The organism is Ochrobactrum soli (assembly GCF_003664555.1).
Lineage (GTDB): Bacteria > Pseudomonadota > Alphaproteobacteria > Rhizobiales > Rhizobiaceae > Brucella > Brucella teleogrylli.
Genome location: NZ_RCHH01000007.1, coordinates 1 through 56,037, shown reverse-complemented (window position 1 = coordinate 56,037; position 56,037 = coordinate 1). Strand labels below are relative to the sequence as shown.

Genomic DNA, 56,037 nt, shown 5'->3' with positions numbered 1-56,037 from the left:
TGCCGGTGGCCGCAAAAGCGACCAGCGCAAACAGCGCCACCACCGGCGCGGTCATGGCGCCCAGCGGGCGCTTGTCCTTCGATTGCGGCTTGCCACCCGTGGTCACATAGGAGCGGCGGGTCAAAATCCAGCGCTGGATGAGGAAAGCCGCTAGTGACAGGCAGACCAGCGTGAGCGAAAAGACCGAGGCCCCGGCCAGATCAATCGGCCAGTCGGAAATGCGCAGGTCGATCTCCGTCACCAGCACTTCAAAGCCCGAGCGGCGTCCAAGCGCTGCTGGCGTGCCATATTCCTCGATGGCTGCCGCGAAGACGAGCAGCAGGCTTGCCGCCAGTCCCGGTGTGGCGAGCGGCAGGGTGATGCGGAAGAAGGACCGCCATGGCGAAGCGCCGAAGACACGCCCCACATCGGAGTATCGCGCACCAACCGCTTCGATGGTGCGCGATACCGCGAAATAGACCAGCGGAAAAGTGTTGAGCGCCATAACGAAACTCATGCCCGCGAGCGAAAATAGGAACGGTGCCAGATGGAATCCGGCAAGCTGTTCGAGATAGCCGCGCGGCTGCAAGGTCATGATCCAGCCAAGCGTCGCAATATAAGGCGGGATCATGAAGGGAACGAGCATAAGCACGTCCCAGACAACAGCAAAGGGCACTTTGTAAAGCGCGCGAAACACCGCGAGCGGCAACGCGATCAGCGCTGACAGCACGACCACGCAAAGGCCAAGCAGCACCGTATTGGCGCTCATGCGTAGAAGCTTCGGATCACCGAACAAGGCCGGAAGATGCAGGAAGGGCTCGGCCAGCGAGCCCTGTCCCAGTTTTGGAAAGACAGCCTGAAGCACGATGAAGACAAAAGGCACGGCCACAACCAGCGCCAGTCCGGCGGTGGCGACAAGTCCGAGCGGGTTGGCGCCAGCGCTGCTATTTGTCTTCATGACGATGCTTCTTAATTGCTGGCTGCGAAGATCGCGCCGAATTCCTTCAGCGTTTCATTGCGCTTGCCATAGACTTCCTTGGCGTCGATGGTCAGGATTTTCAGGTCGTTGATCAGCGGACGATTGGCCGGAATATCGGTGCGCGATGGCATCAGATAGGTTGCGGCAACCAGTTTCTGGCCTTCGTCGGACAGCATGTAATCAATGAACTGCTTGGCCTCGTCCTGGTTCTTCGACCATTTCAGGATCATGGCCGGACGCGGCGCGACAACCGTGCCGGAAGTCGGGAAGATCACGTCGATGGATTCGCCCTTGGCCTTGCCTGCAAGCGAGATGTAATCGACCGCGCCGAAAACGGCGGCCTTAGCACCCTGAAGCACCGGGTTCAACGCTTCGGCATTGGCACCGGCGACGGTCGCGCCATTGGCGCGCAGGTTCTTGAACAAATCCCAGCCCTGCTGCGACTGAAGGGCGGCGACCAGTTCGAAGCTTGCGCCCGACTGGGCCGGATCGGGCAGGTTCACCAGATCCTTGTATTCAGGCTTGGCGAGATCGGCCCATTCGGTTGGCTTCGGCGTTTTGCTGGCCGGGTTCCACGCGATGCCAAGCGCCGAAACGCCCTGTGCGACGGCGGTTTCGGTTTTCAGGAACGCTGGCACTTTTTCGGCATTGGGGCTGGTATAGGCAACCAGCCAGTCACGCTTGGTGAAATCGGTTGCCGTGTCCCAGGATGCCGAGATCAGCACGTCCACCACCGGATTGGCGGCCTCGGCTTCGATGCGGGCCATAACCTTGCCGGTCGTGGCCTGAAACACATTGACCTTGGCGCCGGTCTTGGCGGTAAAGCCGGTGGCAAGCTTTTCGATGAGGCTGCCCGGGCCTGCCGAATAGACGGTGATGTCGGCATAAGCCGCCGTGCTGGCGAGCAATGCGGTCATAAGCGCAACGCCTGCGCCGAGAATGGATTTCGTCATGTGTGCCTCCTGAGATATTGCCTGTGATGGTCTTATTTTGAGAACCAGCGCAGCTGGCCCGGATCGATGGCGATGCCGACAGGAACACCCGGCGACAGGCGGACGGCATCGAGATAGGTCAGGTCATGCCCGGCATTCTGGTCGCCGATACGAACCGTCGTCAGATGGCCGTCACCGCGAAACTGGCTGCGCAAAACCGTGGCCGGGATCGCCGTGTCATTGAGTGGTACGCTGCGCACGGAACGCGACGGCAAAAGCACATGCGTTACCCCATCCGGGGTTTCAGTATGGGCGATGCGGATATCGGTTTGGGTGATGCGATAGGCATCGTTATACCGTTCGACCGGCACGACGCAGCCCAGACGCAGAAAATCGGCGACTTCCGGCGATTTCGGCTGGGCCACCAGCAGTTCGGGTGCGGCAAGCTGCTCGATCACGCCGCCTCGCATCACGGCAACCTGATCGGCCAGCGAGAAAGCCTCGCTCTGGTCGTGGGTAACATAGATGGCGGTCAGGCCGAGATTGGAAACGAGCTGGCCGATTTCCGTGACCATGTTTTCGCGCAGTTCACGGTCGAGATTGGAAAGCGGTTCGTCGAACAGCACCAGTCCCGGTTCGGCGACGATGGCGCGGGCAATCGCCACGCGCTGCTGTTGCCCGCCGGACATGTCGCTGATGGAGCGATTGCCGAAGCCAGTCAGCCCGACGCGATCCAGCGCGGCGGTGACGCGCTTTTCACGGTCGGCGCGGTTGATTCCGCGCATTTCGAGTGGAAAAGACACATTGCCGAAAACCGTCATATGCGGCCAGAGCGCATAATCCTGAAACACCATGCCGAGATGGCGCTTTTCCGGGGGCACGAAACTGCGGCTGGCCGCATCTGCAACCGTGACGCCATTGATCGTGACGGAACCTTTGGTCGGTGCGAGCAGGCCCGCGAAAAGGCGCAGGAGTGTCGTCTTTCCGCAACCCGATGGCCCGAGCAGGGCAAGGGTCTTTCCCTTGGGAAGCGTCAGGCTGATGTGGTTCAGAATGGTCGCCGGGCCATAGGCAAGGCTGAGACCTGCCGTCTCAACGGCAATATCTGCGGAAACTGGACGGCTATGTAACATTTGCCTGCAATCAAAACGGTTTCGCCGCTTCTATTCGGATTGCATGACGCGTGTATGACAGGCTGTGATTGCACCGTCAGAATGCAAAAACCCCGCTTGCGCGGGGTTTTGTGGTTCAGTCCGCCAGGACCAGAAGATCGTGCGAGGCGAAATGCACCGTCACCTTATCCCCGCGCTGCGGCGGTGGTTGTGTCGGGTCGTTGAACGTATCGAAGGACAGGCGGTTCTTGCCGAGCGCCACGCGTGTGCGGATGACGGAACCGAGGAAATGCACATCCTCGATGGTCGCATCCAGCGACGTGTCGTGGCTCTTGCGCGCTTCGAGGCTGACAGCTTCCGGGCGCAGCGCCAGCGTGACCGGCTTGCCCTTCGGATGATGGCCGAGCGTGTCGCGCACGGTGATCATGCGCCCGTCAAGGTCGATGCCGTTCTTGTCCGGTTCGCTGACCGAAGCTTCCAGCATGTTGAGCGTGCCCACGAAGGAGGCGACGAAGCGCGAGGCCGGGCGGTTGTAAATGTCGAAAGGCGATCCGATCTGGTCGGCGCGGCCTTCATGCATGACCACGATGCGGTCGGAAATCGACAGCGCTTCTTCCTGATCATGCGTCACGAAAACCGTGGTGATGCCGAGCTTTTGCTGGATGGTGCGGATTTCCTCGCGCAGACTGATGCGGATCTTGGCATCAAGCGCCGAGAGCGGTTCATCAAGCAGCAGCACCTGCGGCTTGGTGGCGAGCGCGCGGGCCAATGCAACACGCTGCTGCTGGCCGCCGGACATCTGGTAGGGATAGCGGTCCGCCAGATGGTCGAGGCGGATGAGGCCGAGCATTTCCTTCACCGTGGCATCGATTTCCGCCTTCGGCTTGCCCGCAACGCGCAGGCCGAACGAGACATTCTGCGCAACCGTCATGTTGGGAAACAGCGCATAGGCCTGAAACACCATGCCGATATTGCGCTGGTTGGGCTTAAGGTCCACCACGTCGGTGCCGTTGATCTCGATGGAGCCGCTATCCGGGTCTTCGAAACCGGCGATCATGCGCAGAACGGTGGTCTTGCCGCAGCCCGACGGTCCGAGGAAGGAGACGAATTCGCCCTTTTCCACGGCGAGGTTGAAATCGTGGACGACGGTATTGGCGCCGAAGCTCTTTTTCAGGTTCTTGATATTGAGAAAAGCCATGAACGTTACCCGGCGGTTGTCTTGAATTTATTGAGGCGCGAAACGAGCTGCAACATGATGATAGCGAGCCACGTAATGCCAAACGAGATGATCGCCAGCGCGGACGGTTCGTAAGCGCGGTTGGCGCCGACCAGCTGGAGATAAGGCCCGAAAGCCGGACGGTTCAAAAGCGAAGCCAGCGTGAATTCGCCGATGACGATGGCAAAGGTGATGAAAGCGCCGCTCATCACACCCGAAATCACATTCGGGAAGATGACCTTGAACATGATGGTGGGCCAGCTTGCGCCAAGGCTCTGGGCGGCTTCGGTCAGCGTGTTGACGTCGATGGTGCGCATCGCCGTATCGACGGCGCGATACATGTAAGGCAGCGACAAGGTCATATAGCCGAACATCAAAAGCAGGTCGGTCGCGCGGGTGGACGCCGTAAATGGCAGCCATGACGACGAATTATAGATGCGCAGATAGCCGAACACGATGACGATGGCCGGGATGACCAGCGGCATCAGCGTGATGAATTCCATCACCGGGCGCAACTGCGGCAGGCGCAGACGCACCCAATAGGCGGTCGGCACCACCAGCAGCACACCGAAGATGATGGTCAGGATGCCGAGCAGGATCGAATAGCCGAAGGTTGCCTGGAAATTCGGATCGGTGAACACGACACGATAGGCGTCGAAGGAATATTCGCCGCGCCGCATGCGCAGCGAGAATTCGAACGTGCCAATGAGCGGGACGAGGAAGTAGACCGCGCCAATGAAAAAGGCGATCCACGCTCCAATTTTCTGGGCTGTCGAGCCTTTCATCGCTGCCACCTTTCGGCACGCATACGCAGCCAGATATAGATCAGATTGGAAATGCCGGTGATGACGATCATGCCGAGCGCCAGTGCATAACCAAGGTTTTGGTTATGCAGAACGTCGCCGCGGATCTGCGCATAAAGCAGGATCGGCACGATGTTGAGCGACGAGCCGGTCAGCGCATAGGCGGTTGCAATAGCGCCAAACGCATTGGCGAAAAGCAGCAGTGTGGTGCCGAGCAGGCTTGGCCACAGGATCGGAAAGGCCACCATGCGCCAATATTGCGCATTGGTTGCACCGAGGATCGAGGAGGCCTCGCGCCATTCCTTCTTCAGACCGTCCAGCGCCGGCGTGAGGATCAATACCATCAGCGGAATCTGGAAGAAGAGATAGGTCAGCGTCAGGCCAAAGAAGCTCAAAAGGTTGAAGCCGGTCGCGTAGAGATTGAAGCCGAACCATTCGCGCAGCAGGATCGTCACGAAGCCGGTGCGCCCCAGCGTCGCCAGAAAGGCGAAGGCGAGCGGCACGCCGGCAAAATTGGACGCGACGCCGGAGAAGGTCAGCACGGTCGGGCGCAGCCAGGACGGCAGATTGCCTAGAACCACCGCCCAGGCCAGAAAGAAACCGATGATCGCGCCGCCAATGGCCGATGCAAGGCTGACCTTGATCGAAATCCAGTAGGCGCTCATGATCTGCGGCTGGAACAGATCATTGATGTTCTGGAGCGTGAGATTGCCCGCCGGGTCCTGAAACGCGCCGATGATGAGATACATCGTCGGCCAGATCAGGAAGAGAATGGCGAAGAGGAAAAACGGCGCCACGCCAAGCCATGTCAGCGGTAGTCGGCGTTTGCGCACGCTACCGACCGGACTGGCTGGGGCTGCTGTATCGGCTACTGAACTCATGCGCTCTTTCTTCGGCTGTTCGTTTCGCACTGCATTTCGGCTTGTGGCGCGAAGCGTGCGGAAACAGGCAAGATACACGACAGATCGGTCGAGTAGAGGCCACAAAAAGGGAAAATCGGCGTTGGACCGATTGGGGAAATCCCCGTTCAGCCCAACGCCCTTTTCATAGAACCATCGTCAGAAACGAACGAAGTCGCTTACTTGACGTTGGCGCCGACGACGCTATCCCATTCCTTGGTGATCGTTGCCTGCGCGGCGTCGATCTGTTCCAGGGTCGGGAAGATTGCCTTTTCATAGGCGGCTGCGTCCGGCAGCTTGTCCAGCAGATCCTGCGGGATCTTGCCAGCCTTGCTCATCGCGTTGAAGCGAATCGGGTGGCAATAGCCCTTCAGATAGCCAATCTGGCCTTCATCCGAATAGATGTGCTCCATCCACAGCTTCGCAGCGTTCGGATGCGGTGCGTAGGCGCTGATGGCCTGCACATAGACGCCAGCAATCACGCCCGTCTTCGGGATGATGGTTTCAACTTCCGGGTTGCCCTTCAGCGTGTCGCGGTCCGCGAGCGCGTTGTAGTCCCAGCGGATGATGATCGGGGTCGAGCCCTGCGCCAGCGACGCGGCCTTGCCGATGACCGGCACGAAGTTGCCCTTCGCGTTCAGGTCCTTGAAGAATTCCAGACCCTTCTTGCCCGCGGCTTCGCCTGGCTCTGCACCGGCTGCGATACCGGCAGCATGAACGCCGAGAATAGCCTGTGCCGAAACGCGCGGATCGCCAGCGAGCGAAACGGAGTTGGCATAGTCGCTCTTCAGGAGGTCAGCCCAGTCCTGCGGCACATCCTTGATGATGTCCTTGTTCACCTCGAAGGCCAGAACGCCGTAATAGTCGCCGTACCAGTATCCTTCAGGGTCCTTGGCGCTATCCGGAATTTCGTCCCAGGTCGAAACCTTGTATGGCTGGATCAGGCCGTCTTTCTTGGCCGAGGTGCCGAAAGCAAAGCCGACGTCGATGACGTCCGGAGCCTGCGGGCCCTTATTGTCCTTGTTGGCCTTAATGGCTTCAATTTCATCGCCCGAACCGGCATCCGGGTTCAGTTCGTTGACCTTGATTCCGTACTTGTCCTTGAAGCTCTGGATGACTTCGCCATAGCCGCACCAGTCATGCGGGAGGGCGATGGTGGTCAGTTCGCCTTCTGCCTTGGCTGCAGCGATCAGTTCGGCTGACGGCTCGGCAGCGGCGATGGAAACTCCGGCAACGGCGATAGCGGTCGAAAGCGACAGCAGACGCGCTGTATAGCTAAGCATTGTTTGACTCCCCTAATATTAGGTCGGCGAAAGCCCCCGGCCAATTCCGGAGCCCGCGCCTACCCGTTACCCGCCCGACATGACGGTTGGATGACAGTTTGCTGCTTGTCACAAATTGCCAACAACAGAAAGTGAAACACGTTTTCAGTGACTTAGCAATTCATCCCTGTGGGGGAGGAACATTTTTATGACAAGAAATGTGACAGAGCTTTCGCGGTTGTCACATTTTAAACGGAAGCTGTTCCCGCTACGACAAGGATTTGCCTGCTCGCGGCGCGGTTGTATTTTTCTCCGCGAAAAACGAAAAAACCCGAAAGGTGTTTGAACCTTTCGGGTTTCGTATGAAAGCCTGGGAGGATGCTTTCGAGGGTTAATGCCCGCCGCCACCACCGGCGACCTGCTTTGGCTTGCGCAACAGGATGGCGCAGACGGCCAGCGTGCAGAACATCATCGTCAGAATGAAAAACACGTCGATGAAGGACAGGAGCGTTGCCTGCTGCCGGACCATGCCGGAAAGTTTGGAAAGGGCGATGGTCGGGCCGTCGAGACCGGCGGCGTTGTACTTCGCCGTCAGATTGGCCACCATCTGCTCGGCTTCCGCATTGCCCCAGCGCACATGTTCGGCAAGCCGGTCGTAATGCATATCGCCGCGGCGCGTCAGGATGGTGTTGATGACCGCAAGGCCGACAGCACCGCCGAGGTTACGCGTCAGGTTGAAAAGGCCCGAGGCGTTTTTCAACAAGGCAGGCGGCAGCGTGCCCAGCGCCAGATTGTTGATCGGCACCATGCAGAGCATCAGCGAACAGCCGCGCAGGATCTGCGGGAGCAGCAACTCGTGGAAATCCCAGTCGGCGGTCAGGCCGGTGACCATCCACGTTCCGGCAGCAAAGCCGAGGAAGCCGATCATCATCATCAAACGCGGGTCCATGCGATTGGACAGGAAACCCGCAACCGGCGCCGTCATGAACATGGCCAGACCGCTGACGAACAGCGCTTCGCCGATCTGCAACGCATCATAGCCGCGCACGCTGGCGAGATAGAGCGGATAGAGATAGGTGAGGCCGTAAAGCCCGACGCCCATCACGAAGGAAAACAGCGATCCAAACGCGAAATTGACATTCTTGAAGGCGCGCAAATCCACGATTGGTTCTTCGGATGTGAAGGCGCGATAGAAGAAGAGAATGCCGCCGACGGTCATGACGATGGACAGGATGAAGATGGCTTCATCCTGCAGCCAGTCGTTGCGCGGGCCTTCTTCCAGCACATATTCCATCGAGCCGAGGAAGGCTGCCATGCCTACAAGACCCCACCAGTCGAACTTGCTCAAAAGCGAGCTGTCGCCTTCATCGAAGTCGATCAGGTTCCAGGCGGCGATGGTGACGAGAATGCCGGGTCCGACATTGACCAGAAACAGCCAGTGCCAGGAAAAAGCGTGGCTGAGATAACCGCCGACTGTCGGGCCGATGGTGGGCGCAAGCGTCGCCACAAGACCGATCATCGGCGAGACGATGGAGCGCTTGGACGGCGGGAAGATGGTGAAGGCTGCCGCGAACACGCTGGGGATCATGCCGCCGCCGATGAAGCCCTGGATGGCACGATAGACGATCATCTGATCGATATTCGTCGCGGTGGCGCAGAGCATGCTGGCCAGCGTGAAACCCGCTGCCGACAGCGTAAACAGCACGCGCGTCGACAAAAGCCGCCCGAGGAAACCGGACAGCGGGATCATGATGACTTCCGCGATCAGGTAGGATGTCTGCACCCACGAGATTTCGTCGGAACTGGCGCTCAGGCCTGCCTGAATTTCGGAAAGCGATGCCGAGACGATCTGGATGTCGAGGATCGCCATGAACATGCCGAAGACCATGGCCAGAAAGGCGACGGCCTTTTTGGGGTCGATACGGTCGTCTGCCGGGGTCATAGGCCCCATCGTGGTGTCTGCGGCCATAACGGCGCACTCCGGAATGAAAGAGAAGACGGCGCAGAGTTAAAAGCCGCGCCGCTGCTTATTCTTGCGACAGTCGTATAGCCGAACGGTTAGTTCGCCTTGTCTTCAGGGGCGGTGCGCGTATCGATGTCCACGATGACGCTCAGGCCGGCGCGAATCTTGCCGGAGTCCAGCGCATCCTGCGGGATGGCGATACGAACAGGCACGCGCTGCACCACCTTGGTAAAGTTGCCTGTGGCGTTTTCCGGCGGCAGAAGCGAGAACACCGCGCCCGAGGCCGGGGCCACCGAAACGACCTTGCCGTCGAACTTGGTGCCATCAATGGCATCGACATAGATGTGCGCCGTCTCGCCGGTCTTGATCTCGGCGAGCTGCGTTTCCTTGTAGTTGGCATCGATATAAAGCTCACCAACCGGGACCAGCGCCGCGATCTTCTGGCCGGGAGACACGAGGTCGCCTTTCTTGCCGGACAGATTGCCAACCACGCCATCGAACGGCGCGCGTAATGTAGTGAAAGCCAAATCACGGGCAGCTTTATCACGAGCAAGTTCTAGCGATTTCGTGCCGCTGTCCGTTTCTTTATATTGGGCTTTGAGAACGTCGATATTCGCCTTGGCGGAAGCGATCTGCGCATCGGCATTGGCGACATTGGCGCGTGCCTGGTCGAGCGACGACTGCGCCGTGTCGAGATCGGCCTGGGCGACAAAACGCGTTTCGTGCAGTTTCTGCACGCGCGTCAGGGTGGACTGCGCATTGGTCAGAACGGCGCTTGCCGCCTGCTTCTGGGCTTCCGCCTGCTGTTGGGTTGCCTGGGCTGCCGTCGTCTGCGCGACGATGCGGGCCAGCGTTTCCTTTTGCGTGGAAAGCTTGGCTTCTGCTTCATCAAGCGCGATCTGGTAATCGCCAGGATCAAGCTGGAAGATCACATCGCCAGCCTTGACGCGCTGGTTTGCGGCAACCGGAATATTGTCGATATAGCCCGTCACCTTCGGTGCGATGGACGCAATGTCGCCCTGCACATAGGCGTCGTCGGTCGAAACCATGAAGCGGCCAACGGTCCAATAATCATAGCCATACCAGAGGCCTGCGGCCACAGCCACGATCAAAACGCCCGGCAGCACCACGCGCTTGCCGAAACTCTTTTTCCCGCCACCTTTTGCGGTATCCTTATGCGGCGCTTCCTGCGGGTGCGCATTGGGAACAGCATGAGGCTGCGTTCTCTCATTCTGTGGCGCCTCGTTGGTCTCGGGTGCATCACCCGGCGCAAAGGTCTTGGCCGTGGGAAGTTGGGCCGTGGGAAACTGGCGAATATCGGCCTGATCTACAGACTTCTTGGCAGTCATAGGTGAAACTTTCTGCACATCCAGTGGATTGAACCGCTCGGTTCGATGTTGACATAATCCAATAAGATGCGCATATCAAGCGATATCGAACCGCTCGGTTCGAAAAATATGTAAGAGTTTTGTGATATGAAGCCCGAACGGCATACCAAAGAAAGCCCCGACACGCTTACCACGCCTGATCTTGATCGGCATGATGCGGGCGGAGCTGCGGCCAATTTCGCCGGAACGGGCAAAAAGTCGGAAAAGCTGCCAAAATCGGAAAAGTTGAAAGCCGGTTCATTTGCATGCGCGCCTGAAACCGAATGCGGACGCACGAGGCTTGGCGCTGGCCAAGATCCGGCAAAGCGCAGCCAGATACTGGAAGGCGCGCAAAGCGTGTTCCTGCGCATGGGTTTCGACGCCGCCAGCATGAACGACATCACCCGTGAGGCGGGCGTGTCGAAGGGCACGATCTACGTCTATTTCAACAGCAAAGAAGACCTGTTCGTCGCCTTGTGCGAGCATTACCGCCATACCATGTTCAGCGCCCTGATCGGCAAGCTGGACAATGGTTTCTCCAATCGTGAGGAACTGACGGAGTTCGGTATTGCGCTGGTGACGTTAATAACCTCATCGACCGCCATTCGCGCCCAGCGCATCGTTTTAGGCGTGAGCGAGCGCAAGCCGGAACTGTCGGCGCGGTTTTATGATCGGGGTCCGAAGCGCAGTCTGGTCGCCATGGCCGAATATCTGGAAAAGATGATCGAGAACGGCGTTTTGGAGCCGTTCGAGGTTGACCGGGTTGCCTATCAGCTCTCCGATCTTTTCCTTGCCGGGCTTTATCGTCCGCGTCTGTTCGGCGTGATTGCTGACGAGCCAACAGAAGAAGCTATCCGCAAGAATGTCGAAACAGCGGTCGATTTCTTCTTCAGAGCATACGGCAAGAGAAGCTGACATCACGTATTTGTACCAATAGGGAACATGCTTTTCGAAACTGTGCCTTATTTTCACTCTGTTCTTGTGTGTAACAACTTGCGGCACAATAATTGCGAGTTGCCATGAGGCGTATTTTTTTTGTCACTTATAAACAATTAAGCAGTTTGTCGGGCGCGATTCGAAACATAGTCGCCAGCAGGACATAAGGCGACAGAACGAAAGCTTAAGCGGCTTGATTCTTAAGGATATTTCGCATGACACTTGACCTGATTCATTTTCCTAATTTCAAGAAAACGTTTTTTGGAGCGGCATTTCAGAGCGACACGCTCACACTTCTGACCCGCATCCGCGATGAAGTCGGCTGCCGGCACATCATGCACGCCTATCGTGGCCGCATGAACGAGTGTGCCAAGCTGAATTCCTCCGATCTGACGTTGGTGATGACCGTTCCGACCGCCTGGTCGGCGCGCTATTCGACGAAGAACTACTTCGCCATCGACCCGATCTTCCAGGAGGATGCGCCCTATTTCTCAAACGATGGCAGCGGCATCGTGCGCGATTTGCAGGAAGATGCCGCCATCTGCCCGGCGGTTGCGGAACTGTTGCAGGACGCTGAAAAGCACGGGCTCGGCAATATTTTCATTGCCGTTTCCGCGCGCAATCCGAAAGGCGCGTCCGGCTGCACGCTGTTCTCGTTCGAGATCGACAAGGACGAGGATCGCGAACAGTTCGTGGCGAAGATGCGTCCGCGTCTGTTGAGCGTCTCGGGCGTCATTCACAACGCGCTGTGCGGCCATAAGGACGCCAGCTCAGTGGCAAGCCTGCTCACTCCGCGCGAGGTGGATTGCCTGCGTTGGGCGGCCAATGGCAAGACCGATGGCGAGATTGCCGATATTCTCAGCATCGCCCGCTGGACAGTGGTGACCTATCTGCAGAACGCCAAAATCAAGCTGAATTGCTCCAACCGCACTTCGGCGGTGGCGACGGCTCTGTCGCTCGGCATCATCGAAATGCCGGGCACCGAGCATCTCATGTAATTCAGGCAAACGCGGCTCGTTGGCGAGCCAGACATGGCGCTTCCGGGTAAAAAGGAAGCGCAGGCTACTTTATTTATTGTGTTTATTGATTGCATTTTAGAACGCAGGGCGTTCCAGCCCTGCTGGAAAATACACTAGCCGCTTGAACTGCTTGCATGACACCGGATGCGTTCGCTCGCGTCCGGTGTTTTGTATTCAGGCTCTTTTTTTCAATGGCATTCTCGCGGCGCTGAAAGCGGCTCGCAAACGCGCCGTGTTCTTCGCCGGGTCCTGATCGGCGTCTTCGAAGGTGATGTGGTTCAACTCCACACCCGCCGTCTTGTCGCTGAGGATCAAGCGGAAATAGGCGTAAACACCCTGATTGCGGAATTCCATATCCAGCACGACCGATGGAGGCGATTGCCAGTCGCAGCGATAGTCGCCGCCATGGCCCAACTCCAGTGTGCCGGGGAAGAAATAAAGCTCGGTCGCGGAGCTCACGACATCGGCAATATTGGCAAACAGCTCGCAGCGGATGAAGGCGATATAGTCAGCCGGATCGACGAGACGCAGCTCCGCCACCACTTCATGCAGGTTCTCGGCGATGATCGCTTCGCGTTCGTTCGAAAATTGCAGGCTCTTCATCGTGTCACCATCGATCCATAAGAACGGGCCAATAATATTTGGGAATAGGGCAAAGTCATAGTTGTACCATTAGTGTACCGCATGCCGCGTATTGATGATGCGGATGAGTTCGGCAACGGCTTTATAGAATTCCGGTGCGATCATCTGGTCGACATTCACCTGCTTATAAAGTGCACGTGCCAGGGGCACGTCCTCGAAGACTGGTATCGAGTGCTGGGCGGCGACTTCTCTTATCTTGAGCGCGATCAGATCCTGTCCCTTCGCAACGACGACCGGAGCGGCGTCTTCATTCGGCTTGTAACGCAGTGCTACGGAGAAATGAGTCGGATTTGCGACAATCAGGGTGGCGGTCGGCACGGCGCTGATCATGCGGCGGCGCGCGCGGTCACGTCCGAGCGAGCGCAGGCGCGATTTGACCAGCGGATCGCCTTCCGATTGCTTCAGCTCGTCTTTGACTTCCTGCCGCGTCATGCGCAGTTCCTGACGCCAGTGGATGCGCGACCAGGCAAGGTCGAAAGCCGCGATGGCGGTGATCGCCAGCACATTGGCGACCAGAAGGCGCACCATGTTCTCGCGCAGAAATTCCGGCAGCGCGCTCGGCTCGGTCGCAATTGCATCCGTGAACAGGCTGTTGCCCTGAAAGAACACGATGAAGACGATGAGGCTGGCGGCGAGAAACTTCGCCACCGATTTCAGGAATTCCACCTGACCTGAGCGCCCGAAAATGCGCTGCCACCCCTTGAGCGGCGAAATGCGCGAAGCCTGTGGACGAATGCGCTCGCCCACAATGCGCGGCGCGTTCTGGAAGGCGGACGAGGCTATGCCTGCCAGCGGAATGATGATGAAGACCGGCACAAGGGCTGCGCCAACCGCCAGCGCCAGCACGCTGAACAGGCGGCTAGCATCCTCGGCGCTGTTGAGAACCCAGTCCTCGGGACGGTCGATCAGTTCGCGCAGGAAGACTGCGAGCTTTGTCGTGGCGGGTGCGGCGACAAACACGGCGATGACCAGAAACGAGGCGACGCCAGCGAGTATCGGCGTTTCGCGGGAGAAAGGCATATTGCCCTTTTCCAAGGCGTCGCGGATCTTCTGCTCGGTCGCTTCTTCTGTTTTGCTTTCCTTATCGGTATCGTCCGCCATGCGTCACACGCGCACTCACGCAGAGGCTTCGTTGGCGTCGAGGGTGATGATGCCCCGCTCGGAAAGGTCGATGGCGATGCGCGAAATCGTGCGGCGTGCGTCTGCGATATTCTGGGCGGTGATATTGCCCTGCTCGGCGCCAAGCTCCGTTTCCACCATGCGGCGGCCACGGGTGGAGAGCGAGGACAAAACGAGTTCCTGAAGCCTGGCGTCTGCACCACGCAGCGCGGTTGCGATCTGTTCGGTCTGCACTTCATCGAAGAGCAGCAGACGCGCGCGCTGCGACAGGCGCTCGATATCTTCGAAGGTGAAGAGCTTGGCCTTGATGCGGTTGAGGTCGTCGCGATTGAGATCTTCAAGGCTCGCCATCAGTTCTTCCATCTCGTTCTTGTCGAGCTGGTTGAAGATATTGGCAATCTGGCCGTGATGGGCTTTGACCGGGCCGGAATCGCTGCGGCCAAGCAGATCGCGGCGCAGCACATCTTCCAGCAGTTCGGCTGCGGCGGGCGCGACATTGCCGATATGCAGCGAGCGCTGCACGACGGCATTGCGCAGCTGCGGCGGCAGGGCGACGAACAGGCGCGCGGCAAGGTCCGACGGCAGTTTGGAGACGATATAGGCGATGATCTGCGGATGCTGGTCGGCCAGATAGGCTTGCAGGCTGTCAACCGGCAGGCGACCGAGCTGCACCCAGACCGATTCCTGCACCAGCTGCGGCTGCACGCGTTCTTCGAACACGGCATCCACTTCTTCCTGCGGCAGCGTATCGCGCAGCAGACCTTCGAAGCGCTGGGCGGCTTCCGAAACGGGCGCGCCCTCGGCAAATGAATCCTCGAATTCCTTCACCAGCTGTTCGAAATCGAGCGGCGAGATCGGGTCCAGCGTGCGGGAATGACCGGCAAGCTTGCGCAGGTCCTCGGCGCTGAAATGCTTGAGAAGGCGTGACGCAGCCGGACGGCCAATAGCCACGAGAATGGCTGCCGCCTTTTGTGCGCCGCTCAGCGTATCGATGATGCCGCTCGCGCTTTCTTCAGTGATGGCCTGCTGCTCTTTTTCGGTCATGGAGATATCCGGGCCGATCCGTTATTTGCCGATGATTTCGGTGAGGCTGACGCCGAAACGCGAAGAATCATCTTCGAGTACGATGACTTCGCCGCGAGCGATCACGCGACCGTTGACGACGATATCGACCGGATCGCCGATCTGCTTGTCGAGGGTGATAACCGCGCCGCGACCGAGCTTCATCAGATTGGCCACCGGCATAGTCGTGCCGCCGAGAACCACCTGCACATCGACGGGAATGCCCATGATGAGTTCGAGATTAGGCTTGGAAGCGCCTTTCTGCGCGCTGCGCGGCTTTTCCTCGCGCAGTTCCTCGATGGCTTCGTCCAGTTCCTGCTGCATGTTCTTGTCCTTGTTGTCAGCGCTCATGCCTGCCCCGCAATATCAACGGTTGCCTTGCGGACCGCGCGATGCACGAACACCGGCAGCGCATTCTTTTCTTTCTGCTCGACAATCGGTTCGCGGGTGCGAACGGCACTGTCGGCAACGGTGCGCGCTTCGCGCATGTCGCGGGTCAGCGCCTTGCGCAAGCGGTTCAGTTCCTCGATGGCTTCTTCCATCTCGCGGCGCACGCGCTGGGTTTCGCCAAGGCGGGCTTCGAGTTTTACATTTTCATCGACAAGATCGGTGCGCTCGCTCTGGATCGCCTTCACGGCGCGTTCCAGACCGTTGGAGGCAGCCGCGACGCGCAGCGCAAGCACCTTGCCAAGCTTGATCGTTTCGTTGGCCTTGCGCCCGACCACGATCAGCGCGCCCAGCGAAACAAGGGCCATCAGCGTGGAAAGAATATTAGCCAGCAACAAGCTCATCGATAAAATCCTCTTCCTGATTGACCGGGTCGCCGACCTTGACGGTGAAATGAATGCCCGACTTGCCGAGCGAGCATTTGAAAAGCTGCTGGTTGCCCGAGCGCAGACGCACCTGCTCCATGGCGTCGGCAGGCAGCTTCAACACCTGTCCGATCTCGAGTTTCGACAGCGCATCCAGCGTCATCGAACCTTGCTGGATGAAGCCTTCAAGCTCGATACGGGCGCGGCTGACTTCCTGACGCAGCTTCTTGGCCCAGCTCGGATCGGCCTGGTTCATGGGGCGGCGCAGAAAAGCGGCGACGGCATCCTGCATTGGCTTATGGGTGCTGCGGGGCAGCAGAAGGTGGACTTGTCCGGTCTTGCCCGCCGCCGTCACATCGATCCGGCAAGCGAAAAGCCGCGACCGTTCGAAATCGGTGCGGTCGAATTCGGCGATATCGATGCATTCACCGGCAACGAACATCGACTGCGCATTTGCCACCCAGCCCGATAGGGAACCGGCGTTGAAAACCTGATCCAGCGCACCGGCGAGATGGCCGGAAAGAAGGGCGGAAATCTTGTGTTCGACCATGCCGAACGGGCGCTCGACATCGACTTGGCCCAGATTACCCTGCGCGCCATACATGGCCTCGATGATCAAGAAGACCAGCGGCGCATCGACGGTCAGATAAAGCGTCGAGCCCCAGCGTTCGACTTTAAGCGGCGCGATGATGGCGGCGCTGTCGAGAATGGCGGCGAAACCCGCGTCATCGGTGCTTTCCACCGCACCGGCTTCCACTTCGAAAGCCGCCGCGCAACCATGTTTCAGCCGCTCGCAGAAATGCGTGGAGGCATCCTTGAACACATGGGCAAGCGACTTCAGATCGTCGCCGGACAATCCGGCTGCGCGCAGCAGATTGTCGGCCAGCACGTTATTCTTGCGGTGTTGTTCCGCCATGGTCGTTTCAACCGACGTTTCAGGGGTGGTTTCGGGCGTCGTCATCTTATGCGGCCTGCTGCGTGGGCGCGCTGGCCATGGTTTCCTGCTCCACCACATCGATGGTCGGGCGGTCATAAGCGGAGATGGTCTTGCGCCCATATTCCACGGCGATCTGCGGCAGCGAGCCGTTCATATAGGCAAGCAGCGTCTGCTTCACGACGACATAGAGACGGTTCTTCTTTTCGCGGGTCGATTTGATCTTGGTCGCGATGGGACCGACAACGCCATAGGAAAAGAAGATACCGGCGAAGGTGCCGACAAGGGCTGCACCGATCAGATGACCGAGCACTTCCGGCGACTGGTCCAGCGCGCCCATGGCCTTGATCACGCCGAGAACAGCGGCGACGATCCCGAGCGCAGGCAGGGCTTCCGAAATGGTGACCATGGCCTGATAGGGCTTCAGCTTGTCGCGGGCGATGGTGTGGATTTCCTCGTCCATCAGCGCTTCGATCTCGTGCGAGCGCACATTGCCGACGATGATGAGGCGGCAGTAATCGCAGATGAAATGGGTGAGGTCTTCGTTTTTCAGAACGCTCGGATAGGCCTGAAAGATCGGCGATTCCTTGGGATTGTCGATATGGACTTCGACTTCATTGCGCGACTTGGCGCGCAATTCGCGCATCAGGCTGTAGAGCAGGCCCAGAAGATCGAGATAATCGCGCTGCTTGGGCACGGCGTTGCTGAACGCCTCCATGCAGGCGCGACCGGTATCCTTCACCAGCGAAAACGGATTGGCGACGAAGAACGTGCCAAGCGCTGCGCCCAGAATGATGACGAATTCCCAAGGCTGGATGAGCACGCTCACATGTCCGCCCATGGCGATGAAACCGCCCAGCATACAGCCCAGTGTGATGGCGAGACCGATGATAATGCCCAAAGCCCGAGACTCCCGCAGAATAGTTCTTTGAGCCGAACATAGGCAGCGCGGCTTGCGCGAAGCTTGCCGAGGTCGCCCGAGGACTATTGGGCGCCATCAGCTTCGGACAAGCTTGATCGCGCATAAAGGGCGCAACTATCAGCAGGGGGTCATGCCTATGGTCGATACGATGACGAGCTATCGCCTGATCGCGTCGGATATGACGCGGTCTTTGCAGCGCGTTTCGAAAGAACCTTTGGTGTCGCGCGAAACGGCCTATTTCCAGGAAAACATCGGCAATGTGAAATCGATTGACGATTTCATGTCCGACAGCCGCCTTTACAATTATGCGATGAAGGCGTTCGGTCTGGAAGACATGGCCTATGCAAAGGCTTTCGTGCGCAAGATTCTGACGGAAGGCGTCACGAGCGACGACGCCATGGCCAACAAGCTGACCGACAAGCGCTACAAGGAATTCGCGACCGTCTTCGACTTTGCGGGCAAGGGCGCCGAGGCTACCCAAAGCACCGAGGCGCAGCAGGGTGTGGTGGACAAATATTTGCGCCAGACGCTGGAAACCGAAGCCGGTGGCCAGAACGAAGGCGTGCGTCTGGCGCTCTATTTCGAGCGCAAGGCTTCGAAGATCACCAATGCCTATGAAATCCTCGGCGACAAGGCCTTGCTGACCACGGTGCAGACGATATTCAGCTGGCCTGCGGCCATGTCCAATGCCGATGTGGACAAGCAGGCCAAGATGCTTGAGGCCAAGATCGACTTTTCCAAAATGTCCGATCCCGATTATGTCTCGAAACTCATTTCGCGTTTCACGGCCATGTATGAAATGAACAACCCGACCTCAAGCAGCCCGGCATCCATCGCCTCGCTGCTGCTCGGCAGCGCGTCTTCGGTTGGCATCTCGACCGATATTCTTACCACCTTGCAAAGCTTCAAGCCGGGCGGTCGCTGATCCATGCAGAATAATTCGATCTATGTCGGGCTTTCCTCGCTCATTACGCTTGAACGGCGAATGGATTCGATTGCCCAGAATGTCGCCAATGTCTCGACGGTCGGTTTCCGGGGCGAGGGCACCAAGTTCGATTCGATTGTCTCTAAAAAGGCAAGCGACGATGTGAGCTTTGCCAGCGCCGGCAAGAGCTATATCCGCACCGAACCCGGCCCGCTGGTCAAGACGGACAACCCGCTTGATATTGCGGTCAAGGGCGATGCGTGGCTGTCGCTCAACACACCGCAGGGTCAAATTTTCACCCGCGACGGGCGTATGAAGATGCTGGCGACCGGCGAGCTGGTTTCAATGATGGGCTATTCGGTGCTCGATGTCGGCGGCGCGCCGATCATGCTCAATCCGGATGGTGGCGCGCCGAAGATTTCCGCCGATGGCGCGGTCTATCAGAATGGCGCGCAGATCGGCGCTCTCGGGCTTTACTCCATTCCCGCCGATGCCGAGCTGAAATATGCAGGCAATTCCGGTGTGATCCCAAACAAGGCTGCGGCGCCGATCTTCGACGATAACAGCATCGGCGTTGTGCAGGGCATGATCGAAGGCTCGAATGTCGACGCCATGACCGAGATGACGCGTCTCATCAGCGTCAGCCGGGCCTTTGAGCAGGTCAATAATCTTTTGACCCAGCAGGAAGCGACCGTGTCTGAAGCGATCAAGACGCTGGGCTCCAAAAACGGATGACGCCAGACCTACCGCTCGCGCGGCTTGCCGCCTTTGCCCGTCAACAGGCCGTAGAGCCGAAGCCCGTGTCCGGTATCGGCGGCACGGTCAGCGACGTGTCGCGCTCGGCGATTGCCGTGCGCGGGCTGTCACGCGATGCGCGGCTTGGCGATGCGGTGGCGATAAGGGCTGTGGGCGGCACCAGTCTGGCGGAAATCATTCGCGTTGCCGACAGGCAGGTTCTCGTCAAACCTTTCGACGACCGGATCATTCCCTCATTGGGTGCAGCGGTCTTCGAAGAAGGACCGCTCAGCATCCGTCCGGCGCTCGAATGGCGCGGGCGGGTGATCAATGCGCTGGGGCAGCCGATTGACGGCAGGGGTGCGCTTTTGCCCGGTCCACGCCCGATGGCATCCGAAAATCTGGCACCAGCCGCGCTGCGCCGGGGGCGCGTGGATCGCGGGCTTCGCACCGGCGTTGACGTGATCGACATTTTCACGCCGCTCTGCTTCGGCCAGCGCATCGGCATTTTTGCCGGTTCCGGCGTCGGCAAATCCACGCTGCTCGCCATGATGACGCGCGCCGCCGATTTCGACACGGTGGTGCTGGCGCTGACCGGCGAGCGCGGACGTGAAGTGCGCGAGATGCTGGAAGAAACCATGGTTGGCCATCTCGACAAGACCATCACTGTCGTTGCAACCGGCGATGAAAGCCCGATGATGCGCCGTCTTGCGCCCAATACCGCGACGGCCATTGCGGAATATTTCCGCGATCTCGGCCAGAATGTGCTGCTGATTGTCGATTCCGTCACGCGCTTTGCCCATGCGGCGCGCGAGGTGGCGATTGCGGCGGAAGAGCCGCCGGTTTCGCGCGGTTATCCGCCGAGCGTGTTCAGCCAGTTGCCACGCCTTCTGGAGCGGGCGGGGCCGGGCAGCGCCGATTCAGGCGGCAGTATTACCGGCATCTACTCGGTGCTCGTCGATGGCGATGACCACAATGACCCGGTTTCCGACACCATTCGCGGCACGCTGGACGGGCACATCGTGCTCGACCGGACGATTGCGGCGCTGGGGCGCTTTCCGGCGGTCGATGTTCCGGGTTCGGTTTCACGCCTCGCCAAGCACAACTGGACGGCGGAACAGCGCAAGCTTGTCAGCCAGCTTCGCAGCATGGTGGCCCGCTTCGAGGAAACGCGCGATCTGCGCGCCATCGGCGCGTATCAAAAGGGGCATGACGGGATTCTGGATCAGGCGGTGGATCTCGTTCCGCGCATCTATGATGCCTTGCAGCAGTCCCCAGAGACACCGCGTTCAGACGATCCCTATCAGAAACTCGCCGCCGCCTTGCGCGGGGAAAAACAGGCATCCAATCCATGATGACGGGCAACAAGAACCGACGCAAAAACGCCGAAGAAAAGCTATTGGCCGATCTGGAAGCGGAAGTGAGCGCCGCCGCCGCACAGGAAGGTGGCAAGAAACCCCACAGCAAGGTTGACCGCTATCTGAAGATTGCGGCGGTCACGCTGGCGGCTGGCTGCGCGATGCTGCCCTTCATCACCTATCTCCAGCGCATGGAGCTTGCGCCTGCCGAAAAGGCGGAACGCAAGATCATCGATCCGCTGGACCGTTCGGAGCAGAAAACGGTGCGCCGCTTTCCGTCCTTCCGCCCGTCGGATCGCGTTTCCCCCAGTGCGGATATCGATAACACCATGACCGGTTCGGTCATGTCCAACGGCAAGGGCCTGCCGGGAACTGGCGCTGGCACTGGCGGCGCAGGCGGCGGCGATGGACAGGCTTTCCCGAAGCCGGTCTTCGCGCTGCGCGAGGTCGTCGGCGGGATGGCAATGATCGAGGATACGTCCGGCTACTGGTTCGTGGAAAAAGGATCTCTGTTGCCCGATGGCAGTCGCCTTGTTTCCATCGGTCGGGGGTCGGGAACCTGGCAATTGACCACGTCGTCAGGCGACGTGATTGAAATGCGGAGATAGGGGAGTAGGGCAGTAAGGGAATAGGGGAGTATGTTGGCCTTGCGCGATCAGCGCTCTCTTGGAAACTACGATATACCATTCCCCAAAAACATATTCCCTTACTGCCCTATTCCCCTACTCCCTTAACCTTCGCAAGCTTGACGCAAGTTCCGCCCCGTAAGTTAACCAACGGTAAAGGCGGGAAACTCCATGAGCTCCATTCATCTTTTCGATCTGGCCGCAAGGCAAGTGCAGTGGCTGTCGGTCCGACAGGCCACCGTCGCTGGCAATGTCGCCAATGCGAACACGCCGGATTTCAAGGCGCGCGACGTTCAACCCTTCACCGATGTGCTGGACAAGACGCAGCTCACCATGGCTGCGACGAGTCCGCAGCATCTGGAATTCGAGGCAAACGGCATCGCAGGCGCACGCCTGCGTCCCGACGACATCACCGAGCAAACCCATTCCGGCAATACCGTCGATGTCGAACAGGAAATGATGAAGGCAGGCGAGATTTCCCGCGAATATTCGCTCAACACCAGCATCGTCAAAGCGTTCCACCGCATGATGCTGTCGGTCGCGAAGGGATAATCCATGTCTTCCGACGCCTTGCAGAATTCCCTGAAGATCGCAGCCTCCGGCCTTTCGGCCCAATCGACACGTCTGCGTATCGTTTCGGAAAACATCGCCAATGCCCAGTCGACGGGCCAGACGGCGACCGACGATCCCTATCGCCGCAAGACCGTTTCCTTCCGCACCGAGCTGGAGCATGGCACGGGTGCCGCAGAAGTGCGCGTGGCCGAAGTGGGCAAGGATACCTCGCCCTTCGTCGAGCAATATGATCCGAGCCACCCCGCCGCCGACGCGCGCGGCTATGTCCGTTACCCGAACGTCAACATGGTCGTCGAAATGGCGGACATGCGTGAAGCCAACCGTTCTTATGAAGCCAATTTGCAGGTCGTCAGGCAGGCGCGTGAGCTGATCTCGATGACCATCGATCTCCTGAGGAGCACATAATGTACGACTCGATCATGAGCATTTCGGCGCGCAATGCGCTGTCGCGCCTTTCCGAAACCGTCGCCGGGAATGGCGTCGGTTCTGCCGCTTCCACGGCGGCTCCACAGGCTGTTCCCGCAACGCCGGGCGCATCCTTTGGTGAAGTCCTGTCGCAGATGACGGATTCGGTCGGCCAGAAATTGCAGGCGGCGGAAGCCACCTCCATTCAGGGCATCAAGGGCGATGCGCCGGTGAATGAGGTGGTCAGCTCCGTCATGGAAGCTGAACAGTCGCTCCAGACCGCAATCGCGATCCGCGACAAGATCGTGCAAGCGTATCTCGAGATCAGCCGCATGTCGATTTAAAGCATTTCCAGCAAAAGTGCGAAGTGGTTTTGCGTAGGATAATGCGCAAAAACAAATGGTTAGAGCGGCTTCGACAATACCGTTTTAACTGAGCCGCTCTCATCCCGCATACGCCCAGCAGATCAAGGAAGCGCCATGAAAGCCCTGACGATTGCCGCAACCGGCATGAACGCCCAGCAGCTCAATCTGGAAGTGATCGCCAACAATATTGCCAATATCAATACAACGGGCTTCAAGCGCGCGCGTGCCGAGTTTTCGGACCTACTCTACCAGTCCGAGCGCACGGCAGGCGTTCCCAATCAGGCCAATGAGAGCATTGTGCCCGAAGGCGCGCTGGTCGGCCTTGGCGTCCAGACGGCGGCGGTGCGCAACCTGCATATTCAGGGCAGCTTCAACCAGACCGGAAATCCATTCGATCTGGCGCTGACCGGGCAGGGCTGGTTCCAGATCCAGAGCCCGACCGGCGAAACGCTCTATACCCGCGCTGGCGCATTCAACAAGAATGCCGATGGCCAGCTGGTGACGCTCGACGGAAATATTGTCCAGCCGGGCATCGTGGTTCCTGAAAATGCGCTTGAAGTAACCGTCAGCGATACCGGGCAGGTCTTTGCAAAGATTCAGGAACAGAACGGCATCCAGATCACCCCGCTCGGCCAGCTTCAGCTTGCGAATTTCACCAATGAAGCCGGTCTCGAACCGCTGGGCGACAATCTCTATCGCGAAACGGAAGCCTCCGGCGGGCCGCTGGTCGGCGATCCGGGCGATCCAGGTTTCGGTTCGGTCAAGCAGGGCTATCTCGAAGCATCAAATGTCGATCCGGTGAAAGAAATCACCGATCTGATTACGGCGCAGCGCGCCTATGAAATGAATTCCAAGGTCATTCAGGCCGCCGACGAAATGGCGGCGACCGTATCGAAGAACATGCGCTGACGGTGATCGCCATGAAACGCGCCCAAGGAAACGACATCAAAGCCCGTTCACGGTTCAGACGCGCCGCACTGGCTGCTGCCGCAGTGGCCGGTTTTGCCACTGCTGCGGTCTCGGGGGCTTCGGCCACCGACCGCATCGCTTTCGTTGTGCCTTCGGCGACCGTTTATCCCGGACAGGTCGTCAGCAATGTCGCGCTGGTCGAGAAGAAGTTCTACATCAGTGCGCCCGCCGCGCAGCAATATGTGCTGTCGGTGGATCAGGCTGACGGCAAGGTCGCGCGCAAGACGCTGATCGCGGGTAAGCCGATCCTCGTCGCCGCCCTCTCGGAGCCGTCGCTGGTCAAGCGTGGCGAGCCGGTGACGATGGTGTTCTCCACCGGTGTCATGACGATCACAGCCGTCGGCATACCGCTCGAGTCCGGGGCGGCAGGCGATTTCATCAAGGTACGCAACAGCGACAGCGGCGTCATCGTGCCCGGCACGATACTGGCCGATGGCCGTGTTCAAGTGGGGATGCGGTGAGAAAAACCTGGGCAACGCTGATCACCGTTCTGGCTCTCGCGCTTCAACCTGTTGCGGTTCTGGCGGATGAGTCGGCCAAGAATGTGAAGGATTTCGGCACCGCCGTCGAAGCGGACGCCGACTGGCTGGGTGCAGGCGGCGATCCGTCCAAGATGGCCTATGCTGAGCTTGGTCGTGGCAGCGCTGTGGCACGCCTCAAGGATATCGCGACCATTCAGGGCGTGCGTGAAAACCAGCTCGTTGGTTACGGTCTGGTGATCGGCCTTAAGGGCACGGGTGACAGCCTGCGCAACTCGCCTTTCACCGAACAGTCCATGCGCGCCATGCTCGATAATCTCGGCATCAATGCGCCGCGCAATTCCACGCGTTCGAAGAACACGGCAGCGGTCATCGTGACCGCCAATCTGCCCGCCTTTGCCGGTTCCGGCTCACGCATCGATGTGACGGTTTCGTCCATCGGCGACGCCACCTCCTTGCAGGGTGGCACGCTGGTCATGACGCAGCTGATGGGCGCCGACAACCAGATTTATGCAGTTGCGCAGGGCAATATGATTGTGTCCGGCTTTACCGCCGAAGGCGATGCAGCCACCGTGACGCAGGGTGTGCCGACATCGGGCCGCATTCCAAACGGTGCGCTGGTCGAGCGCGAGGTTGCCGGAAACTTCGGCAAGGACAGCGAGATGATCGTGGAGCTGCGCGATCCCGATTTCACGACTGCCGTGCGTACCGCCGATACGATCAATATCTTCGCCAAGCGCCGCTATGGGCGCGGTGTGGCGATTGCCCGCGATGCCAAGACCATCCGCCTGTCCCGTCCGAAAAATGTGCCCGCCGCCCGCTTTCTCGCGGAGCTGGAGGGCCTTCCGATCATCACGGATGAGGTGGCGCGCGTGGTGGTGGATGAGCGTACCGGCACGGTGGTCATCGGTTCGAAAGTACGCATTTCCAAAGTGGCAATCAGCCATGGCAGCCTGACGGTGCGCGTGACGGAAACGCCGATGGTCGTGCAGCCTGAACCGTTCAGTGACGGCGTGACGGCGATGGAGCCGAACACCGATATCGCCGTCAACCAGCCCAATGCCAAGATCGGGATTCTGACCGGCGCCAACCTGGAAAATCTGGTCAAGGGCCTCAACCAGATGGGTGTGAAGCCGACCGGCATCATCGCCATCCTGCAGGCGATCAAATCTTCCGGCGCGCTTCACGCAGAACTGGTAGTGCAATGATGAGGCCGGGGATGACAGCAGACATGATCGTGAAACTGGCAATCCGCACCGGTTCGGCTTTGGCGCTGCTTTTTGCCAGCGCCTTGCCGGGATTGGCGCAGGAGGTGGCATCGCCTGCACCGCAAGCGCCAACTGTGGCCCCAACGGCGGCGGTTCCTGTTTCCGCGCCACCTGCGAACCTCGGCAATCTGGATGAAATCCGCAAGTTCTGCGGCAATATCGACAATCAGGCCGCAGACGCCCGCTATTCGTTGCAGGCCAAGCAGCTCACCGACCTCAAGGCCGAGGTGGACGAGCGGATGCAGGCGCTGGAAGAAAAGCGCAAGGAATACGAGATGTGGCTGAAGCGCCGCGACGAGTTCGTCAGCAAGGCGCAGGATTCGCTGGTCGACATCATTTCCAAGATGAAGCCGGATGCAGCGGCAGCCCAGATGGCCATGATCGGCGATGAGGCGGCGGCAGCCCTGATCCTCAAGCTCAACCCGCGTGTTTCGAGCATCATTCTGAATGAAATGCCGCCGGAAAAGGCAGCAAAGCTCGCACGCATCATCGTCGGATCGCAGCGCACGGGCGCAACGCCACCGGCGGTGAAGGACCAGCGCGCTCAGGCGCAAACCGGGAATACGGTGCAATGACAGGACGCATGAACAAGACCATTTTCGCCGCCACCGCTCTGGCGCTTCTGGCCGGTTGCGCCATGAAGCCGGAAGAAATCGGTCGTGCGCCGGACCTGTCGCCGGTTGCCGCCAATCTCGGCATGAACAACAATCCGCAATATAATGGTTATCCGTCGCGTCCGGCCAAGCCGGATTATTCGCTCTGGAACCAGCGCTCGACCAATTTCTTCAAGGACCCGCGCGCGGCCGAGCCGGGTGATGTGCTCACCGTCATCATTTCCATCAATGACCGCGCCAATCTCGACAACAAGACCGATCGCGAGCGGGTGTCGAAAGGCATTTATGGCGCGGGCGGCTCGTTCGCGACCAGCAGCAGCACGGGCGCCGGTGCTGGCGGCGACATGGACGGTTCCATCAACACCCATTCGGACAGCTCGTCCAAGGGCAAGGGCACAATCAAGCGCAGCGAGGATATCAGTCTTCAGGTTGCGGCCATCGTTACCAATACGCTCCCGAACGGCAACATGATCATTCGCGGCTCGCAGGAAGTGCGCGTGAACAATGAGTTGCGTGTGCTGAATGTCGTCGGTGTCGTGCGTCCGCGGGATATCTCCGGTTCCAACACCATTTCCTACGACAAGATCGCCGAAGCCCGCATTTCCTATGGTGGTCGTGGACGGTTGAGCGAGGTGCAGCAGCCGCCATACGGCCAGCAAATTCTCGATCAGGTTTCTCCTTTTTAAAGCTGAGCATCGATGAGCGACACGGCACTGGACAAGAAAGACGGCAAGGCCAAAGGCTCCATGATGGGGCTTTTGGCGGCGGTCGTTGCTCTTACCGCAATCGCCGCCGGTGGCGGCTGGTATCTGGGCGGGATGATTTCCGCCGACCAGCAGGCGCTTGCCAAGACCACGGCCAGGGAAGACAAGCCGAAGCCGGGCGATTTCGAATCGCGCTCCATCGGCGCGGTTGTGCCGCTAAAGCCGATCATCACCAATCTCGGCATTCCGCAGAACACTTGGGTACGGCTGGAAGCTTCGCTGGTCGCCAAGCCCGGTCATGAAATACCGGCGGCCATGGCGGCCAATGTCGGCGATGATTTTCTGAGCTTCCTGCGCAGTGTCAATCTCATGCAATTGCAAGGCGCGGCAGGGCTTGCCTATCTGCGCGCCGATCTCGAAGAACGCGCCCGCCTGCGCTCGGAAGGCGCGGTGGACCGGGTCTTTCTTTCGGCACTGGTCGTAGAATGAAAAAACTCCTTGGTCCAGGCGTTCTCCTGACGCTCGCACTCACCGTTTCGGCACAGGCCCAACAGGCCTTGACGCTGGATAATCTGCTACCCGCAGGCAGCGGTGCGGCCAGCGGCCAGATTGTCCAGCTCTTCGGTCTTTTGACCGTACTGTCCATCGCGCCCGGCCTTTTGATCATGGTGACGAGCTTTACGCGCTTCGCCATAGCCTTTTCCCTGCTTCGCTCGGGTCTTGGTCTCCAGACCGCGCCTGCCAGCATGGTGATGATCTCGCTCGCTCTGTTCATGACCTTCTATGTCATGGCGCCCGCCTTCGACCGCGCCTGGAACAATGGCTTGCAGCCGCTGATGCGTAACGAGATAACGCAACAGGCAGCCTTGACCGAGATTTCGCAGCCCTTTCGCGAATTCATGATGGGTCAGGTGCGTGACAAGGATCTGCGCCTGTTCGAAGACCTTGCCGATCCGTCTTTCCGCACCGGCGAGGACGGTGTTGTGGATTTCCGCGTGCTGGTCCCGGCCTTCATGATTTCGGAGCTTCGTCGCGGCTTTGAAATCGGCTTCCTGATCGTGCTGCCGTTTCTGGTGATCGATCTGGTCGTGGCCACGCTCACCATGTCCATGGGCATGATGATGCTGCCGCCGACAGTGATTTCGCTGCCGTTCAAGATTCTGTTCTTCGTGCTGATCGACGGCTGGAATATTCTGGTCGGAAGCCTGATTCGCTCGTTCTCCTGACCCGATTTGGAACAGTTGCCAAAGCGTCCGGCAAAATTCGGCGTCAAAATCTGAGAGATCGGTAAAATTCGGCAAAATAAATTAGCATTACTTTAATATTTGGGTTTTAAACGTCGGCACATGGTGGGTCTCTGCGAGAGCGGAGACAGGCATGATGCCGCTCCACTATGCCGGTAAGTCCGGCCTGTCCCTCTGTTTGATTTTTCCCAAGGGGCAAAATAATGGCTAGCATTCTGACCAACTCGGCAGCTCTGACTGCACTTCAGACCCTTTCCACGACCAACAAGTCGCTGGAAGCAACGCAGAACCGTATCTCGACGGGCCTCAAGGTTGCCGGTGCATCCGACAACGCCGCTTACTGGTCCATCGCAACGACCATGCGTTCGGACAACAAGGCTAACTCCGTCGTTCAGGATTCCCTCGGCCTCGGCGCTGGCAAGGTTGACACTGCCTACACGGCTATGAACAAGGCGATTGAAGTCGTCGATCAGATCAAGCAGAAGGTTCTTCTCGCGAAGACCTCCGGCACGGAAGATCGCGCCAAGATCCAGAGCGAAATTGCAACCTATGTTGCTCAGCTCAAGGACAATGTCGCTGGCGCCAACTACGCCGGTTCGAACCTGCTGACCTCGGATTCGACTGCTACCGGCAGCACCAAGCTCGACGTCATCACTTCCTATAACCGTGATGCATCCGGCAAGGTGACGACTGGCTCAATTTCGGTAAACTATTCCGCTACGCGCCTGATCGATACCAATACTGCCGCTGCTGGCGTTCTGGACAAAGACGGTGCCGCATCTGCCACGTCGATCCTCGACATTGACGTCAGCGACGTGACTGGCGTTACGGGTTATACCGCTGCCGACGAAGGTGCGGCATTCGACAACCTGTTGACTGACATCGAAACTGCTCTTGGCGCAATGGCAACTTCGGCTGCAGAACTCGGTGCCGCAAAGTCGCGCATCGACATGCAGAAGGATTTCGTTTCGAGTCTTTCGGACTCGATCGAAAAGGGCGTTGGCCAGCTCGTTGATGCTGACATGAACAAGGAATCGGCACGTCTGTCGGCTCTCCAGGTTCAGCAGCAGCTTGGCGTTCAGGCTCTGTCGATTGCCAACTCGTCGAACCAGAACATCCTGTCGCTGTTCCGCGGCTAATCGATAACTGAGTAGATAAAACGGAGAGGCGGGTCACCGGCTCTCGCGAGTTCTCAGGCAAATCAGGGGTTCGCATCCGGACCGACCTGATCGGACCGGATGTCTTTGGGCGGAAAAGGGGCGCGGGATCAATTCCGCGCCCCGCTTCGTTTCGGCGTTCAGAAAGCACGTGCTTTATCAGCCGCCACTTTCGCGCAAGCTTCGCGGTCTAGTTTGCATCCATCATGATGGCGGTGGTGTCGATGCAGCAGAATATCCAGCAATTGATCGAACAGCTCAAGGGAACGCTTGGCAAGCTTGGCGTGCGCAAGCTTGTTGCGCTCGGGCTTGTGGGGGCCGCCCTGATGGGAGCGATCCTCTACACGAGCTTCTATCTCAGCCGTCCATCCTATGAGACGCTTTATGTCGGCCTGTCGCGCGATGACGTGAACCGCATGGGCCTGGCACTCGGCGAAGCGGGCATTCCCTTCGACGTGAAGTCGGATGGTTCCTCCATTCTGGTGCCGATCGGCAAGGCGGAAACCGCCCGCATGTATCTCGCCGAAAAGGGCCTGCCAACCTCCAACAATGCCGGTTACGAGCTGTTCGACAATATGGGCTCGCTGGGCCTCACCTCCTTCATGCAGGAAATCACCCGCGTTCGCGCGCTTGAAGGCGAAATCGCCCGCACCATTCAGGCGATTCGCGGCGTGAAGGCCGCCCGCGTGCACATCGTTCTGGCTGAAAAAGGCTCGTTCCGCCGTGGCGACCAGAAGCCGTCCGCTTCGGTGGTCATCCGCGCGGAAGGCGGCTTTGCCGCCGAATCGGCGCAGTCGATTCGCCAGCTCGTTGCCGCCGCCGTACCGTCGCTCGATGCATCGTCGGTCACCGTCCTCGACACCAATGGCCGGCTTCTCGCCTCCGCTGGCGAGGCCGCCAATGGCGCGGCTCTCATGACCGCCTCGCTGGAACAGCAGGTTGCCGGTAATGTGGACGACAGCATCCGCAAGGCGCTGGCGCCCTATCTCGGTCTTGGCCATTTCCAGACCAGCGTCCAGGCGACGCTCGACACTGATCGCCGCCAGATCAACGAGACGACCTTCGATCCCGAATCGCGTGTCGAACGTTCGGTCCGCGTGGTGCGCGAAAGCGGCGATTCCCGCAACAACCGCGATAACAACGCGACGGGTGTGGAACAGAACATCCCGCAGGAAGAAATCCAGAACCGCAATGGCGAGACCTCGTCGGAAAAGACCGACCGCCGTGAGGAACTGACCAATTACGAAATGAACAGCAAGACGATTGCGACGGTGAGCGACGGTTATTCCGTCAAGCGCCTGTCGATTGCCGTCGTCATTGATCAGGCCCGCCTGCTGCAAACGGCTGGCACCACGCCGCCGCCTGCCAATTTCGTCGATCAGCAGATCACCAAGATTCGCGATCTCGTCGCCACGGCTGCCGGTCTCAATGCGGATCGCGGCGATGTCATCAATGTAACCGCCGTCAACTTCCTCGATCCGGCTGGTGCGGATATGGAGCCGGTTTCGGCGCCATGGACCGATACGCTGCTGCGCCAAAGCGGAAGCTATGTCAATGCGCTGGCCATCCTCGCCGCGGTTGGTCTTCTGATCTGGTTTGGCCTGCGTCCGCTGCTGCGTGACCAGACCGCGAAACCGGCAGGCACGGAAGTCGCCATCCGCGAAGCGGGTGAGGTTGCCACGCCGAATTTCGTCGGTACACAAGCAGGCAGCGAGGGCCAGCAGGCTGTGATCGGCGGGCCGGAAGCCTATGCCGACCAGATGAAGACCAGCCTCAGTGATTTACGCCAGCGCATGCGCATGCCCGCCAAGCTTCGTCTGGAACAGATGATCGAGATGGATGAGGAGCGCGTTGCCGCCGTTCTCAAGCAGTGGATCAACGGAAACGCCGTGAAGCAGCCTGTCCATGCTGAACGGGCCGATGCACCGGAGCTTGAGGCTGCCTGATAATGAGCGCGCTCTCCCTCAGCCGTTACCTTCCTGATTTTTCGACCCATCGCGTGGCGGATGAGGCTGTGGAGATCATCGCCGCCCCTGCGCCGTCACAACCGTTGAAGCCGGAGCCGGTCCGTCGCACCCAAGCAATTGACCCGAAAGCGGCGGCCCTTGCGGATAAGCTTGCCGCTGCCGAAAAGGCGGAAATGGCGGCCCTCATCGCAGCCGAGGAAGAAAAGCGCTCCGCCTTTGAAAACGGTCATGCCGAAGGCCATACGCTTGGCCGCGAGGAAGGCCATAAAGAAGCCGAGGCGCTTTACGAAGCTGAGAAAGCCCGGCTTTTGCGCGAGCATGAGACGGAAATCGAAAATCTTCGCGCCGCGTTTTCGCGGGAGCAGGCGCTGTTGCTGGCGCGCAGCCTGACCGAAGCGCTGACCGCGCTGGAACAGAGCTTCTCCGGCCAGATTGCCGAGATTCTAGCGCCGCTTCTCGTCGGAAAGCTTGAACAGGACGCGGTTGCAGAATTTGCCCACCGCATTGCGGCGCTGGCGCTGGAAGGCGAAGCGCCGGAAATCTCCGGTCCGGCAGGACTGCTGGCCCCGATACGCGACCATGCAGCGCTGCTGCCCTCCGGCTGCCGGTTTGTCGAAAATGCGTCGGACGAATTGTCCTTTTCCTTTGGCGAACGGGTGCTAGAAACGCGCATCGCGCCGCTTCTTGATGAATTGAAGGCTGCGGTCCAATGAGCATCGATCCCGAAACCAAGCGCGAAATCATCATTGTTCGCCGTGGCGGGCATGACGACCATGACGGCCACCATGGCGGCGTGTGGAAGATTGCCTATGCCGACTTTATGACCGCCATGATGGCGTTCTTCCTCGTCATGTGGCTGATCAATGCCGCCAATGAGGAAACCAAGGCGGCTGTCGCCAGCTATTTTAATCCCGTCAAGCTGATGGACCGGCATTCCAGCCCCAAGGGCGTGCAGGATGTCGATGAGAAGGATGGCAAGGTTCGCTATGAAAGCGACCAGCAGGTCGAAAACAGCACCAAGGTCATCAACGACGCCACGACCGTGCCGCCGAGCGAGCAGGAGGAGCGCCAGCTTTTCCGTGAGCCCTATGCGGTTTTGTCGGAACTGGCGCATGAAACCGGTGTGTTGCAGAATCAGTCTGCCAAGGGTGACGGCGGCACGTCGCAATCCGGCCCTGCCACAGGTGCCGATGGCGGCGATGCCTATCGTGATCCTTTCAGCCCGGATTACTGGTCGAGCAAGGCCGTGGACGAGCTGACGCCGCCGAATGCCGCGCCCTCCACGCCGCCCAAGCCGGAAACGCCGGAAGCAAAACCCGCTGAAGCGCCTGCAAAAGATCAGGAACAGCTCATTGCGGAACTGAAAAAGGCTGCGGAAGGCGAAAAGTCCACTGCGGCCAGGCCGGGCAGCAAGGCTGAGCCGATGCCGGATGTAACGGTGGTTCCGGTGGATGGCGGGGTGATGATCCAGCTGACCGACAAGATCGACTACGGCATGTTCACAATCGGCTCCGCCAAGCCTGATGCGCGCGTGGTGCAGATGCTGGAACGCATAGCGCAGGTGATTTCCCGCCAGCCCGGCGAAGTCATCATCAGCGGTCACACCGATTCGCGCCCGTTCAAAAGCGCAAGCTATGACAACTGGCGTCTGTCGTCGGCGCGTGCGCAGATGGCCTATTACATGCTGGTGCGCGGCGGGCTGGATGAAAAGCGCGTGTTGCGCGTTGAAGGCTATGCCGACCGCCAGCCGAAAATCGCCAATGACCCGAATGCGGCTGAAAACCGCCGCATCGATATTTTCCTCAAGTCTGCCCCATGAAGCGGCTTGTTCAGCGCTCCCTGATGATTGCCTTGACCATGAGCCTGCCGCTGGCCGGAGCGCCGGTGCATGTCTTTGCACAGGCGCAACAGGGCGGCAGCGCGGGCGCAGCCTTGCCGGTGCTTGAGCCTTACAAGCTCGTGCGTTCGCTGCGCATGTTGCAGGATCAGGTGGTGGCGGGAAAGCCGGAAGCCGTGGTCATGCTGAACAAGCTTCTGGCTTTCATCAGCGCCGACATGGCGCGCGCGCCGAAGGAAGCATGGGATAATCCCGAAAACATTTATGCGGCGATCATCTATCTTTTTAATGGCGGTAATCCCGACGCGGTGCGCAAGGTTCTGGCCGATTTCAAGTCGGATGTCGTGCCGCAGGAACTGGTCAAGGGTGCTTTGGCCTATGCCTCCGGGCAGATGATCGAAGTGGTCAAGCTGTTCTCCGTTCCGCTGTCGCCGGATGTGCCTTCGGAGCTGAAAGCCTCCATCGTGCTCGTGACCGCAAGCCAGATGACAGCCTTCGATCCGGCGACCGCGCTGCTGCGGCTTGATCAGGTGCGGCTCGAAGCGCCGGGCACGCTGTTCGAGGAAGCGGCGATCCGCCGTTCGATGCCGATTGCAGCCAAGCTTGGCGATGCGGAAAAGATCCGGATGCTGGCGCGCAACTATCTGCAGCGCTTTCCCCGCTCGCCCTATATGCGTGATTTCATGGGACAATTCGTCAGCGCGGCGCTCAAGCTCAATGACCGCATCGGCAATGCCGAACTGGTAAAGCTGATCGCAGCCGCCGATCCGGTGATGCAATATTCGCTCTATCTCCAGATTGCGCGCGGCGCTCTGGTGGACGGCCAGACGGAGCGGGCGCGTTTCATGTCTGCGGAGGCGCGCAAGCTCGCCGACCGACTCAAAGCCGATCCGACCCGCGCCAATCTCTATGCGGCGGCAAGCGATGTCGCCTCCGATTCGGCGGGCAGCGCCTTGCGTGAACTGTCGCAGATTTCGCCTGATCGCCTGCAGGAACCTGACCGCAAACTGTTGAAGGCAGCCGAGACGGTGGGCTCGGTCGTGACCCGCGCGCCGAGCGCACTGCCGCCAGCAAAAGCAGCGCCTGAACCCGCTGTGGAGGACCGCAAGGTGCCTGCTATGGCAGTGGCGGACGCACCCGTTACCGCGCCCGCCGCAATACCGGCTTCGTCGCCGGTTGCGGGCTGGAACCCGACACCGGCGCAGCCAACAGACGATTTGCAGAAGACCATGGACGATGCCCGGCGCAAGCTTGCCGAGATCGACGCCTTGCTAGGGGAGACCATTCAATGAGCGTGGATATTTTGCTCGGTCAGGCCGGACGGATGGCGTCGCCGACCCGCAGTCTGGCGCCCCAGCAAAGCAATGGGCAAGGCAAGGCAAATGTGGATGGGCAGGAAAATTCCGAGCCGTCGCAGCTGTTTGGCGCGCTTCTGGAAAAGCCGCATGGCAAACCGGTCGCGAAGGGCGATGACGCCGATACTGCGCTCAGCGATGAGCAGGATGAGCAGAAAGCGGATGCGTCCACGCAAGGGACAAACTGGGCCGTGACACAGAATGTCCTTTCTTTGGCCGCCAACATGCCCAATTTGAACGGCGAAAGCCACAATTCCGCCACAGAAAATCTCGCGAAAAAGGCTGGAATAGCTGCTTTGGCGCAATCAGATGACATGAATCCGAACGCTGTTGAAGGCGAGGGTGCTGAGGTCGGAGCGGATACCGTCAGCGACATGAGGCGGAAGGCCGAGGCAGCTCAGAATCTCCAGCCTGGTGTCAGTGGAAAGCCGTCTTCCAAATCCGGCGAGGCGGTGTCGGGCGACACGAATGGCGCGCAGTCGGATAAGCCCACTGAAAATGCCGATGCAAACCTTACCGATCTGCTGAAAGCCGAAAAGCCAGCGGGTAATCAGCCGGCTAATTCCAGCAATGCTGATCGCGGTGTCTTCCAGCCGCTGCAAGCCGCTGGCAAGTCCGCTGCTCCGGTGGATGGCAAGGTGGCGACTGCCACGCCGCAGGCGGTTCGCGTGGCGGATGTGCAGGTGGTTTCCGAGCGCAGCTTTGGTTCGGTGAAGACGCTTCAAATACGGCTTGATCCCGTCGATCTGGGGCAGGTGACGGCGCGCATCCGCGTTGTGCCGGACGGTGTAGAAGTGCATCTGGTCGCGGATAAGGCGCAGGCCGCTGAAGCGCTTTCCGCTGACCGCGCGATCATCGAGAAGGCGCTGAAAAGTGCCGGTATCGCGGACGATGCCCGCATCTCCGTAACGGTTACAGACCGCACTGCGGCAAGCGCGGTGCAGCACACAGCGGCGGGGCAAGGCGCTGGCCAGCAGCAGGCCGGCGCGCAACAGCAATCATCCGGCCAGCAACAGGCCTTCAATATGCAAGGCGGCTTCGATGGCCGCAATGGCGCGCAATCTCAGGCACAGGCTCAGTTTGCAAGCGGCGAGGGCAGGCAGAATGGTGATTCCAGCCAAACGGGACAAGACCGGTCCGGCAAGCAGACAGGTTCCGAAACTGCGGCGCGCGACACTGTTGCAGGCACTGCTGGCCGCAGTCGCGGTCTGGTTGTGTAACGCCAGTGCCGCTCTGGCGGAGAATGTCTGCGAGCGCGAAATGCATCGCGCTTCGGCGCGCTATGACGTGCCGCTCGGCATCCTCTACGCTGTCGGCCTGACGGAAACCGGGCGCAAGAATTCACTGCAACCCTATGCGATGAATATTGAGGGCCGGGCGGAATTTCTGCCGTCGCAAGGGGCCGCCCTCAAGCGTTTTACCGAGGTGCGCGCCGGGGGAGCCAAGCTCATCGATCTCGGTTGCATGCAGATCAACTACTACTATCACGGGCAGGAATTTCCATCGGTCGCAGCCATGCTGATGCCGAGCCTCAATGTCGATTACGCGGCGCGCTTTCTCAAGCAGCTTCACACTCGTGAAGGCAACTGGACGATGGCTGTCGCGCGCTATCATGCAGGCCCGAACAACAATCCCGCACAGAAGCGATATGTCTGCCGGGTGATGGCAAATATGGTCGCGACGGGGTTCGGAAACTGGACGCCAGACGCAAAAATATTTTGCGGAGCGTAACGGGCGGCCTCCCTGGACCATCAGCGATTCATTAAATTTTTAATGGTTGTAAAGCGGCGTCGCATACACGCCATTTGCAACCCTGCAATCAGTGATTGTCATAAGGATTGGGGACTAATTTAGGTTAGCGATAATTAACCCCTTGTAATGAATCGTAAAACATCGTGAGCCGTTAATCTATCGTTAAGGTTCGGCTCACTATCATTGTCGGGTGCAATGCAATCTGCACGATTCCCATAAAATTAGTTAATGCTAAAATTCCTCCCAATTTATTGCGGGCAATTTCTTGCCATTGTCGCCGAGTCACTCCGCCAGTTACCTCTGTCTTGCTTGGGCTAACATATTGATTCGGAAGGCGGGCCGATGATTGTCGTCGTGGATGACAGAGATATTGTCACTGAAGGCTATGCCTCTTGGTTTGGCCGTGAAGGCATCACGACGACGGGCTTCACACCGGCAGATTTCGATGAATGGGTAGAGACCGTTCCGCGGCAGGATATTATGGCCGTCGAAGCGTTCCTCATTGGCGAATGCGCAACCCAGCATCGTCTTCCTGCCCGAATTCGTGAACGCTGCAAGGCCCCCGTCATCGCCCTTAACGACCGTCCCTCGCTGGAGCATACGCTGGAGCTTTTTCAATCCGGGGTTGACGATGTCGTTCGCAAGCCGATCCACGTGCGCGAAATCCTCGCCCGCATCAACGCGATCCGCCGCCGCGCCGCAGGCGCGCAGAGCGTTGCGGAAACCGGCACTGAGCTTGGCCCGATCCGCGTTTTCTCCGATGGACGCGATCCGCAGATCAATGGCGTCGATTTTCCGCTGCCGCGCCGCGAGCGCCGCATACTGGAATATCTGATCGCCAATCGCGGTCGCCGCATCAACAAGGCGCAGATTTTCGGTGCGATCTACGGCATCTTCGACAGTGAAGTCGAAGAAAACGTCGTGGAAAGCCACATCAGCAAGCTGCGCAAGAAGTTGCGCGAGCAGCTTGGTTTCGATCCCATCGATTCCAAGCGCTTCCTCGGCTACTGCATCAGCATCGAGTAGTGCCCCGTTCATTGTGTGAATGGTTTGCTTGTGTTCCGCGTTCAAGGCTTCGGGCAGTTTTAAAACGGGTTTCCGTCTCTCAAAAGCTGCGCTGCATGCCCGGTAAAAAATCAAAAAACTCGCGAAGCTACAGCTTCACGCAAGCATGGCACGTTAGAATCGTAACAAGTTCTAAAATTCTCGGCTAAAATTCTCAGGAGCTGGCAATGAGTCTCTACGGTATGATGCGGACGGGTGTTTCGGGCATGAATGCCCAGGCCAACCGTCTCTCGGCTGTCGCGGACAATATCGCGAATGCGAGCACGATCGGCTACAAGCGCGCCGAAACGCAGTTTTCCTCGCTTGTTCTGCCGAGCAGTGGCGGCCAGTACAATTCCGGTAGCGTGCTGACTTCGGTCCGTTACGGTATTTCGGATCAGGGCGGCATCCGCTCCACGTCGTCCACGACCGACCTTGCCATTGACGGCAACGGCTATTTTCTCGTGCAGGGCGCGGATGGCGCAACCTATCTGACGCGCGCGGGTTCGTTCGTGCCGGACAAGGATGGCAATCTGGTCAATACGGCGGGCTATTACCTGCTCGGATCGGCTGACGGCAATGTCGCGCCAGACCTGAACGGCCTCTCGATCGTCAATGTCAATGCGCCGGACCTTACGGCAATCGGCAGCACGAACGGCACCTTCACGGTCAACCTGCCGACGACCGACACGCCCCCTGCGACGGCAGGCGATTATAACCACAAGACGTCGCTCATCTCCTACAACAATGCCGGTGAGGCGGTGAAGCTGGACGTCTATTTCACCAAGAACGCGGATGATACCTGGTCGGTCTCGGTCAAGAACGCTGCCGATAATGTTGAAATCGGCACGGGAACGCTGACCTTCGATCCCGCGACGGGCGCGGTGGTTTCCGGCGGCAATATTTCTGTCGATCTGACCGGCTATAATGGCGGTACGCTCGATCTCAATCTCGGCGCGTCGACGGCGCGTACAGGCAACTACACGATCTCGCAGGCCACCATCAACGGTCAGGCGCCATCGTCGCTGCAAAGCGTCGATGTGGGCGCGGACGGTTCGGTCGTTGCGATTTATGAAAACGGCTCGCAGCAGGTGCTCTATCGTCTGCCGCTGGCAACCGTGGCCAGCCCCGACCGCATGACGGTGGTGAGCGGCAACGTGTTTTCGCCAAGCGCCGCATCAGGCGGGGTGAGGGTCGGCTATCCGCAGGGCGATGGCATGGGCAAGATCATGTCGGGCTCGCTTGAGGAATCAAACGCCGATATCGCGCAGGAGCTGACCGACATGATCGAAGCCCAGCGCAGCTATACGGCCAATTCGAAAGTCTTCCAGACCGGCTCCGAACTCATGGACGTTCTGGTCAATCTGAAGAGATAGTTTGAGCGTTTGCGGGAAGGGCGACTTTCCCGCAAACGCCGTGTTTTACATTACGGGTCGCGGTTTGCGATTTGGATGAGGGGAAAAGGATGTCACTTAGTTCTGCTCTATCGACGGCCAAGAGTTCGCTTGCGGCCACGTCCAAGCAGACATCGGTTGTTTCGCGCAATATTGCTGGCGTGAACGATCCCGACTATTCGCGCCGCACTGCTTCCCTCGTTTCCGGGCCTTATGGCTCGCTTTATGTGAATGTCACCCGTTCGGCGGATGAAGCGCTGTTCAATCGCTACATCCAGTCCAACAGCACGGCGGCCTCTTCGTCGGCTCTCGCAAGCGGTCTTGACCGCCTTTCGTCGATTTATTCCGCCGACAATTATTCCGGTTCGCCATCGGCGCTGATGGGCGATTTGCGCGATGCGCTCCAGACCTATGCGGCATCGCCGTCCAATTCGTCGCTCGGCGATAGCGTCGTGTCGACGGCGCAGGCGCTTGCCAATGCGCTGAATGACGGCACCAAGCAGGTGCAGACGCTGCGCGAGGATGCCGATAGCGAAATCGCGCTGTCGGTTGCCAGTATCAACGATCTTCTGTCGAAGTTCGAACAGGTCAATAAGGATGTGGTCAGCGGCACGCGCGCCGGGCGTGACGTGTCCGATGCGCTGGATCAGCGCGATTCGCTCCTCAAGCAGATTTCCGGCGAACTCGGCATCACCACCATGACGCGCGGCGACAATGACATGGTCATTTTCGCCGATAATGGCGTGACGCTGTTTGAGACCACGGCACGCACGGTGACCTTTGCGCCATCGGGCAGCCTGACGGCTGGCACAGCCGGTAATGCCGTGCTGGTGGATGGCGTGCCGCTCAGCCACGATACTTTCGACCAGCCTTATGGCACGGGTCGTCTCAGCGGGCTTCTCCAATTGCGCGATCAGATTGCGCCGCAATACCAGATGCAGCTTGACGAGATCGCACGCGGCCTTGTCACCATGTTTTCCGAATCGGACCAGTCCGGCAGTGGCGGCGCGGATCAAACCGGCCTGTTCGGCTGGTCTGGTTCGCCAGCAGTGCCGGGCGCTGGCCTGACCTCTGGCATTGCAGGCTCGATCAAGGTTTCCTCCGCATTCGTCACCGCGCAGGGCGGCAGCCCGACCTACCTGCGTGACGGTGGCGCCAATGGCGCCGACTATGTTTATAATGCGGAAAACGCCGCCGGTTTCACCGACCGTCTGCTGGCGCTGAACGAAGCATTTTCGACGCCATTTTCCTTCGACGCCGCAGCCGGGCTCAAGGCCAATGCGAGCCTGACGGATTATGGTTCGTCCTCGGTCAGCTGGCTTGAAGGCAAGCGTCAGACGGCCAACAACGAATATAACTACAACCAGACGGTAGCGACCCAGGCCGATCAGGCCATGTCCAACGCCAACGGTGTCAATATCGATACCGAAATGGCGCTGCTTCTCGATCTGGAACATTCCTATCAGGCATCGAGCCGCGTATTGACGACGGTCAGCGCGATGCTCGACGATTTGCTCGCGGCGGTGTGAGGCTCATGAAAGCGCAATCAGTTTCCAACTATGGTGCAGCTGCCGCACTTCGGGCGCTTGTCAGCAAGAGCAAGGCCGATCTGGTCAAGGCCCAGCAGGAAGCAACGACGGGAACCGTCTTCGACGTGGGGCTGGCGCTTGGCACCAAATCGGGGCAGAGCGTTTCCCTGCGCAAGGAATATGACCGCCTGACCGTGCTGCTGGACATGAACAATCTCGTGCAGCAGCGCATGACCACGACGCAGACGGCGACGAGCGCGATCATCGACAATACGCAGGATTTTCTGGCCAATCTCACCGGCGCCACCAGCACCAGCGAGAGCGGCTCGACCATTGCCGCCTCGGCGCGGTCGATCCTGAACAGCGTCACAGGTCTGCTCAATACGAGCTATAACGGCGAATATATCTTCTCCGGCGTCAATACCGATGTGAAGCCCTTCGCAGACTATACCGAGGGCGGCGCGGCGCAGACGGCTATCCGCGACGCTTTCACGGCGCATTTCGGCTTTGGCGTGGATGATCCGCAGGTCGCCAATATTACCGCCGACCAGATGACGGCGTTTCTGGAAGGCGATTATGCTGACCAGTTCAACGATGCCAATTGGGACGCCAACTGGTCGGATGCATCGGATACTGTCATCAAGAGCCGTATTTCGCCGACTGAAACAGCCGATACATCGATCAGCGCCAATGCCGACGGTTTTCGCAAGACGGTGATGTCGCTTGCGATGATGGCCGAGTTTTCTACTATTGGTCTCAACAATTCGGCCTTTCAGGCGCTGACCACCCATGCGATGCAGACGACGACGCAGGCCATCGCCGAGACCACGTCCGAACAGACCGCGCTTGGTCTCGCCCAGTCGCGCACCTCGCAGGCCGTCACGCGCATCAACGCACAGCAGAAGATCCTGAACCAGTCGGTTCTCAATCTTGAAGAAGTCGATCCTTACGAGGCGGCGACCCGCGTCAACAATCTGAAGACGCAGATCGAGACCTCGTATCAGCTGACGGTTCAGCTTCAGAGCATGAGCCTGCTTAACTATTTAAAATAAAGCGGGCGGCATCATAACGGCGGTGGCATGAGGCGATCCGCGCAGATGATGCCCATAAGAGCACATCCCGAAAAGTGTGAAACGGTTTTCGGATAAGATGTGCGTAAGACCAACCATTTAGAGCGCCGATCTGATTTGGTCAGTTCAAAGGCGCTCTAGCGGAGACGACATGTATCAGTTGCGCTACGAAGATGTCATGAATGACGATATGGCGAGCGCCAAGGACCGCGAACGGATGCTTTTCGACCGTTCGATTGACATGCTCGCAGCAGCCAAGGCCAATGGCGCCGGTTCGCGCGAAGCCATTGATGCCGGTTATTTCACAATGCGGCTCTGGACCACGATCATCGACGATCTGGGATCGGAAGAAAACGCACTGCCGAAAGAGCTGAAGGCCGCCATCATTTCCGTGGGCATTTTCGTGCTCAAGGAAATCGAGCGCATTCGCCAGGGCGAGAGCAATGATTACGATACGCTGATCGAGATCACGCGGTCGATCCGGGACGGTCTTTAAGATGGCGGCCAACGGTAAATCGGCAATCCGCCTGTCGCTTCGGGCTGGCGAGAAGATCTATATCAACGGCGCCGTGCTGAAAGCCGACCGCAAGGTATCGCTGGAACTGCTCAACGATGCGACGTTCCTTCTGGAAAACCATGTGCTCCAGCCGGACCAGACGACGACCCCGCTGCGCCAGCTTTATTTTGCCGCGCAGATGATGCTCATCGAGCCTTCCTTGCGCGATCAGGCGCGCCAAACCTTTGCGCAAATGCTGAAAGGCATGTTCAAGGCGTTTTCCGATCCGGCAATCCTGAACGCGCTGAAGATCGTTGACGAGCTGGTGCATAACGGGCGCATTTTCGAAGCGCTGAAAACCATCCGCGCGCAATATCCGCGCGAGGCGGAATTGATGCCGGAACAAAGCGCCGTGCCGCCGGTCAGGAATGCCGCTGAGGCCAGGGAGACAAGCCTATGACTACGACACCACCGGTCGGCAACACCACGACCAATACCAACAATTCGTCGAGCGCCAGCTCGGCGGCGAAGGCGGATGTCGATTACAACTCGTTTTTGAAACTGCTGGTCGCCCAGATGAAGAATCAGGACCCGACGCAACCGATGGACGCGACACAATATGTCTCGCAGCTTGCGACCTTTTCGGGTGTCGAGCAGTCCGTGCAGATGAATTCCAAGCTGGAAACGCTGATCGCCAACTCGTCGCTGTCGCAGGCCGAGGGCTGGATTGGCCGCACGGTGACCAGTGCCGACGGCACGATTTCCGGCGTGGTGAAATCGGTCACGATCCAGCAGTCTGGCATGCTCGCCGAGCTGGAAGACGGGAAGACCGTCACCATCGGTCAGGGCGTCAAGGTCAGCTAAGGACGATCCCGGTGAACGAAGCCGATGCGCTGGATATCGTCAATTCCGCAGTCTGGACCGTGCTGATGGCCAGCGGCCCGGCGGTTCTGGCCGCGATGCTGATCGGTATCGGCATCGCGCTGTTTCAGGCGCTGACGCAGGTGCAGGAAATGACCCTGACCTTCGTTCCGAAGATCGTCGTGATTTTCGTCGTGCTGGCTGTCACCGCGCCTTTCGTCGGCGCGCAGATCAATTCCTTTACGCTGCTCGTCTATTCGCGCATCGAAAAGGGATTCTAGAGCGGTTCCGGTTAAAACGGAATCGGGGAACCGCTCTATCTATTTGTTTTTACGCATTATCCTACGCAAAACCGCTGCGCACTTTTGCTGGAAATGCTCTACCTCTCCTCCTTTCAGGTTTCGCGCAAGCTTCGCAAGCTAAGATCCGCTTCGTAACAGGAGACGGACGTGCAGCAGGCAACGGCTAAACCCTTCATAAAAAGCGGATTTCTGACCGGCAGCGATATGGGGCTGGCGGCAGGCATGATCATCATCCTGACGGTGCTGTTCCTGCCCGTGCCAGCTGTGGTGCTGGATATCGGTCTTGCCTTTTCCATCGCCTTTTCGGTGCTTATCCTTATGGTGGCGCTATGGATTCAGCGGCCGCTTGATTTCTCGGCCTTTCCGACCGTCCTCCTGATTGCGACCATGATGCGCCTCTCGCTCAATATTGCGACGACGCGCGTGATTCTCACCCACGGCAATGAAGGCTATCTGGCCGCCGGTCATGTGATCCACGGTTTCTCGCAATTCGTGATGGGCGGCGATTTCGTCATCGGTCTGGTCGTTTTCTGCATCCTGATCATCGTCAACTTCCTCGTCATCACCAAGGGTGCGACGCGTATCGCGGAAGTGGGCGCGCGCTTCACGCTCGACGCCATTCCCGGCAAGCAGATGGCCATTGATGCCGACCTTTCGTCGGGCCTGATCGATGAAAAGGAAGCGCAGCGCCGCCGCCGCGAACTGGAAGAAGAAAGCTCCTTCTTCGGTTCCATGGACGGTGCTTCGAAATTCGTGCGCGGCGATGCCATTGCCGGTCTGATCATCACTGCCGTCAATATTTTCGGCGGTATCATCATCGGCGTCACCCGCCATGACATGAACATTTCCCACGCCGCTGACGTCTTCACCAAGCTGTCAGTTGGTGACGGTCTCGTCACGCAGATTCCAGCCCTCATTGTTTCGCTCGCCGCCGGTCTTCTGGTGTCGAAGGGCGGAACCCGGGGCTCAGCCGATCAGGCGATTTTCGGCCAGCTTGGCGCTTATCCAAAGGCGCTTCTGGTCGCGTCGATGCTGCTGTTCGTGCTTGGCATCATGCCGGGTCTTCCGGCATTTCCGTTCTTCATGCTGGGCGGCGCAATGGCCTTCATCGGTATCGCTGTGCCCCGCCGCCAGGCGCGCCAGCGCGAGGCGGAAGCCACTGAGGCGGACAAGAAGCAGCGCGAGGCCGCGGATCAGGAGCGCAATTCCGTCAAGGCATCGCTCGAAACCAACCAGATTGAACTGTGCCTCGGCAAGCAGCTTTCCGCGCGCCTGATGGCGTCGCAGCAGGAGCTGGCGCATCGCGTCAACAAGATGCGCCGTAAATTCGCGCAGGAATACGGCTTCGTGATTCCTGAAATCAAGGTGACGGACGACCTTGCCCTGCCGCCGAAAAGCTATCGCATAAAGATACACGGCACGGCGGTGGCCAGCCATGAATTGCGCGTCGGTGAAATTCTGGTGGTGCTGGGCGAGCGTCCGATCCCGTCTATCCCCGGCGAGGAAATGCGCGAGCCCGCCTTCGGCATGCGCGCTTATTCGGTGCCGGAAACCTTCGCTTCCGATTTGCGCCGTGATGGCTATATGACGGTTGATAATCTCTCCGTCCTGCTCACTCATCTCAGCGAAATCGTGCGCAACAATCTGGCGCAGCTCCTGTCCTACAAGGATATGCGCATTCTGCTGGATCGTCTGGGGCCGGAATATCGCAAGCTGGTGGAAGATATCAGCCCGGCGCATATTTCCTATTCCGGTTTGCAGGCGGTGTTGAAGCTTCTGCTGGCCGAGCGGGTTTCTATCCGCAACCTGCACCTCATTCTCGAAGCCATCGCGGAAATTGCGCCGATGGTGCGCCGCCCGGAAATGATTGTCGAACATGTGCGCATGCGCATGGCGCAGCAAATCTGCGGCGACCTTTCCGACAATGGCGTGCTGAATGTGCTGCGTCTCGGCAATCGCTGGGATCTGGTGTTCCACCAGAGCCTCAAGCGAGACGCTAAGGGCGAAATCGTCGAGTTCGATATCGACCCGCGCCTGCTGGAACAGTTCGGTACGGAAGCATCGACCGTCATTCGCAAGCATTTCGACAATGGCGAGCGATTCGTTCTCGTATCGTCGCCGGAAGCGCGGCCCTATATCCGGATGATCATCGAACGCCTGTTCGCAACCCTGCCGGTGCTGTCGCATGTCGAAATCGCGCGCGGCGTCGAGGTGAAGTCGCTCGGCGCGGTTTCGTAGGTTCGGTTCTTTGATTTCCTCGCCCCCTCGCCCTCTCGATCCTTCGTCCTTCGAGACGCCCCTCCTTCGCTATGCTCGGAGGGTCTCCTCAGGATGAGGGGCGGGGGCGCCAGACTTCCCCTCATCCTGAGGAGGTGCCCTGAGCGCAGCGAAGGGAACCGTCTCGAAGGATCGAAGGACGAGGGATCAGGAGGACGGTTATATGATTGAAACGCGGAAAGGGGCCTGAGTGCCGATCGCGCAACTGCCGCTCAACGACATCATTCTGGCAGCCGTTCTGGCTTTTTGCCGGGTCGGCGCATGCCTGATGCTGATGCCGGGGCTTTCGAGCGCGCGTATTCCGTTGCAGGTCCGGCTCTTCATCGCGCTGGCGTGCTCCTTCGCGGTGCTGCCGCTGGTTTTACCGCGCATTGTCACGGCTGTCGACAGCGGCGCGCCGTGGACCCTGTTTCGCCTGATAGCGAGCGAGATGTTCATCGGCGCGGTGATTGGCATTCTGGCGCATATCTATTTCTGGGCGCTGCAATTCATGGCCAACACCATGGCGATGGCCATTGGCTTTAGTGGCTCGCCCGCCGATGCGATCACCGAATCAGAGCCGCAGGCAACGCTTGCCACCATCGTGACCTTCAGCGCGCTGTTGCTGTTTTTCGTCACCGACATGCATCTGGAAATTCTGCGCGCGCTGCTCAATTCCTATACCGCCATTCCGGTGGACGGGCGATTCCGCCCGGACGCGGCGATGATCGATTTTACCGATGCGCTGTCGTCGGCCTTCATGGCGACACTGCGCGTAGCAGCACCATTCATCGTCTTTGCGATTCTGGTCAATTTCGCGATCGGTCTTGTTAACAAGCTGACGCCGTCGATCCCGATCTATTTCGTGTCGATGCCCTTCGTGCTGGGGGGCGGGCTGCTGGTGGTCTATTTCATCCTGCCGGAACTGCTGCGCTTTTTCACCAACGAAACCGCCACGCAAATGCGCGCTTTGTTTTGAGGTGGCCATGGCCCAGACCAACACACGCAATCTCAAGAAGCTGATCGATTTGCAGAAACTGGGCAGCGCCCGGCTCGAATCAGCATTGGCCGTTTCCAATGCGCGCAAGCTTGCGCTGGAGGAGGAGCGTCTGGCCCTCATCGCCATGCAGGACCGTCGATATGACGGCGCTGTCTTCGATATCGATCCGTCGCTGCTCATCAAGCGTCTTGGTGCGAATGCAGTCGAATCGGCGGCGCTCGAATCACGGCTCGAATCAGAGCGCGGCGCGCTTTTGAAGGAACAACGGCGGGTTGAACTGCTGGAAGATCGGCTGGAAGAAGCCAGAAGCGAGTTGGACCGGCACGAACTGGCCAGTCTGATCGAGGAATTCGTTAGCCGGAAAACCACGAAAGCGCCTTCTGGGCCACGCTGAACTCGTCCACAAGTTTCAGTCAAGTTTGACCCATTATGGTGCACTCATAGGATGAAGAAGGAAACCTTGCATGGCGATCAACCCGCCGTCGGATCTGGTGATGGATGTGGCCCGCGCGGCCGATCCGCAGGCCTATCGCATGGCGGCGGAGCGATTGAAGTCGGTCTCCGGCACCATGCAAACGGCGATGGCGTCGTCCGGTACGGGACTGACGCGGGATAATTTCGCAAGCTTTTCCGATAGTTTTTCGGCGGGCGTGACTATGCGGCCCGACGCGCAGAATACGATCAATCCGGCCTATCGGAAATTCGAGGCCTTCATGCTGCAATCCTTTGTCCAGTCGATGTTCACCAGTGACACGACAGCGACTTTCGGCAAGGGCATCGCGGGTGACTACTGGAAGTCGATGATGGCGGAAGCCATGGCGAACAAGATGGCGGATGGCGGCGGTGTCGGCATTGCTAGACTGCTTGAGGAGCAGGCGGCGCGCAAAGGGCGGGCAGATGCGCCGACCACTGCAGCACTAGGAGATGTGATCAACAATCTGGGAGAGACTATGAGCAACGATGCGGTTTCGAACGATCTGATACACGGGTTCGAACGCACGCTCATCCAAAAGCAGCTTGAGAAAAACGACGACGCGGATAGCGCGCGCGGCTGAACGATAAACCGCAGCGCGCGACGTGACGTCCACCGAAATTGAGGAACCCTTGAAATGACCGAGACAAGCTCTGAAACCAGCCTGCCCCCGCAAGAATCGCTGGTTCTCGCGAAGGCGAGCGAACAGGTGCATGATCTGGCGAAGCCGGAACTGGCAATGGAACCGGTAGAAAACCCGACTTTGAAGCCGGTGGTTCGCGCCATCCAGCGTCTTGAGGATGTCATCGAGACTGAAACGCGCCTTCTGATGGAAGGCGGCAATCCCGATCTCGCAGAAATCAATTCACGCAAAAGCCGCGGTCTCTATGATTTCAACAAGGCGATCAAGAAGGCTGCCGCTCTGGCAGAACCTGCGACGCTGAAAGGCTTGCAGCCGCTGCTCGACAGCCTGAAGCAGAAGCTTGAGAAGAACTGCGAAGCGTTGCAGCTGCATCTGCGCGCGGTCGGCGAACTCGCCGATGTGATCCGCAGCGCATTGGAAACGCAAGAAGCCGATGGCACCTATTCCATGCAGAGCGCGAGGCTCGGTCACGCGCGATGATCCGCATTTTCGTCATTGGCCTGTGGATTTGCGCTGTCGCCTTCGGGTCGTTGTTCCTGGCGACCCGTCAGAACGCGTCATCGTCCGGTGAGGCGCAGGCCGCTGTCGGCGGCTTCGGCGGCGTGGATTACGTTAAGACGGACGTGATGAGTGTGCCGATCATTTCGAATGGCGCGGTTGCTGGCTATGTCGTGACGCAGCTCGTCTATACGGTCGATTCGAATATCCGCAAGAAGCTCAGCGTGCCGCTGGAGCTTTTCATCAGCGACGAGATTTTCCGCAAGTTCTATGGCAGCTATTCGGATACGAAAGAGGTGGAGAAAGTGCAGTTCGAGGACGTGCGCGCCTCGATCATCTCAGACCTGAACGGGCGGTTCCCCGAGCCGGTGATCAAGGACCTGCTGGTCGAGCAGTTCAACTATATTTCGGCTGAAGAAATCCGCGCCATGAACATGCGCGGTGAGCCGACATCGACAGCACCAGCCCACCAGACGCCCGGAAAGCAAGCCAATGCCAATATCAATGATGGGCAGGCGGCTCACAGCGAATAATATTTTCCGCCAAGCTGGGCGAGACGTTCGGCATCCAGCGGCGTGACCGTTGGATCGGTGATCAGTTCGACGCCCATTTCGCGACCATTGCGCCAGGCGATGCGGGCCAGCAGCGCGCGCTTGTAATAATCGTCGAACAGCCAGAACCGGTCGGGCAGGGCAGGTGTTTCGATGGTTCTAAGCTTGGCGCCATGGGGAGACAAGTCGCTGAACTGGCACTCAACGATAAACTGCCCGTCCAGGTCTATAAGTTTTCCCGAACGTAACCTTGTCCTTTGTCTTTCTTCCTTGCGCCGCTCCTGCGGCGACTTCATGCGCGCCATATGAAAATCTTACCCACTAATCCCCTGAATAGGTATTTTTAGCAGATTTCGATTTCCGAAGCGTTACTTTTAAAGTCTGACCGCCAGAAAACCTTACTTCCAAAGGGTTAGTGATCGCCGCAGGACTGGCACAGACCACGCAGTTCAAGCGTCGTCTTGCGCGACTTGAAGCCGCTTTGCAGGCTCCAGGCGCTGACGAGATTTTCGATCGCCGCGTCGGAAAATTCCGTCACCTGACCGCATTTCTCGCAGATCGCAAAAGCGACGAGGCCCTGCTGGTGGCATTGCGGGTGCGCGCAGGCAACGAAAGCGTTGAGGCTTTCGAGGCGATGGATGAGCCCATAATCGAGCAGCTTTTCCAGCGCACGATAGACCTGAAGCGGCGCGCGAAAGCCGTCATCCCGCAACTGGTCGAGAATTGTATAGGCGCTGAGCGGCCCTTCCGCCTTGGACAGAGCATCGAAAACGAGGGTCTGGTTGCGGGTCAGATCCTGTTGCGGGTGGTGATGGTGGTTATGCGTGCTCATTGTTCAGCAGTCCGTTTCGATGGGGCCTCTGCTCTCTTATGTAAGGGCAGAAGACTGAAAATGAAAATAGCAAGCGCAGCGACAACGATGGAAGGGCCTGACGGCGTGTCGAAATGAATGGAGCCGTAGAGCCCGCCGACCACGCCAGCCGCGCCGATCAGTGATGAAAGCACCGCCATTTGCTCGGGCGTTGAAGCGAAACGGCGGGAGGTTGCAGCCGGAATGATCAGCAGCGATGTGATCAGCAAAATGCCGACGATCTTCATCGCAATGGCGATGACGATGGCCAGAAGCAGCATGAAGATGACGCGCGAGACGGCGGGGTTCATGCCTTCGGCGCGCGCAATGTCCTCGCTGACGGTCGCGGCCAGCATGGGTCGCCACAACCAGGCCAGCACGGCAAGCACGAATGCCCCGCCCGCATAGATATAGACGATATCCAGCCGTGAAACGGCCAGAAGATCGCCAAACAGGAAGGAAAGCAGATCGACACGCACCCACGTCATGAAAGCGACGATCACGAGACCGAGCGATAATGTGGCATGGGACAGGATGCCGAGCAGCGAATCCGCCGACAATGTGTGGCGGCGCTGCAAGAGCAGCAGGATCGCGGAAATCGCGACCGACACAGCGAAGACGCCAATCATCAGATTAATGTCGAAGATGAGCGCCAGCGCCACGCCGAGCAAGGCGGAATGGGCCATGGTGTCGCCGAAATAGGCCATGCGCCGCCAGACGATGAAGCAGCCGAGAGGGCCGGTCGTCAGCGCCAGCCCGATGCCGGCAATCAAGGCGCGGGTGAAGAAATCGTCAAGCACGGTGTTCGCCTTTCCCGTGATGATGGTGGTGATGCTCGTGCCCCTGTTCGTGCGCATGTTCATGCTCATGATGATGGCCGTCATCGGCATGGCAATGATCCGTCACCGAACCATCGCTGTGTAGCACGCGCCCGTCAGGCAGATGCGTGTGATCATGATGATGCTCATAGACCGCGAGCGGCCCGACAGCGCGACTGCCGAACAGGCGCATATATTCCGGGCTTGCCGTCACGTCGCGCGGGGTTCCGCTGCAACAGACATGACCGTTGAGACAGATGACCCGGTCGGTTGCCGCCATGACGAGATGCAGATCGTGCGAGATCAGCAGCACACCGCAGCCGGTTTCGTCGCGCAGCCGCGCAATCAGTTCATAAAGAGCGGCCTCGCCGGAAAAATCCACGCCCTGCACGGGTTCGTCCAGCACCATGATATCCGGTTTTCGCGCCAGCGCCCGCGCCATCAAGGCGCGCTGGAATTCGCCGCCGGAAAGATGGGCTGTCTCCGCTTTCAAAAGATGCGGGATGCCGACTGCTTCAAGGGCCGCCATGATGTCCTGCTTGCTCAAGGGGCCGGTCAGCGTCAGCAGACGCTCCACCGAAAGCGGCAGGGTGCGGTCGATGTTGATCTTCTGCGGGACATAGCCGATGCGCAGGCCGGGCTTATGGATCACCTGGCCTTCGTCGGGCTTGAGGATACGCAGCGCCATCTTGGCCGCGGTGCTTTTGCCAGCGCCATTCGGCCCGATCAGCGTGACGATCTCGCCGCGCTCGACTTTCAGATCGACATTGCGCACAAGCCAGCGCCCGTCGCGATAAACACCGGCGTTTTTCAGTTCAATCAGCGTTTCCCGCGCCCTGTCGGCGGGGATTCTATTCTTTCTGGCCATTGCAATCGGGGCTTTCGCTGCCTGCATCTTCATTTCGCTTAGTGCGCATTCCAACGGATCATCTGCCGATTCGGAGTTTTTCCCAGTGTCTTTTTCGGGCGGTGCGCAACGCCATATCCCGTTTGTGAAATCCACCTGCCCAAGCTGTCACACAGGACAGCAATTTCAGGATGAATGCGATATCGCCAAAAAGATGCCGGGTGAATTTCTCCAAAAAGGGGTTGCTAGACCTTATGGCAGACGTTATAGCATAACGCAACTGATGTAATAAAATAACATATCACCAGATATGCCGCTCACCCCGCTCATTCAAGAGAGATAATATGAAACATTTGCGTTCCCTGCTGCTCGCTTCCGCATTTCTAGCCGGTCTCGGCAGCACTGCTTTTGCCGCAGACCGAGACGGTGTCGTCGTTTCGATCAAGCCGCTCCACTCGCTTGTTTCCGCAGTCATGCAGGGCGTCGGCGAGCCGAAACTGATCGTGCAGGGCGCAGGCTCGGAGCATGTCTATAGCCTCAAGCCCTCGGATGCCGAGGCTATCGAACATGCCAAGGTCATCTTCTGGGCAGGCCCGTCGATGGAAACCTTTCTGGATAAGCCGATTGATACGCTGGGCGAGGGTGCCAAGGTTGTGGCGCTCGGGGAATCGGAAGGGTTGACCCGGCTGAAATTCCGCGAAGGCGGGCCGTTCGAGGCGCATGACCATGGCCATGAAGGCGAAGGTCATGAGGGTCACGACCATGCGCATGGGCATGACCACGATGACGGCGACAAGAAGGAAGCGGAAGCCGGTCACGATCACGCTGCTGAAGCGGGCGAAGGCGCGCACGAGCATCATCATGGCCACGGCGAATATGATCTGCATTTCTGGCTCGATCCGCAGAATGGCAAGGTGCTGGTCACCAATATTGCCAAGGTTCTGAGCGAGAGCGATCCGGCCCATGCCGCGCAATATGAGCAGAACGCCAAGGCCTATGCCGAAAAGCTGGATGCGCTGACCAAGGATATCGCGACGGAATTGCAGCCGGTGAAGGACAAGCCGTTTGTCGTGTTCCACGATGCCTATCAATATTTTGAAAATCGCTTCGATGTGAAGGCAGCCGGTTCCATCACGGTCAGCCCGGAAAAGGCTCCCGGTGCGGCCCGCATCCAGCAAATCCACGACAAGATCAAATCGCTCAAGGTGGCCTGCGTGTTCTCCGAACCGCAGTTCGAACCGAAGCTCGTCAATACGGTCATCGATGGAACCGATGCCAAGACCGGCGTTCTGGACCCGCTTGGTGCTGAATTGAAGGACGGCCCCGATCTTTATCCGCAGCTGATCCGCAATCTGGCGGATTCGCTGAAAGCCTGCCTGTCTTCCTGACAGCTGCGGTTGCCCGTCAGCCTGCCGGCAACCGTAACGGCGTCGGGCCATCCCTCGAATGGCCCGACGCAGGATGATCCGTCGAAGGCGGCGCTGCCGCCTGTTTTTTGAACCCATAATGTAATGATATAACATATAGGAAAAAGAGATGCGTCACTTCGCAAAACTGTGGTCGGTCGGCCTGGCGGTGGCCTTGGTGGCGCCGGTTGCCGCCAGCGCTCATGGTATCTGGATCGCCGAGCGCCACGGCACGCAGGCCGTGGTCTACGGTCACGGCGCAACCGACGAGGCTTACGATCCGCAGAAGCTCAAGGCGGTGTCGGCAAAGGATGTCGATGGCAAGAAAGTCGCCGTCGAGATCAGGCGGCAGGATGACCATGCCCTTCTCGATGTGCCGAAAAATGCGGTGGTGATCAGCGGAACCTTTGATAACGGTTTCTGGGCCGAAGGTCCGGATGGCAAATGGGTCAACAAGTCGAAAGCCGAAGTGCCGGGCGCAAAGCAAACCAGCAAGAGCCAGAAATTTGCAGTCGCGATCCTCGATCATTTGCGCAAGAAGCCACAGGCTCAGGGGTTGCCATTCGAAATCGTGCCCCTGATGGACCCGACAATCCTGACGGCGGGCAGCGAATTGCCGGTGCAGGTTCTTTTCGACGGCAACCCGGTGGAAGGCGTTTCCGTCACAGCGGATTATGTCAATGACAGCCACGCCGCGCCGGTGAAAACCAATGCCGAGGGCATCGCAACGATCAAAATCCGCAATGCGGGTCTCAATGTCATCGGGGCCGCTCACTCCAGCCCGACGACGGATTCCAGCGATGCCGACAAGCTCAGCTATTTCACCACGCTGACCTTCAATCTCGATCAGCATCAGCACGACTGACCCCAACCCAACCTCTGAATTCAAGGAACGGTGTCATGAGAAAAAGGCTTCCCGTTACGGTTCTTTCCGGTTTCCTCGGTGCCGGAAAGACGACACTTCTCAATCATGTGCTCAACAATCGCGAAAATCGTCGCGTGGCGGTCATCGTCAACGATATGAGCGAGGTCAATATCGATGCGTCACTGGTGCGCGAAGGTGGGGCCAATCTCTCGCGCACCGAAGAGCAACTGGTGGAAATGACCAATGGCTGCATCTGCTGCACGTTGCGCGACGATCTTCTGAAGGAAGTCTCGCAACTGGCCGAGCAGGGGCGTTTCGATTATCTCCTGATCGAATCGACGGGTATCGCGGAGCCGCTGCCGGTGGCCGCGACCTTCGAGTTTCGCGACGAGAACGACAAGAGCCTCACCGATGTGGCGCGGCTCGATACGATGGTGACAGTGGTGGACGCGGCCAATTTGCTCAAGGACTATGCGTCGAATGATTTTCTGCGCGATCGGGGCGAGTCGCTGGGCGATGAGGACGAACGCACTCTCGTTGATCTGCTGGTCGAGCAGATCGAGTTTGCCGATGTCGTGGTGCTGAACAAGGTTTCGACGGCCTCGCCGGAAGAACGCGACCTGGCCCGCAAGGTCATTCACTCGCTTAATCCCGATGCGCGTATCGAAGAGGTTGATTTCGGGCAGGTTCCGCTCGATGCCATTCTGGATACACGCCTGTTCGACTTCAATAAGGCGCATGAACATCCGCTGTGGTATAAGGAGCTTTACGGCTTCAACAATCATGTGCCGGAAACCGAGGAATATGGCGTTCGTTCCTTCGTTTATCGCGCGCGGCGGCCTTTCGATCCGGCAAAGTTTCAGTCCTTTATAGATAAGAGCTGGCCGGGCGTTGTTCGCGCCAAGGGTTTCTTCTGGTTGGCGACCCAGCCGGATTTCGTCGGCGAGATCAGCCAGGCAGGCGCATCGGTGCACACGGCCAAGCGCGGGCGCTGGTGGTCGGCGGTGCCGAAGAACTATTGGCCGACGGAACCGGGCTGGACGAGCGCGATGGCGCCGTATTTCCACAAGGTCTGGGGGGATCGCCGTCAGGAGATCGTCTTTATCGGCGTTGATCCGATGCGCGAGGAAGCGCTGACCGCCGAACTCGATACATGTCTGGTGGAAGACGAAACCTTTGCGCCGGAACGCTGGTCGGCTCTGGCCGATCCGTTTCCGAACTGGTCGGTTGCGGCTTGATTGAGATGCTAAACCGACAGCGAGGCGAGCGTCTTGCTGTCGGCAAGCGTGCGGTGGTCCAGCACATTGGCAATGGCCTCACGCACTTCCAGCATCATCAGGCGCACTTCGCATTCTTCTTCGTCGCAATCGTCGCAAGGGTGATAGTCGGTCTTGCTTGCGCAGGCGATGGGCGCCAGCGCGCCATCCAGCGCACGAATGATATTGCCGATGGCGATTTCATTGGCCGGACGCGCCAGACAAAATCCGCCGCCCTTGCCCTTACGGCTGACGACGAAACCGGCATTGCGCAGTTCGGTAAAGATATTGTCGAGGAACTTCCGCGGAATATGATGCTTTTCGGCGATCTCACTGGCTGAGGCCAGTTGTCCATCGGCTATTCCCGCCAGATGAACCATGGCTTTCAGGCCGTATTTGCCTTTCTTGGTAAGCATGCCACCCCTGCGAGACTTTCAGATAAAAAACGTAGCGACTAAACCGCGTTGCGACAAGTCTTTTTGCCCCTGGCGGCTCATCTTATTAGTCGTCTCTCATGGCCAACGCCAATGCGCCTTGTAAGGCGTCGCCGAGCGGCTGCTTATAAAGTGCGCGGTGCGGCAGAAACGCTAGCGCCGCATAGGCGTTCGCCAGTCCGCCCGTCATGCTGAAGCGGCCAAGCTTCTCTACGTCCAAACGATCCAGTCCACGACGGATGAAATCGCAGGCCCGCTTGGTGATTGAAAGGCCGAGGGGATCCTCCTCCATGGCCCATTCGAAGACCAAAGGCGCGAAGGTGGCATAGTCAGCGGCCGTCGCCTTCCGAGAAAAAGCGGTTATCGTACGCGCGTCATTGTTAAACTGCGCCAATACGGCATCGATCAATCCGCTGCGCGCAGCCATGCCATCGGCGGCGAGCAGTGCTTCTTCCAGCAGTTCGCGCCCCAGTCGCGCGCCGCCCGCGTGATCGCTCAGCATGAAGCCGCGCCCGCCGACAATCTCAATGGTCTCGCCGGTTCGCCTGATAAAGGCAGAGCCAGTCCCGACAATGACCATGGCCCCGTCGCCATCGCCGAGCGCGCCTTGCAGCGCGGTCACCGCATCCGACACGATCCTGACCTGCCCGAATGGCAGCGCATTATAATGCGCCTCGCGGTTGGCGAGCGAATTGGCCCCGGCCAGCCCAAGCACCGCGCGCGCCTCACTTAATATCGCAACGCCCAGTCCCGCATTCACAGCGGCCTGTTCCGCTGCCTCTATTATATGCGTAAGTGCTCCCGGCGTATCGGCGCCGATATTGGCCGGCCCGCCGGTGGCGCGGCCGAGAATAGTCCCGGCTTCGTCCGTCAGGACCGCCCGGCATCCGGTTCCGCCGCCATCGACGGCAATGCGATACGGTATGTGCGTGATTGTCATATGTTTGTCGCAACTGTTCGAATCGACAGGTTTCATCGGTTGAATTTACGTTAAAAGACACCATATTGGCTGTGGAAAAGAAAATCGCATTTTTATCGAAAGCTGTGTTGACAGTTTTGGTGTGCGGGGCCTATATAGCGCCACAACGAGGGCGGCGACGCTGCTAGCGGCAGGTTGCTTCGTCCTTGAGTTCTGGTGAAAGCGGTTGACATTG

General features: G+C 58.9%; 62 protein-coding genes (1 of these 62 only partly in view). 40 read left to right on the top strand and 22 right to left on the bottom strand.

Features of this window, described 5'->3' with window-relative positions; genetic code table 11:
• From D8666_RS13815 to D8666_RS13775, 9 genes are all read right to left on the bottom strand, one after another.
• Positions 1-937, bottom strand: partial view of an ABC transporter permease gene (locus tag D8666_RS13815; protein ID WP_109367915.1) — the 5' portion only. Its footprint begins 734 nt before the window's first position; the window shows 937 of its 1,671 coding nt (coding positions 1-937); the start codon lies at positions 935-937; the stop codon falls past the left edge of the window.
• A gap of 11 nt (positions 938-948) precedes the next feature.
• Positions 949-1,911 (bottom strand): ABC transporter substrate-binding protein, encoded by a 963-nt coding sequence (locus tag D8666_RS13810; RefSeq protein WP_109367914.1) that lies wholly within the window; start codon positions 1,909-1,911, stop codon positions 949-951.
• 32 nt (positions 1,912-1,943) lie between these two features.
• Positions 1,944-3,023, bottom strand: a complete 1,080-nt coding sequence (locus D8666_RS13805) for an ABC transporter ATP-binding protein (RefSeq protein ID WP_121538388.1) — start codon at positions 3,021-3,023, stop codon at positions 1,944-1,946.
• 115 nt (positions 3,024-3,138) lie between these two features.
• Positions 3,139-4,200 (bottom strand): ABC transporter ATP-binding protein, encoded by a 1,062-nt coding sequence (locus D8666_RS13800; RefSeq protein WP_109367912.1) that lies wholly within the window; start codon positions 4,198-4,200, stop codon positions 3,139-3,141.
• 5 nt (positions 4,201-4,205) lie between these two features.
• Positions 4,206-5,003 (bottom strand): ABC transporter permease, encoded by a 798-nt coding sequence (locus D8666_RS13795; RefSeq protein WP_109367911.1) that lies wholly within the window; start codon positions 5,001-5,003, stop codon positions 4,206-4,208.
• Positions 5,000-5,902: an ABC transporter permease gene (locus D8666_RS13790; RefSeq protein WP_109367910.1), complete on the bottom strand. Its 903-nt coding sequence runs from the start codon at positions 5,900-5,902 to the stop codon at positions 5,000-5,002. The genes D8666_RS13795 and D8666_RS13790 overlap by 4 nt, the downstream gene beginning before the upstream one ends.
• A 197-nt stretch (positions 5,903-6,099) precedes the next feature.
• Entirely contained in the window at positions 6,100-7,203 is a 1,104-nt protein-coding gene (locus tag D8666_RS13785) for an ABC transporter substrate-binding protein (RefSeq protein ID WP_109367909.1), read from the bottom strand.
• Between the two features lie 370 nt (positions 7,204-7,573).
• On the bottom strand, positions 7,574-9,151 hold the full coding sequence (locus D8666_RS13780; RefSeq protein WP_109367908.1) for a DHA2 family efflux MFS transporter permease subunit: 1,578 nt from the start codon (positions 9,149-9,151) through the stop codon (positions 7,574-7,576).
• An 89-nt stretch (positions 9,152-9,240) separates the two neighbouring features.
• Positions 9,241-10,494, bottom strand: a complete 1,254-nt coding sequence (locus D8666_RS13775) for an HlyD family secretion protein (RefSeq protein ID WP_121538386.1) — start codon at positions 10,492-10,494, stop codon at positions 9,241-9,243.
• A gap of 126 nt (positions 10,495-10,620) precedes the next feature.
• Between D8666_RS13775 and D8666_RS13770 the strand changes: the two genes are divergently transcribed.
• Both D8666_RS13770 and D8666_RS13765 read left to right on the top strand, forming a co-directional pair.
• A complete protein-coding gene (locus D8666_RS13770; protein ID WP_109367906.1) occupies positions 10,621-11,427 on the top strand; it encodes a TetR/AcrR family transcriptional regulator in 807 nt (268 codons plus the stop codon).
• A 236-nt stretch (positions 11,428-11,663) separates the two neighbouring features.
• The gene (locus tag D8666_RS13765; protein ID WP_109367905.1) at positions 11,664-12,446 is read left to right on the top strand and encodes a helix-turn-helix transcriptional regulator; all 783 of its coding nucleotides are present in this window, start codon (positions 11,664-11,666) and stop codon (positions 12,444-12,446) included.
• A 195-nt stretch (positions 12,447-12,641) separates the two neighbouring features.
• Here D8666_RS13765 and D8666_RS13760 read toward each other — a convergent pair whose 3' ends face one another.
• From D8666_RS13760 to motA, 7 genes are all read right to left on the bottom strand, one after another.
• Positions 12,642-13,070, bottom strand: coding sequence for a BspJ family T4SS effector nucleomodulin (locus tag D8666_RS13760; protein WP_109367904.1), 429 nt, complete (start codon positions 13,068-13,070; stop codon positions 12,642-12,644).
• Between the two features lie 69 nt (positions 13,071-13,139).
• Positions 13,140-14,210: a flagellar biosynthesis protein FlhB gene (gene flhB / locus D8666_RS13755; RefSeq protein WP_109367903.1), complete on the bottom strand. Its 1,071-nt coding sequence runs from the start codon at positions 14,208-14,210 to the stop codon at positions 13,140-13,142.
• Positions 14,211-14,225: 15 nt separating this feature from the next.
• Entirely contained in the window at positions 14,226-15,272 is a 1,047-nt protein-coding gene (locus D8666_RS13750) for a flagellar motor switch protein FliG (RefSeq protein ID WP_109367902.1), read from the bottom strand.
• A 21-nt stretch (positions 15,273-15,293) separates the two neighbouring features.
• Positions 15,294-15,641: a flagellar motor switch protein FliN gene (gene fliN, locus D8666_RS13745; protein WP_109367901.1), complete on the bottom strand. Its 348-nt coding sequence runs from the start codon at positions 15,639-15,641 to the stop codon at positions 15,294-15,296.
• The gene (locus tag D8666_RS13740) at positions 15,638-16,081 is read right to left on the bottom strand and encodes a BAB2_0123 family type IV secretion system effector (RefSeq protein WP_109367900.1); all 444 of its coding nucleotides are present in this window, start codon (positions 16,079-16,081) and stop codon (positions 15,638-15,640) included. The genes fliN and D8666_RS13740 overlap by 4 nt, the downstream gene beginning before the upstream one ends.
• Positions 16,062-17,018, bottom strand: a complete 957-nt coding sequence (locus tag D8666_RS13735) for a FliM/FliN family flagellar motor switch protein (RefSeq protein ID WP_109368049.1) — start codon at positions 17,016-17,018, stop codon at positions 16,062-16,064. The genes D8666_RS13740 and D8666_RS13735 overlap by 20 nt, the downstream gene beginning before the upstream one ends.
• A gap of 46 nt (positions 17,019-17,064) precedes the next feature.
• Positions 17,065-17,937 (bottom strand): flagellar motor stator protein MotA, encoded by an 873-nt coding sequence (motA, locus tag D8666_RS13730; protein ID WP_109367899.1) that lies wholly within the window; start codon positions 17,935-17,937, stop codon positions 17,065-17,067.
• Positions 17,938-18,094: 157 nt separating this feature from the next.
• Between motA and D8666_RS13725 the strand changes: the two genes are divergently transcribed.
• The 35 genes from D8666_RS13725 (at position 18,095) to D8666_RS13550 (ending at position 48,389) form a co-directional block, all read left to right on the top strand.
• Positions 18,095-18,883, top strand: a complete 789-nt coding sequence (locus D8666_RS13725; RefSeq protein ID WP_109367898.1) for a DUF1217 domain-containing protein — start codon at positions 18,095-18,097, stop codon at positions 18,881-18,883.
• Positions 18,884-18,886: 3 nt separating this feature from the next.
• Complete coding sequence (flgF, locus tag D8666_RS13720; protein ID WP_121538384.1) at positions 18,887-19,618, top strand: flagellar basal-body rod protein FlgF; 732 nt, start codon at positions 18,887-18,889, stop codon at positions 19,616-19,618.
• Positions 19,615-20,973, top strand: coding sequence for a flagellar protein export ATPase FliI (gene fliI, locus D8666_RS13715; protein ID WP_109367896.1), 1,359 nt, complete (start codon positions 19,615-19,617; stop codon positions 20,971-20,973). Before flgF ends, fliI begins: the two co-directional genes overlap by 4 nt.
• Complete coding sequence (locus tag D8666_RS13710; protein ID WP_109367895.1) at positions 20,970-21,584, top strand: hypothetical protein; 615 nt, start codon at positions 20,970-20,972, stop codon at positions 21,582-21,584. Before fliI ends, D8666_RS13710 begins: the two co-directional genes overlap by 4 nt.
• Before the next feature lie 189 nt (positions 21,585-21,773).
• Entirely contained in the window at positions 21,774-22,154 is a 381-nt protein-coding gene (gene flgB / locus D8666_RS13705; RefSeq protein ID WP_109367894.1) for a flagellar basal body rod protein FlgB, read from the top strand.
• Between the two features lie 3 nt (positions 22,155-22,157).
• Positions 22,158-22,580 carry a flagellar basal body rod protein FlgC gene (gene flgC / locus D8666_RS13700; RefSeq protein ID WP_109367893.1) on the top strand — a complete coding sequence of 141 codons (423 nt, stop codon included), beginning with the start codon at positions 22,158-22,160 and terminating at the stop codon, positions 22,578-22,580.
• Positions 22,580-22,924 (top strand): flagellar hook-basal body complex protein FliE, encoded by a 345-nt coding sequence (gene fliE / locus D8666_RS13695; RefSeq protein ID WP_109367892.1) that lies wholly within the window; start codon positions 22,580-22,582, stop codon positions 22,922-22,924. Before flgC ends, fliE begins: the two co-directional genes overlap by 1 nt.
• Before the next feature lie 135 nt (positions 22,925-23,059).
• Entirely contained in the window at positions 23,060-23,854 is a 795-nt protein-coding gene (gene flgG, locus D8666_RS13690; RefSeq protein ID WP_109367891.1) for a flagellar basal-body rod protein FlgG, read from the top strand.
• Positions 23,851-24,375 carry a flagellar basal body P-ring formation chaperone FlgA gene (gene flgA / locus D8666_RS13685; RefSeq protein WP_371830823.1) on the top strand — a complete coding sequence of 175 codons (525 nt, stop codon included), beginning with the start codon at positions 23,851-23,853 and terminating at the stop codon, positions 24,373-24,375. The genes flgG and flgA overlap by 4 nt, the downstream gene beginning before the upstream one ends.
• On the top strand, positions 24,372-25,601 hold the full coding sequence (locus D8666_RS13680; protein WP_109367890.1) for a flagellar basal body P-ring protein FlgI: 1,230 nt from the start codon (positions 24,372-24,374) through the stop codon (positions 25,599-25,601). The genes flgA and D8666_RS13680 overlap by 4 nt, the downstream gene beginning before the upstream one ends.
• An 11-nt stretch (positions 25,602-25,612) precedes the next feature.
• A complete protein-coding gene (locus tag D8666_RS13675) occupies positions 25,613-26,236 on the top strand; it encodes a MotE family protein (RefSeq protein ID WP_235858966.1) in 624 nt (207 codons plus the stop codon).
• Positions 26,233-26,961 carry a flagellar basal body L-ring protein FlgH gene (gene flgH / locus D8666_RS13670; protein WP_371830820.1) on the top strand — a complete coding sequence of 243 codons (729 nt, stop codon included), beginning with the start codon at positions 26,233-26,235 and terminating at the stop codon, positions 26,959-26,961. The genes D8666_RS13675 and flgH overlap by 4 nt, the downstream gene beginning before the upstream one ends.
• 12 nt (positions 26,962-26,973) lie before the next feature.
• Positions 26,974-27,468 (top strand): flagellar basal body-associated FliL family protein, encoded by a 495-nt coding sequence (locus D8666_RS13665; RefSeq protein WP_121538382.1) that lies wholly within the window; start codon positions 26,974-26,976, stop codon positions 27,466-27,468.
• Positions 27,465-28,205, top strand: coding sequence for a flagellar type III secretion system pore protein FliP (gene fliP / locus D8666_RS13660; protein WP_121538380.1), 741 nt, complete (start codon positions 27,465-27,467; stop codon positions 28,203-28,205). The genes D8666_RS13665 and fliP overlap by 4 nt, the downstream gene beginning before the upstream one ends.
• A 221-nt stretch (positions 28,206-28,426) precedes the next feature.
• Positions 28,427-29,362, top strand: coding sequence for a flagellin N-terminal helical domain-containing protein (locus tag D8666_RS13655; RefSeq protein ID WP_121538378.1), 936 nt, complete (start codon positions 28,427-28,429; stop codon positions 29,360-29,362).
• Positions 29,363-29,589: 227 nt separating this feature from the next.
• Positions 29,590-31,326: a flagellar basal-body MS-ring/collar protein FliF gene (gene fliF / locus D8666_RS13650; protein ID WP_121538501.1), complete on the top strand. Its 1,737-nt coding sequence runs from the start codon at positions 29,590-29,592 to the stop codon at positions 31,324-31,326.
• 2 nt (positions 31,327-31,328) lie between these two features.
• Entirely contained in the window at positions 31,329-32,060 is a 732-nt protein-coding gene (locus D8666_RS13645; protein ID WP_109367886.1) for a hypothetical protein, read from the top strand.
• On the top strand, positions 32,057-33,166 hold the full coding sequence (locus D8666_RS13640) for a flagellar motor protein MotB (protein WP_109367885.1): 1,110 nt from the start codon (positions 32,057-32,059) through the stop codon (positions 33,164-33,166). The genes D8666_RS13645 and D8666_RS13640 overlap by 4 nt, the downstream gene beginning before the upstream one ends.
• Complete coding sequence (locus D8666_RS13635) at positions 33,163-34,476, top strand: chemotaxis protein (protein ID WP_121538376.1); 1,314 nt, start codon at positions 33,163-33,165, stop codon at positions 34,474-34,476. Before D8666_RS13640 ends, D8666_RS13635 begins: the two co-directional genes overlap by 4 nt.
• Positions 34,473-35,759, top strand: coding sequence for a flagellar hook-length control protein FliK (gene fliK / locus D8666_RS13630; RefSeq protein WP_121538374.1), 1,287 nt, complete (start codon positions 34,473-34,475; stop codon positions 35,757-35,759). Before D8666_RS13635 ends, fliK begins: the two co-directional genes overlap by 4 nt.
• 40 nt (positions 35,760-35,799) lie before the next feature.
• Positions 35,800-36,270, top strand: a complete 471-nt coding sequence (locus D8666_RS13625; protein ID WP_319080433.1) for a transglycosylase SLT domain-containing protein — start codon at positions 35,800-35,802, stop codon at positions 36,268-36,270.
• A gap of 363 nt (positions 36,271-36,633) precedes the next feature.
• Positions 36,634-37,317, top strand: a complete 684-nt coding sequence (gene ftcR / locus D8666_RS13620) for a flagellar transcriptional regulator FtcR (protein WP_109367882.1) — start codon at positions 36,634-36,636, stop codon at positions 37,315-37,317.
• 206 nt (positions 37,318-37,523) lie between these two features.
• Positions 37,524-38,711, top strand: a complete 1,188-nt coding sequence (locus D8666_RS13615; protein ID WP_109367881.1) for a flagellar hook protein FlgE — start codon at positions 37,524-37,526, stop codon at positions 38,709-38,711.
• A gap of 89 nt (positions 38,712-38,800) precedes the next feature.
• On the top strand, positions 38,801-40,258 hold the full coding sequence (gene flgK / locus D8666_RS13610; RefSeq protein WP_109367880.1) for a flagellar hook-associated protein FlgK: 1,458 nt from the start codon (positions 38,801-38,803) through the stop codon (positions 40,256-40,258).
• 5 nt (positions 40,259-40,263) lie between these two features.
• Positions 40,264-41,310: a flagellar hook-associated family protein gene (locus D8666_RS13605; protein WP_109367879.1), complete on the top strand. Its 1,047-nt coding sequence runs from the start codon at positions 40,264-40,266 to the stop codon at positions 41,308-41,310.
• Between the two features lie 169 nt (positions 41,311-41,479).
• Positions 41,480-41,824: a flagellar biosynthesis regulator FlaF gene (flaF, locus tag D8666_RS13600; RefSeq protein ID WP_109367878.1), complete on the top strand. Its 345-nt coding sequence runs from the start codon at positions 41,480-41,482 to the stop codon at positions 41,822-41,824.
• A gap of 1 nt (position 41,825) precedes the next feature.
• Positions 41,826-42,284, top strand: a complete 459-nt coding sequence (flbT, locus tag D8666_RS13595; RefSeq protein WP_109367877.1) for a flagellar biosynthesis repressor FlbT — start codon at positions 41,826-41,828, stop codon at positions 42,282-42,284.
• Positions 42,281-42,688: a flagellar hook assembly protein FlgD gene (gene flgD, locus D8666_RS13590; RefSeq protein ID WP_109367876.1), complete on the top strand. Its 408-nt coding sequence runs from the start codon at positions 42,281-42,283 to the stop codon at positions 42,686-42,688. Before flbT ends, flgD begins: the two co-directional genes overlap by 4 nt.
• An 11-nt stretch (positions 42,689-42,699) precedes the next feature.
• Complete coding sequence (fliQ, locus tag D8666_RS13585) at positions 42,700-42,966, top strand: flagellar biosynthesis protein FliQ (RefSeq protein WP_109367875.1); 267 nt, start codon at positions 42,700-42,702, stop codon at positions 42,964-42,966.
• A 168-nt stretch (positions 42,967-43,134) separates the two neighbouring features.
• Entirely contained in the window at positions 43,135-45,225 is a 2,091-nt protein-coding gene (flhA, locus tag D8666_RS13575; RefSeq protein ID WP_109367874.1) for a flagellar biosynthesis protein FlhA, read from the top strand.
• Positions 45,226-45,454: 229 nt separating this feature from the next.
• Positions 45,455-46,222: a flagellar biosynthetic protein FliR gene (gene fliR, locus D8666_RS13570; protein ID WP_109367873.1), complete on the top strand. Its 768-nt coding sequence runs from the start codon at positions 45,455-45,457 to the stop codon at positions 46,220-46,222.
• 7 nt (positions 46,223-46,229) lie between these two features.
• Positions 46,230-46,637, top strand: coding sequence for a hypothetical protein (locus D8666_RS13565; protein ID WP_109367872.1), 408 nt, complete (start codon positions 46,230-46,232; stop codon positions 46,635-46,637).
• A gap of 70 nt (positions 46,638-46,707) precedes the next feature.
• A complete protein-coding gene (locus D8666_RS13560; RefSeq protein ID WP_109367871.1) occupies positions 46,708-47,298 on the top strand; it encodes a rod-binding protein in 591 nt (196 codons plus the stop codon).
• 156 nt (positions 47,299-47,454) lie between these two features.
• Positions 47,455-47,838 carry a flagellar protein FlgN gene (locus D8666_RS13555; RefSeq protein ID WP_371830822.1) on the top strand — a complete coding sequence of 128 codons (384 nt, stop codon included), beginning with the start codon at positions 47,455-47,457 and terminating at the stop codon, positions 47,836-47,838.
• Entirely contained in the window at positions 47,835-48,389 is a 555-nt protein-coding gene (locus tag D8666_RS13550) for a hypothetical protein (RefSeq protein ID WP_109367869.1), read from the top strand. The genes D8666_RS13555 and D8666_RS13550 overlap by 4 nt, the downstream gene beginning before the upstream one ends.
• Here the strand turns inward: D8666_RS13550 and D8666_RS13545 are convergent.
• The 4 genes from D8666_RS13545 to D8666_RS13530 form a co-directional block, all read right to left on the bottom strand.
• On the bottom strand, positions 48,377-48,712 hold the full coding sequence (locus tag D8666_RS13545; protein ID WP_109367868.1) for a PilZ domain-containing protein: 336 nt from the start codon (positions 48,710-48,712) through the stop codon (positions 48,377-48,379). The genes D8666_RS13550 and D8666_RS13545 overlap by 13 nt on opposite strands.
• Before the next feature lie 107 nt (positions 48,713-48,819).
• Positions 48,820-49,239, bottom strand: a complete 420-nt coding sequence (locus D8666_RS13540) for a Fur family transcriptional regulator (protein ID WP_109367867.1) — start codon at positions 49,237-49,239, stop codon at positions 48,820-48,822.
• Entirely contained in the window at positions 49,236-50,114 is an 879-nt protein-coding gene (znuB, locus tag D8666_RS13535) for a zinc ABC transporter permease subunit ZnuB (RefSeq protein WP_109367866.1), read from the bottom strand. Before znuB ends, D8666_RS13540 begins: the two co-directional genes overlap by 4 nt.
• A complete protein-coding gene (locus D8666_RS13530; RefSeq protein ID WP_109368044.1) occupies positions 50,050-50,943 on the bottom strand; it encodes an ATP-binding cassette domain-containing protein in 894 nt (297 codons plus the stop codon). The genes znuB and D8666_RS13530 overlap by 65 nt, the downstream gene beginning before the upstream one ends.
• A 323-nt stretch (positions 50,944-51,266) precedes the next feature.
• On the opposite strand from D8666_RS13530, the gene znuA reads away from it, so the two are divergent.
• From znuA to zigA, 3 genes are all read left to right on the top strand, one after another.
• Positions 51,267-52,310 (top strand): zinc ABC transporter substrate-binding protein ZnuA, encoded by a 1,044-nt coding sequence (gene znuA / locus D8666_RS13525; RefSeq protein ID WP_109367865.1) that lies wholly within the window; start codon positions 51,267-51,269, stop codon positions 52,308-52,310.
• A 148-nt stretch (positions 52,311-52,458) separates the two neighbouring features.
• Positions 52,459-53,193, top strand: coding sequence for a DUF4198 domain-containing protein (locus D8666_RS13520; protein WP_109367864.1), 735 nt, complete (start codon positions 52,459-52,461; stop codon positions 53,191-53,193).
• A gap of 35 nt (positions 53,194-53,228) precedes the next feature.
• A complete protein-coding gene (zigA, locus tag D8666_RS13515) occupies positions 53,229-54,431 on the top strand; it encodes a zinc metallochaperone GTPase ZigA (RefSeq protein WP_109367863.1) in 1,203 nt (400 codons plus the stop codon).
• 8 nt (positions 54,432-54,439) lie between these two features.
• On the opposite strand, the gene D8666_RS13510 is transcribed toward zigA, so the two are convergent.
• Both D8666_RS13510 and D8666_RS13505 read right to left on the bottom strand, forming a co-directional pair.
• Positions 54,440-54,865 carry an RrF2 family transcriptional regulator gene (locus D8666_RS13510; RefSeq protein WP_109367862.1) on the bottom strand — a complete coding sequence of 142 codons (426 nt, stop codon included), beginning with the start codon at positions 54,863-54,865 and terminating at the stop codon, positions 54,440-54,442.
• Between the two features lie 85 nt (positions 54,866-54,950).
• Complete coding sequence (locus D8666_RS13505) at positions 54,951-55,823, bottom strand: glucosamine kinase nucleotide-binding domain-containing protein (RefSeq protein WP_109367861.1); 873 nt, start codon at positions 55,821-55,823, stop codon at positions 54,951-54,953.
• Positions 55,824-56,037: the final 214 nt, after the last annotated feature.

Coding starts and splice junctions, on each gene's coding strand:
- D8666_RS13810 (WP_109367914.1), bottom strand. CDS start 1,911: ATGACGAAATCCATTCTCGGCGCAGGCGTTGCGCTTATGACCGCATTG.
- D8666_RS13805 (WP_121538388.1), bottom strand. CDS start 3,023: ATGTTACATAGCCGTCCAGTTTCCGCAGATATTGCCGTTGAGACGGCA.
- D8666_RS13800 (WP_109367912.1), bottom strand. CDS start 4,200: ATGGCTTTTCTCAATATCAAGAACCTGAAAAAGAGCTTCGGCGCCAAT.
- D8666_RS13795 (WP_109367911.1), bottom strand. CDS start 5,003: ATGAAAGGCTCGACAGCCCAGAAAATTGGAGCGTGGATCGCCTTTTTC.
- D8666_RS13790 (WP_109367910.1), bottom strand. CDS start 5,902: ATGAGTTCAGTAGCCGATACAGCAGCCCCAGCCAGTCCGGTCGGTAGC.
- D8666_RS13785 (WP_109367909.1), bottom strand. CDS start 7,203: ATGCTTAGCTATACAGCGCGTCTGCTGTCGCTTTCGACCGCTATCGCC.
- D8666_RS13780 (WP_109367908.1), bottom strand. CDS start 9,151: ATGGCCGCAGACACCACGATGGGGCCTATGACCCCGGCAGACGACCGT.
- D8666_RS13775 (WP_121538386.1), bottom strand. CDS start 10,494: ATGACTGCCAAGAAGTCTGTAGATCAGGCCGATATTCGCCAGTTTCCC.
- D8666_RS13770 (WP_109367906.1), top strand. CDS start 10,621: ATGAAGCCCGAACGGCATACCAAAGAAAGCCCCGACACGCTTACCACG.
- D8666_RS13765 (WP_109367905.1), top strand. CDS start 11,664: ATGACACTTGACCTGATTCATTTTCCTAATTTCAAGAAAACGTTTTTT.
- D8666_RS13760 (WP_109367904.1), bottom strand. CDS start 13,070: ATGAAGAGCCTGCAATTTTCGAACGAACGCGAAGCGATCATCGCCGAG.
- flhB (WP_109367903.1), bottom strand. CDS start 14,210: ATGGCGGACGATACCGATAAGGAAAGCAAAACAGAAGAAGCGACCGAG.
- D8666_RS13750 (WP_109367902.1), bottom strand. CDS start 15,272: ATGACCGAAAAAGAGCAGCAGGCCATCACTGAAGAAAGCGCGAGCGGC.
- fliN (WP_109367901.1), bottom strand. CDS start 15,641: ATGAGCGCTGACAACAAGGACAAGAACATGCAGCAGGAACTGGACGAA.
- D8666_RS13740 (WP_109367900.1), bottom strand. CDS start 16,081: ATGAGCTTGTTGCTGGCTAATATTCTTTCCACGCTGATGGCCCTTGTT.
- D8666_RS13735 (WP_109368049.1), bottom strand. CDS start 17,018: ATGGCGGAACAACACCGCAAGAATAACGTGCTGGCCGACAATCTGCTG.
- D8666_RS13725 (WP_109367898.1), top strand. CDS start 18,095: ATGGTCGATACGATGACGAGCTATCGCCTGATCGCGTCGGATATGACG.
- flgF (WP_121538384.1), top strand. CDS start 18,887: ATGCAGAATAATTCGATCTATGTCGGGCTTTCCTCGCTCATTACGCTT.
- fliI (WP_109367896.1), top strand. CDS start 19,615: ATGACGCCAGACCTACCGCTCGCGCGGCTTGCCGCCTTTGCCCGTCAA.
- D8666_RS13710 (WP_109367895.1), top strand. CDS start 20,970: ATGATGACGGGCAACAAGAACCGACGCAAAAACGCCGAAGAAAAGCTA.
- flgB (WP_109367894.1), top strand. CDS start 21,774: ATGAGCTCCATTCATCTTTTCGATCTGGCCGCAAGGCAAGTGCAGTGG.
- flgC (WP_109367893.1), top strand. CDS start 22,158: ATGTCTTCCGACGCCTTGCAGAATTCCCTGAAGATCGCAGCCTCCGGC.
- fliE (WP_109367892.1), top strand. CDS start 22,580: ATGTACGACTCGATCATGAGCATTTCGGCGCGCAATGCGCTGTCGCGC.
- flgG (WP_109367891.1), top strand. CDS start 23,060: ATGAAAGCCCTGACGATTGCCGCAACCGGCATGAACGCCCAGCAGCTC.
- D8666_RS13675 (WP_235858966.1), top strand. CDS start 25,613: ATGACAGCAGACATGATCGTGAAACTGGCAATCCGCACCGGTTCGGCT.
- flgH (WP_371830820.1), top strand. CDS start 26,233: ATGACAGGACGCATGAACAAGACCATTTTCGCCGCCACCGCTCTGGCG.
- D8666_RS13665 (WP_121538382.1), top strand. CDS start 26,974: ATGAGCGACACGGCACTGGACAAGAAAGACGGCAAGGCCAAAGGCTCC.
- fliP (WP_121538380.1), top strand. CDS start 27,465: ATGAAAAAACTCCTTGGTCCAGGCGTTCTCCTGACGCTCGCACTCACC.
- D8666_RS13655 (WP_121538378.1), top strand. CDS start 28,427: ATGGCTAGCATTCTGACCAACTCGGCAGCTCTGACTGCACTTCAGACC.
- fliF (WP_121538501.1), top strand. CDS start 29,590: ATGGCGGTGGTGTCGATGCAGCAGAATATCCAGCAATTGATCGAACAG.
- D8666_RS13645 (WP_109367886.1), top strand. CDS start 31,329: ATGAGCGCGCTCTCCCTCAGCCGTTACCTTCCTGATTTTTCGACCCAT.
- D8666_RS13640 (WP_109367885.1), top strand. CDS start 32,057: ATGAGCATCGATCCCGAAACCAAGCGCGAAATCATCATTGTTCGCCGT.
- D8666_RS13635 (WP_121538376.1), top strand. CDS start 33,163: ATGAAGCGGCTTGTTCAGCGCTCCCTGATGATTGCCTTGACCATGAGC.
- fliK (WP_121538374.1), top strand. CDS start 34,473: ATGAGCGTGGATATTTTGCTCGGTCAGGCCGGACGGATGGCGTCGCCG.
- D8666_RS13625 (WP_319080433.1), top strand. CDS start 35,800: ATGCATCGCGCTTCGGCGCGCTATGACGTGCCGCTCGGCATCCTCTAC.
- ftcR (WP_109367882.1), top strand. CDS start 36,634: ATGATTGTCGTCGTGGATGACAGAGATATTGTCACTGAAGGCTATGCC.
- D8666_RS13615 (WP_109367881.1), top strand. CDS start 37,524: ATGAGTCTCTACGGTATGATGCGGACGGGTGTTTCGGGCATGAATGCC.
- flgK (WP_109367880.1), top strand. CDS start 38,801: ATGTCACTTAGTTCTGCTCTATCGACGGCCAAGAGTTCGCTTGCGGCC.
- D8666_RS13605 (WP_109367879.1), top strand. CDS start 40,264: ATGAAAGCGCAATCAGTTTCCAACTATGGTGCAGCTGCCGCACTTCGG.
- flaF (WP_109367878.1), top strand. CDS start 41,480: ATGTATCAGTTGCGCTACGAAGATGTCATGAATGACGATATGGCGAGC.
- flbT (WP_109367877.1), top strand. CDS start 41,826: ATGGCGGCCAACGGTAAATCGGCAATCCGCCTGTCGCTTCGGGCTGGC.
- flgD (WP_109367876.1), top strand. CDS start 42,281: ATGACTACGACACCACCGGTCGGCAACACCACGACCAATACCAACAAT.
- D8666_RS13565 (WP_109367872.1), top strand. CDS start 46,230: ATGGCCCAGACCAACACACGCAATCTCAAGAAGCTGATCGATTTGCAG.
- D8666_RS13560 (WP_109367871.1), top strand. CDS start 46,708: ATGGCGATCAACCCGCCGTCGGATCTGGTGATGGATGTGGCCCGCGCG.
- D8666_RS13555 (WP_371830822.1), top strand. CDS start 47,455: ATGGAACCGGTAGAAAACCCGACTTTGAAGCCGGTGGTTCGCGCCATC.
- D8666_RS13550 (WP_109367869.1), top strand. CDS start 47,835: ATGATCCGCATTTTCGTCATTGGCCTGTGGATTTGCGCTGTCGCCTTC.
- D8666_RS13545 (WP_109367868.1), bottom strand. CDS start 48,712: ATGGCGCGCATGAAGTCGCCGCAGGAGCGGCGCAAGGAAGAAAGACAA.
- D8666_RS13540 (WP_109367867.1), bottom strand. CDS start 49,239: ATGAGCACGCATAACCACCATCACCACCCGCAACAGGATCTGACCCGC.
- znuB (WP_109367866.1), bottom strand. CDS start 50,114: ATGCGCACGAACAGGGGCACGAGCATCACCACCATCATCACGGGAAAG.
- D8666_RS13530 (WP_109368044.1), bottom strand. CDS start 50,943: ATGGCCAGAAAGAATAGAATCCCCGCCGACAGGGCGCGGGAAACGCTG.
- znuA (WP_109367865.1), top strand. CDS start 51,267: ATGAAACATTTGCGTTCCCTGCTGCTCGCTTCCGCATTTCTAGCCGGT.
- D8666_RS13520 (WP_109367864.1), top strand. CDS start 52,459: ATGCGTCACTTCGCAAAACTGTGGTCGGTCGGCCTGGCGGTGGCCTTG.
- zigA (WP_109367863.1), top strand. CDS start 53,229: ATGAGAAAAAGGCTTCCCGTTACGGTTCTTTCCGGTTTCCTCGGTGCC.
- D8666_RS13510 (WP_109367862.1), bottom strand. CDS start 54,865: ATGCTTACCAAGAAAGGCAAATACGGCCTGAAAGCCATGGTTCATCTG.
- D8666_RS13505 (WP_109367861.1), bottom strand. CDS start 55,823: ATGACAATCACGCACATACCGTATCGCATTGCCGTCGATGGCGGCGGA.